The sequence below is a fragment of the Longimonas haloalkaliphila genome (genome assembly GCF_055379825.1).
This window is the reverse complement of sequence record NZ_AP043948.1, coordinates 230,687-288,357: the sequence shown is the minus strand read 5'-3', so window position 1 is coordinate 288,357 and position 57,671 is coordinate 230,687. Positions and strand designations below refer to the sequence as shown.

The 57,671-nt window shown below is 57.0% G+C and carries 46 protein-coding genes, 1 tRNA gene and 1 pseudogene (2 of these 48 running past the window's edge); 26 read left to right on the top strand and 22 right to left on the bottom strand.

What is annotated here, in order from left to right; all coding sequences use genetic code 11:
* The 3 genes in view from ACZ48V_RS01130 to ACZ48V_RS01120 are tightly spaced (at most 52 nt apart) and all read left to right on the top strand, a layout consistent with a single transcriptional unit that may run on beyond the window.
* Positions 1-12 carry the 3' portion of a CCA tRNA nucleotidyltransferase gene (locus ACZ48V_RS01130; protein WP_464540811.1) on the top strand. The gene continues 1,647 nt to the left of window position 1, outside the view, so only the last 12 of its 1,659 coding nucleotides appear in the window; its start codon lies off the left edge, out of view; the stop codon is at positions 10-12.
* Between the two features lie 10 nt (positions 13-22).
* Positions 23-592: a hypothetical protein gene (locus tag ACZ48V_RS01125; RefSeq protein WP_464540809.1), complete on the top strand. Its 570-nt coding sequence runs from the start codon at positions 23-25 to the stop codon at positions 590-592.
* Between the two features lie 52 nt (positions 593-644).
* Entirely contained in the window at positions 645-1,133 is a 489-nt protein-coding gene (locus ACZ48V_RS01120; protein WP_464540807.1) for a DUF4174 domain-containing protein, read from the top strand.
* A 23-nt stretch (positions 1,134-1,156) separates the two neighbouring features.
* Here ACZ48V_RS01120 and ACZ48V_RS01115 read toward each other — a convergent pair.
* The 9 genes and pseudogenes from ACZ48V_RS01115 to ACZ48V_RS01075 all read right to left on the bottom strand — a co-directional run.
* Positions 1,157-1,318, bottom strand: a pseudogene (locus ACZ48V_RS01115) (ATP-dependent helicase C-terminal domain-containing protein); the annotation flags it as partial.
* A gap of 24 nt (positions 1,319-1,342) precedes the next feature.
* Positions 1,343-1,939, bottom strand: a complete 597-nt coding sequence (locus ACZ48V_RS01110; RefSeq protein WP_464540805.1) for a hypothetical protein — start codon at positions 1,937-1,939, stop codon at positions 1,343-1,345.
* 563 nt (positions 1,940-2,502) lie between these two features.
* On the bottom strand, positions 2,503-3,153 hold the full coding sequence (locus ACZ48V_RS01105; RefSeq protein ID WP_464540803.1) for a hypothetical protein: 651 nt from the start codon (positions 3,151-3,153) through the stop codon (positions 2,503-2,505).
* A gap of 1 nt (position 3,154) precedes the next feature.
* The gene (locus ACZ48V_RS01100; RefSeq protein ID WP_464540802.1) at positions 3,155-3,367 is read right to left on the bottom strand and encodes a hypothetical protein; all 213 of its coding nucleotides are present in this window, start codon (positions 3,365-3,367) and stop codon (positions 3,155-3,157) included.
* A gap of 93 nt (positions 3,368-3,460) precedes the next feature.
* Positions 3,461-3,958 carry a hypothetical protein gene (locus tag ACZ48V_RS01095; RefSeq protein WP_464540800.1) on the bottom strand — a complete coding sequence of 166 codons (498 nt, stop codon included), beginning with the start codon at positions 3,956-3,958 and terminating at the stop codon, positions 3,461-3,463.
* Positions 3,959-4,787: 829 nt separating this feature from the next.
* Positions 4,788-5,948 (bottom strand): transposase, encoded by a 1,161-nt coding sequence (locus ACZ48V_RS01090; RefSeq protein ID WP_464540798.1) that lies wholly within the window; start codon positions 5,946-5,948, stop codon positions 4,788-4,790.
* A gap of 304 nt (positions 5,949-6,252) precedes the next feature.
* A complete protein-coding gene (locus tag ACZ48V_RS01085) occupies positions 6,253-6,819 on the bottom strand; it encodes a DUF6973 domain-containing protein (RefSeq protein WP_464540796.1) in 567 nt (188 codons plus the stop codon).
* Positions 6,820-6,842: 23 nt separating this feature from the next.
* The gene (locus ACZ48V_RS01080; protein WP_464540794.1) at positions 6,843-7,175 is read right to left on the bottom strand and encodes a hypothetical protein; all 333 of its coding nucleotides are present in this window, start codon (positions 7,173-7,175) and stop codon (positions 6,843-6,845) included.
* Positions 7,176-7,899: 724 nt separating this feature from the next.
* Positions 7,900-8,669, bottom strand: a protein-coding gene (locus ACZ48V_RS01075; RefSeq protein ID WP_464540792.1) for an IS5 family transposase whose coding sequence is annotated in 2 segments (ribosomal slippage) — positions 7,900-8,334 and positions 8,337-8,669 — 768 coding nt in all. Because the reading frame shifts where the segments join, the coding sequence is not laid out codon by codon here.
* 643 nt (positions 8,670-9,312) lie between these two features.
* On the opposite strand from ACZ48V_RS01075, the gene ACZ48V_RS01070 reads away from it, so the two are divergent.
* The gene (locus ACZ48V_RS01070) at positions 9,313-9,939 is read left to right on the top strand and encodes a helix-turn-helix domain-containing protein (RefSeq protein ID WP_464540790.1); all 627 of its coding nucleotides are present in this window, start codon (positions 9,313-9,315) and stop codon (positions 9,937-9,939) included.
* Positions 9,936-10,532, top strand: coding sequence for an IS630 family transposase (locus ACZ48V_RS01065; RefSeq protein WP_464538577.1), 597 nt, complete (start codon positions 9,936-9,938; stop codon positions 10,530-10,532). The genes ACZ48V_RS01070 and ACZ48V_RS01065 overlap by 4 nt, the downstream gene beginning before the upstream one ends.
* A 12-nt stretch (positions 10,533-10,544) precedes the next feature.
* Here the strand turns inward: ACZ48V_RS01065 and hrpB are convergent, their stop codons facing one another.
* Entirely contained in the window at positions 10,545-13,061 is a 2,517-nt protein-coding gene (gene hrpB, locus ACZ48V_RS01060; RefSeq protein ID WP_464540789.1) for an ATP-dependent helicase HrpB, read from the bottom strand.
* A gap of 375 nt (positions 13,062-13,436) precedes the next feature.
* Between hrpB and ACZ48V_RS01055 the strand changes: the two genes are divergently transcribed.
* The 9 genes from ACZ48V_RS01055 to ACZ48V_RS01015 all read left to right on the top strand — a co-directional run bounded on the left by ACZ48V_RS01055 (position 13,437) and on the right by ACZ48V_RS01015 (position 26,958).
* Entirely contained in the window at positions 13,437-15,491 is a 2,055-nt protein-coding gene (locus ACZ48V_RS01055) for a DUF3857 domain-containing protein (protein WP_464540787.1), read from the top strand.
* Between the two features lie 83 nt (positions 15,492-15,574).
* Positions 15,575-17,533 (top strand): DUF3857 domain-containing protein, encoded by a 1,959-nt coding sequence (locus ACZ48V_RS01050; protein ID WP_464540785.1) that lies wholly within the window; start codon positions 15,575-15,577, stop codon positions 17,531-17,533.
* A 294-nt stretch (positions 17,534-17,827) separates the two neighbouring features.
* A complete protein-coding gene (locus ACZ48V_RS01045) occupies positions 17,828-19,024 on the top strand; it encodes a tyrosine-type recombinase/integrase (RefSeq protein ID WP_464540444.1) in 1,197 nt (398 codons plus the stop codon).
* Between the two features lie 196 nt (positions 19,025-19,220).
* Entirely contained in the window at positions 19,221-20,234 is a 1,014-nt protein-coding gene (locus ACZ48V_RS01040) for a hypothetical protein (RefSeq protein ID WP_464540446.1), read from the top strand.
* A 129-nt stretch (positions 20,235-20,363) separates the two neighbouring features.
* The gene (locus tag ACZ48V_RS01035; RefSeq protein ID WP_464540448.1) at positions 20,364-20,666 is read left to right on the top strand and encodes a hypothetical protein; all 303 of its coding nucleotides are present in this window, start codon (positions 20,364-20,366) and stop codon (positions 20,664-20,666) included.
* Positions 20,667-21,040: 374 nt separating this feature from the next.
* Positions 21,041-23,662, top strand: a complete 2,622-nt coding sequence (locus tag ACZ48V_RS01030; protein ID WP_464540450.1) for a hypothetical protein — start codon at positions 21,041-21,043, stop codon at positions 23,660-23,662.
* A gap of 286 nt (positions 23,663-23,948) precedes the next feature.
* Positions 23,949-24,707: a ParA family protein gene (locus ACZ48V_RS01025; RefSeq protein ID WP_464540452.1), complete on the top strand. Its 759-nt coding sequence runs from the start codon at positions 23,949-23,951 to the stop codon at positions 24,705-24,707.
* Between the two features lie 206 nt (positions 24,708-24,913).
* Entirely contained in the window at positions 24,914-25,198 is a 285-nt protein-coding gene (locus ACZ48V_RS01020; protein WP_464540454.1) for a hypothetical protein, read from the top strand.
* 548 nt (positions 25,199-25,746) lie between these two features.
* The gene (locus ACZ48V_RS01015; protein WP_464540456.1) at positions 25,747-26,958 is read left to right on the top strand and encodes a DNA-methyltransferase; all 1,212 of its coding nucleotides are present in this window, start codon (positions 25,747-25,749) and stop codon (positions 26,956-26,958) included.
* Here the strand turns inward: ACZ48V_RS01015 and ACZ48V_RS01010 are convergent.
* From ACZ48V_RS01010 to ACZ48V_RS00990, 5 genes are all read right to left on the bottom strand, one after another.
* Positions 26,939-28,162: a 5-methylcytosine restriction system specificity protein McrC gene (locus ACZ48V_RS01010; protein WP_464540458.1), complete on the bottom strand. Its 1,224-nt coding sequence runs from the start codon at positions 28,160-28,162 to the stop codon at positions 26,939-26,941. The two genes, ACZ48V_RS01015 and ACZ48V_RS01010, sit on opposite strands and share 20 nt — an antisense overlap.
* Positions 28,162-29,670 (bottom strand): AAA family ATPase, encoded by a 1,509-nt coding sequence (locus ACZ48V_RS01005; RefSeq protein WP_464540460.1) that lies wholly within the window; start codon positions 29,668-29,670, stop codon positions 28,162-28,164. The genes ACZ48V_RS01010 and ACZ48V_RS01005 overlap by 1 nt, the downstream gene beginning before the upstream one ends.
* Before the next feature lie 406 nt (positions 29,671-30,076).
* Positions 30,077-30,150, bottom strand: a tRNA-Val gene (locus ACZ48V_RS01000).
* Between the two features lie 80 nt (positions 30,151-30,230).
* Entirely contained in the window at positions 30,231-30,881 is a 651-nt protein-coding gene (locus tag ACZ48V_RS00995; RefSeq protein WP_464540783.1) for an anti-sigma factor family protein, read from the bottom strand.
* 307 nt (positions 30,882-31,188) lie between these two features.
* Entirely contained in the window at positions 31,189-31,620 is a 432-nt protein-coding gene (locus ACZ48V_RS00990; protein ID WP_464540781.1) for a PAS domain-containing protein, read from the bottom strand.
* 424 nt (positions 31,621-32,044) lie between these two features.
* Between ACZ48V_RS00990 and ACZ48V_RS00985 the strand changes: the two genes are divergently transcribed.
* Positions 32,045-33,472, top strand: a complete 1,428-nt coding sequence (locus ACZ48V_RS00985; RefSeq protein WP_464540780.1) for a sigma 54-interacting transcriptional regulator — start codon at positions 32,045-32,047, stop codon at positions 33,470-33,472.
* Positions 33,473-33,492: 20 nt separating this feature from the next.
* A complete protein-coding gene (gene lptE / locus ACZ48V_RS00980; protein ID WP_464540778.1) occupies positions 33,493-34,023 on the top strand; it encodes an LPS assembly lipoprotein LptE in 531 nt (176 codons plus the stop codon).
* 173 nt (positions 34,024-34,196) lie between these two features.
* On the opposite strand, the gene rho is transcribed toward lptE, so the two are convergent.
* Positions 34,197-35,834 (bottom strand): transcription termination factor Rho, encoded by a 1,638-nt coding sequence (gene rho, locus ACZ48V_RS00975; RefSeq protein WP_464540776.1) that lies wholly within the window; start codon positions 35,832-35,834, stop codon positions 34,197-34,199.
* A gap of 853 nt (positions 35,835-36,687) precedes the next feature.
* Between rho and recJ the strand changes: the two genes are divergently transcribed.
* Positions 36,688-38,505: a single-stranded-DNA-specific exonuclease RecJ gene (gene recJ, locus ACZ48V_RS00970; RefSeq protein ID WP_464540774.1), complete on the top strand. Its 1,818-nt coding sequence runs from the start codon at positions 36,688-36,690 to the stop codon at positions 38,503-38,505.
* Positions 38,506-38,534: 29 nt separating this feature from the next.
* Here recJ and ACZ48V_RS00965 read toward each other — a convergent pair whose 3' ends face one another.
* Positions 38,535-39,572 carry a hypothetical protein gene (locus ACZ48V_RS00965; RefSeq protein ID WP_464540772.1) on the bottom strand — a complete coding sequence of 346 codons (1,038 nt, stop codon included), beginning with the start codon at positions 39,570-39,572 and terminating at the stop codon, positions 38,535-38,537.
* A gap of 140 nt (positions 39,573-39,712) precedes the next feature.
* Positions 39,713-41,206, bottom strand: coding sequence for an exodeoxyribonuclease VII large subunit (xseA, locus tag ACZ48V_RS00960; RefSeq protein WP_464540770.1), 1,494 nt, complete (start codon positions 41,204-41,206; stop codon positions 39,713-39,715).
* A gap of 133 nt (positions 41,207-41,339) precedes the next feature.
* Between xseA and ACZ48V_RS00955 the strand changes: the two genes are divergently transcribed.
* Positions 41,340-41,840, top strand: coding sequence for a low molecular weight protein-tyrosine-phosphatase (locus tag ACZ48V_RS00955; RefSeq protein ID WP_464540768.1), 501 nt, complete (start codon positions 41,340-41,342; stop codon positions 41,838-41,840).
* The gene (locus tag ACZ48V_RS00950) at positions 41,837-42,730 is read left to right on the top strand and encodes a fructosamine kinase family protein (protein ID WP_464540767.1); all 894 of its coding nucleotides are present in this window, start codon (positions 41,837-41,839) and stop codon (positions 42,728-42,730) included. The genes ACZ48V_RS00955 and ACZ48V_RS00950 overlap by 4 nt, the downstream gene beginning before the upstream one ends.
* 97 nt (positions 42,731-42,827) lie before the next feature.
* Here ACZ48V_RS00950 and ACZ48V_RS00945 read toward each other — a convergent pair whose 3' ends face one another.
* Positions 42,828-44,687, bottom strand: coding sequence for a sensor histidine kinase (locus ACZ48V_RS00945; protein WP_464540765.1), 1,860 nt, complete (start codon positions 44,685-44,687; stop codon positions 42,828-42,830).
* 440 nt (positions 44,688-45,127) lie between these two features.
* Positions 45,128-45,433: a DUF493 family protein gene (locus ACZ48V_RS00940; RefSeq protein WP_464540763.1), complete on the bottom strand. Its 306-nt coding sequence runs from the start codon at positions 45,431-45,433 to the stop codon at positions 45,128-45,130.
* Between the two features lie 589 nt (positions 45,434-46,022).
* Between ACZ48V_RS00940 and ACZ48V_RS00935 the strand changes: the two genes are divergently transcribed.
* From ACZ48V_RS00935 to ACZ48V_RS00925, 3 genes are all read left to right on the top strand, one after another.
* Positions 46,023-47,576 carry a M16 family metallopeptidase gene (locus ACZ48V_RS00935; protein WP_464540762.1) on the top strand — a complete coding sequence of 518 codons (1,554 nt, stop codon included), beginning with the start codon at positions 46,023-46,025 and terminating at the stop codon, positions 47,574-47,576.
* Positions 47,577-47,647: 71 nt separating this feature from the next.
* The gene (locus ACZ48V_RS00930) at positions 47,648-49,837 is read left to right on the top strand and encodes an insulinase family protein (protein ID WP_464540760.1); all 2,190 of its coding nucleotides are present in this window, start codon (positions 47,648-47,650) and stop codon (positions 49,835-49,837) included.
* Between the two features lie 283 nt (positions 49,838-50,120).
* Positions 50,121-51,053, top strand: a complete 933-nt coding sequence (locus tag ACZ48V_RS00925; protein ID WP_464540758.1) for a hydroxymethylglutaryl-CoA lyase — start codon at positions 50,121-50,123, stop codon at positions 51,051-51,053.
* A gap of 227 nt (positions 51,054-51,280) precedes the next feature.
* On the opposite strand, the gene ACZ48V_RS00920 is transcribed toward ACZ48V_RS00925, so the two are convergent.
* Complete coding sequence (locus ACZ48V_RS00920) at positions 51,281-52,183, bottom strand: MBL fold metallo-hydrolase (protein ID WP_464540756.1); 903 nt, start codon at positions 52,181-52,183, stop codon at positions 51,281-51,283.
* 156 nt (positions 52,184-52,339) lie between these two features.
* Between ACZ48V_RS00920 and ACZ48V_RS00915 the strand changes: the two genes are divergently transcribed.
* The 4 genes from ACZ48V_RS00915 (at position 52,340) to ACZ48V_RS00900 (ending at position 57,456) form a co-directional block, all read left to right on the top strand.
* Positions 52,340-53,014, top strand: coding sequence for a hypothetical protein (locus ACZ48V_RS00915; RefSeq protein WP_464540754.1), 675 nt, complete (start codon positions 52,340-52,342; stop codon positions 53,012-53,014).
* Between the two features lie 5 nt (positions 53,015-53,019).
* Complete coding sequence (locus ACZ48V_RS00910) at positions 53,020-53,385, top strand: hypothetical protein (RefSeq protein ID WP_464540752.1); 366 nt, start codon at positions 53,020-53,022, stop codon at positions 53,383-53,385.
* A 118-nt stretch (positions 53,386-53,503) separates the two neighbouring features.
* On the top strand, positions 53,504-56,317 hold the full coding sequence (locus ACZ48V_RS00905) for an alpha/beta hydrolase family protein (protein ID WP_464540750.1): 2,814 nt from the start codon (positions 53,504-53,506) through the stop codon (positions 56,315-56,317).
* Positions 56,318-56,805: 488 nt separating this feature from the next.
* On the top strand, positions 56,806-57,456 hold the full coding sequence (locus ACZ48V_RS00900; RefSeq protein WP_464540749.1) for a hypothetical protein: 651 nt from the start codon (positions 56,806-56,808) through the stop codon (positions 57,454-57,456).
* A 168-nt stretch (positions 57,457-57,624) separates the two neighbouring features.
* Here the strand turns inward: ACZ48V_RS00900 and ACZ48V_RS00895 are convergent, their stop codons facing one another.
* Positions 57,625-57,671, bottom strand: the end of a protein-coding gene (locus tag ACZ48V_RS00895) for a Smr/MutS family protein (protein ID WP_464540747.1). 256 nt of this gene lie beyond the right edge of the window; the window shows 47 of its 303 coding nt (coding positions 257-303); its start codon lies off the right edge, out of view; the stop codon is at positions 57,625-57,627.

The window sequence follows — 57,671 nt, the reverse complement described above, 5'->3', positions numbered from 1 at the left end:
TCGTCTGACTGACTTCGCCGCTATGCCCGATTCCAACACGTCACTCTCTGGTGCCGACGCCTCCACCAAAGTCGCCACGCTGGCGCGGCTGGCTGCGTGGCTGGTCCGTGGCGTGGGGTGGTTTGCAGTGGGCTCGCTGCTGGCTGGACTTGGCGCCTGGTGGGTGCTCTTCGGCGGATGGCCCGCGCACGGTTTCGCGCAGCTGCTCGCGGTGGGGCTGGGCGGACTCCTGCTCCTTCCGGCTGCTGTGCTTGCGCTCTTCTACCAGGGACTGCGCGACCTGATGGCGCTGCCCGAGCACATCCGCAACCAGATCGAAACCGACAAGCATGCAGCCGCCGATACCGCTCGCGCAATGATGCCAGAGAACAAGAGCAGAAAGAAAGGCAGCCGGCTGTGGCGGTTCGTGAAAGGTATCTGGGCGCTGCGCACGGCGATTATGGAGAGCAAGGGCCTGCTCATTCGGTACGGCGCGATGATCCGGTTCGTAAATCCGTGGTCGATGCTCGCTGTGCTGGCCGCCACCGCAGCGACCGTTGTGCTGGGGGCATTTGCGCTCGTAGGTGGTACGCTACGTCTGCTGATCGGGTAACCGTATCTTCTTCATGAACCTTAACAACTTCATGAGTCTCAACAACGGCCCGATGTCCCGTCTTTCCGCTGTGCTCGCCGGCGCTGCCCTGCTTTTGCTTGCCTCCGCGCCCTCTGTCGCATACGCCGCGTTGCCTGCTCTGCCTGATACCACCACCTTCGATCTCGACGAGCACCGGTGGACACACCGTCCACTGCTCATTTTTGCGCCGAGTGATACGAGCGTGGCGCTTACCAGCCAGCACGAACGCCTCGATCGCCAGCACGACGGACTCCGCGAGCGCGACATGGTCGTCGTAACGCTGCGTGCCAGCGGCACCAGCACCTATGAGGGTACGCCGCTCCATGCCGACACCGCTGCGCGCCTGCGTACCCGGTTCGAGGTTGCACGTGATGCCTTTCGGGTGCTGCTTATCGGCAAAGACGGCACCGAAAAACGTCGCTACGACGAGGTGACCGCCCCAGAAACTATCTTTCAGGTCATCGACGCCATGCCCATGCGCCAGCGCGAAATGCGCCGCGACAGCACCGATGCGAAATAGGGCAGTTCCCTATCGTTCTGGGCTCACCCCGGCCGCACGCGGTGCGTGGCTGTTGCGCGATAGGGATCATCAGGCCAGTAGTGCTTGGGATAGCGGCCCTTTATCTCCTTCTTAACCTCAAAGTACGTCTCGTCCCAGAAGTGCGCCAGATCCTGGGTGATCTGCACCGGACGCTGCGCTATGCTCTTCATGATATCAACGGTTGTTTTTCATGCTGGTGGCGGATCGAAGTCAATTTCTTCCTCAGTGATCATCACGCGGCGCTTCAGGTGCACGCTGATATCGCGGATGTCGCTCCAGAGCTGGCAGAACTCGACGCGGCCGAGCGGCCCCTCCTCTGGACTGAGACGAAATGCGCTGTGGTCTTCACGCCGAAAAACGATTGCACCATCGTAGCGGACGTGCTCACTGTCGTAGGAGGGCCCGCTACTTCCTTCTGAGGCGATCACTCGCTCAAAGATGTCGATTTTATGCACAGGGGGCACGCCCTGAAAAGGTTTCATCGTGAGCGTATTCGCCACATTCCCCGCCTGTGCTCGTTTGATGTCAGCAGGATGCGATGCACGGCAAACCTGCAGATGACCGTAATGCCACCCACCCGGTGTGTCGCCCCGCTCGTTCTCTACTACTATGTAGTCTCCGCTCTCGGTGCGAAGCGAAAAGCTCGGCGAAAGAACGTGATGCGAGCCTTGCAGCTTCACGTTTGCCTGATGAAGCACCAAAGAGGGCAGAGAACTACCGAGGAGTCGGTGCAACTGGCGCACCCCTTTCTCGTCGATTAAGGCTTTGTCGGTAAATTCCTTCATCTGTGAGATGCCTTTTACCAGTTTCCGAATCTTATTTCCCGCCACGAGTCGCTGGGACCGAAAGGACCGCCGACTCGAATAGTGGGAAGACCTTCTGACGAAGACTCGTAGAGAGTCATCGTAGTCGGATTGTTGGAATTTCCAAATTCGATGACGTCTGGAATATTTCCAGAGGGTGGCCGATTGGCATACTTCCGAGAGAAGTTGCCAAAGACACCCCGCGCATTGCCTTCCATCAGGCGATATACCCGGTTGCTATCGCCTGCGCGTTGTCCTAGTCTACTGGCATCGTAGAGCACGTCAAGATCGCCAATGGTGTTCGCAAAGTCCCCCATGTTTTGGGCCAATCGGGGGAAGTACTGCGAACTGTGCAGTGCGCCAATTACGTCGGTGTGTCAGTTTTGGCTGGAGTGCTTTTCAGCCTTGAACGTGCTAAATATCTCCAAGAAGTCCTTGTCGATGAGTTGACCCGCCGCGCAGTCGTGCCCTTCCAGAAGCACAGTCTGGCGTCAGATTCAGAACGGTTCACGTGCTATCGTCCGCTACAGAACAAGGCAACGCGACTACTGCTTTGTTGCCCTGTCCTCGTTAATGATCTGACTTACCTTGCACCCCTCAATCACTTCGTGGATTTCGGCGGGGTCGCTGCTGATGCCCAGCAGCCCGGCAATGCTTGAGTCATCTACAAAGAGCAGAAGTTGCTGATCGCCAGCTTGCTCGAAAAGCACGGCCTTATCGAAACTGACACGCTCGGTGAAGCCGCGTTCATGGTTTTCCTCCTCGCACTCGTAGCGGTACACCGCGATGCGCTCGATTGGTGCCGAAGGTGGGGACGTGTAGAACTCCGGCTCCCTGAAACTAATGCCCGTCCACGGGAAAATCGGCCCATTCTTTTTCTCACTGTATTGTTCACTCGTCCATTTAGGAGCTTTTTCCAAGTAGCGCGCTTCGATCCGGAAAGCATTCATGGCGAAGTGCTCTGTGTCGGCCCAATCCGGGAACGCGACGGTAACGAGACCGCCTGGCACAGGCAACGCGATCTTTTCGGTGCGTAGGCGCGGTGATTTTCCCGCAACCAGGTGTGCTCGTAGGCTCGAACAAAGACCGGCCCGTAACGACTGGCCCACGAGTCGTGAGAGAGATTCGAGCGTGCTTTCGTCAGCACTCCATTCAATTTCGGTCGGTGCAGTGTGTGTGTTGTTAGAGGACTCCATATCAAAACTGTCCAAATCGGATTTCTCGATAGCTGTCGGTCGGACCGAATGGTCCTTGAATCTCGATGGTCGGCAAGTTATTGTCTGTAGACGACCGCCGCAGAATCATGGTCGTATTGCCATTGTCGATAATGTCGGGAATGCTGCCAGTCGGAGCGCGTCCCTCCCATTTCCGAGAGAAGTTGCTGAAGACATCACGGGCGTTGCCGTCCATGAGGCGGTAGACGCGGTAGCTATCACCGCTGCGCTGCCCGATCCGACTCGCGGTGTCAGTCCTTGCATACTGACTTAAGCCTTCGCTCCGATTTCAACGCATGAGGTAGTTGCGCTCAAAACGACTCTGGTAGAGCGTAGGGACATGCTCAAGGTATTCTCGGATTTGCTCTTCGTCTGTACCTGGGCATTCAGCAATGAAGGACTCCAGAACTGTCCATTCTGCATTTAACACACCAATGTTATACGGTTCGGAGCTGACGAACCCCCAGTCAGGTCGCCTTCCAAACATATAAAAATCAATCGGTTGCCCTTCGATATGATACTGACCCGCATCGTCAAATTCACCAGTGTGCTGCCGCAGTTGGAAGACAATTCCTACGTGTTCACTCTCCTCGTTCAAAGCCCCTCTGTCCAGGACGACAAACTCATTCTCTCCAAGGCGACGCAATACTCGTTCTATGCCGCGGTAGTCTCTTCGCAAAAAATAAGGTTGCGGATGGTATACGGTGATTTCTGCCGTGTGTGAGAATACTTGGTTGGGAAGCCATGGCGCCCCGTCCTCTTCGCCACTGTGCTGAAACAACGTCATGAAGGACGCACGCCACTCCTCCTCAAAAGTGCGTCTCGATAGCTTAGAGCGCTGATACATGCGCATGGTGCAATCTCCCAATTTGAGCGAGTGAGAGGGTACCTTTGGACTTCTGTGTTATTCACCAAATCGTATCTTCACGATTGACCCATCCGGCCTGCGAAATTGAAGTGTCCATCGTCCGGGGTCTCCTGTTGTGGAAGGATACCGCGTGAGTACGGTCCCGTCAGGTGCCGTCGCTGTCCATGACCCAGGCGGCTTGTCGGGAAAGTATCCCTCTTACGAGGGAAAGTCAACATACCAGGTTTTATCATGGTGAGCACGCAAAGAACTGCGAGCCCGGAGCACGCCGAACCATTTCCACGGCGTTCAGCAGATGGCTTTTGAGCAGACGGTTCCCTTACAGGTCTGACTGTTGCTGTCGTGATAGAGCAAACCACTTGTTAGCATTCACAACAAGAAAGTAGATCGTCAGTGACCAGAGAACACTGTTCAGTAAAACTAAGCCCCACCCAAACACAATGCTCCACCCCTCCCCGACCGAGTAAAACGAGGCTGGGATAAGAGATACGGGAAAGCTTAATGCCGAGAAGATATATCTACTCACCTGGTGTCCCAGCAAAGGATCAACAGGCATATCTCCACGAGGCAACGCGCCACCCAGTGCAATTAGCCCCGTGACGACGTACAAGCCCAGGTGCAGGACAACACCTGTAAATATAAGAGTTGATGCTTTAGTCTCGCTTAGCATACCCACAGTTTATTCACTTAAATATAATCAGTTTATGACATCAATAGTCCGTGCAGGTTGAGACGGCGGTGATCGCGGTCAGAGGGCCATGCGCCCGGTGCGGATCACCGATTGAATCCGGGGATCTGTTCGGTCATACTCGGCGCTGAGGCCCAATTGGGATAAAAGATGACTCACGAGCAGCCGATTGTAGGCTTCGCGGCGGTAGGTCCGCTTTGAACACGCGCTCTTCTGCGCCGGGAGCCAAAGCAGGTTCGCCGTAGCGACGGACATGTTCAGATGGAAGTCGAACTTCTCCTGGCTGCGGGCCTGACAGTGCGTGAGTCCCGTGTGCTGCTTGGCATCGCGAATGACCTGTTCCGCTCCATCTGAGCCCTCTTCATTTGGGCCCTCTCCTGAGCCCGCTCCACCGGGGCCGAGCAGAAGGACGACCCGGAGATCGCGCCCAAAGTGTGGGCTGTTGGCTACCGTGGTGAGGATCCGAACCTCCGGCTGACCTGGGAGACGGCCCACCTCGTCGAACCGGCGCCTGAGTTCGTCGGGGTCGTCCCAGTCAATTTTGCCGTCGTACTGCTTGGGCCGGCCCGGGCCGTTGCGTCGAGGGCCAGTGTACAGGTAGCGCAGATTCGCATCCGAGCGGAGCCGCGTGATCAGATCGCCGCCCAGATCGGTCACGGTATCGAAGACCTTCTGCTTCGCGTAGAAGCCATCCCCCACCCAGTAGGAGACGCCCAGTTCGGTAAGCGTCTCGTACAGATCGGTGATCTGCTCCAGATAAAAGTCTACGCGGGAGTATTCGCCGGTCTTGTATTCGCCGGTCTCGTTTGCCGAGAGATCAGAAGGCGTCTGGGTGGCATCGACCCCGAAGGCGCGGCGGCTCTGTGTTGCAACGACGCCGAGAATCGATACTTCCAGTCCCTTCTTCGAGCGCCCCGCCAACGATGAAAAGAATCGACCGAGGCCCCACGTCTTGCTTCCGCTTTTGGGCAGAAAGCTACAATCGAACACCCCGATGATCGGCTCGTCTGGATGCCGACGCGAGCGCACCATCGTCAGGTTGAACCAACCCCACTGAAACGCCTTCTGGAAATGGCGACGGAAGGTTTGCTCGTGCAGCGGGCTGAAGCGGGCCAAGTTCGTGAAGTTGACGCGTCCCCGAAGAGCACAGACCGCTTCAAACAGCGTCTGTAGGAACCGGCGTTGCCAGGATCCGATGTTGCAGTTGTAAATGTCCGTCATTTTTCGGAAGATAGTAGATACCACAGGCGCAAACAGCGGTTGTGGGAGCATAGGCCGTAGGGGCTCGGGATTCGTTTGGTCGCGAACCGTACCTTACGGCCTATCGCTTTTTCATGCAAATCTGCCCCGTACCTGCACGGAGTGTTGGACATGGGGTGTATATGTAAATCATGAGATTGGTCGCAGTATCCTGCTCCTCTCTTTATGAGATTTCCTATAGCCGAAGATCGCCTGCGTCCTCGTCGACACTGGACAACATCCGGTGATTAAACACAAAGAGTCACATACAATTAGGGGCCTTTTGTTAGTCGAGAGATGTATTACCGCACCCCCATCGACTCTGTGTTTCTGGACATCGCCATAATTGGAGCGTTCCATCGTCGCGTGCCTCTAAAATTCGTGATTCTATCTCATTTGGGTATAAGTTACCTATCATTCTTCCCACGGCGTTATTATGTAAGTCCATATTTGTGGCATGCTCGTCTAAAACCATTTCATCGGTTTCTCCTTTATCTGGTGTCTCATGTGCATCTGCCCATTTTTTTGCAACCGTTGACCCAATTCGTTTGGCCATTTCGGCATTCCACATAGCATGTCTTAAAGCATCTTGTGGGTCATTCCAGCCCCCCATTTCATCTCCGCCCATTGGCTCAACATCTGATGACCATTCAAACGCTATCTCTGCAGATGTTGCAACATCTGACCATGTTGTTGGATGTTGGACTGCAACCCATTTCTCAGCATTGTTTAGTCTGTTGTAGTCATCTGGGGGGATGCCTTCGGGTGCGTTGGCTGGAGGAAGAGGCTCATTTGGGCTGTCCCCATCTCCCGGACACTGAATACAACAGCTCTGGGTGGCTGCTCCGAACACGGAAAACGAGGGCGCTACCGCGATTACTCTGTCATCGTCATTAAAACAATCATCACCAGGTTCAAACGCAGTAGAACAATCGTCATTGTCTCCGCCACTGCTTCCGTCGTCGCCACCTCCAGGAGGATCAGGGGCTGGGGGTGGATCTTCACTGGGCGGATTAGGATCCTGTGGTGGGTCAGGCCAGGGATCATGATCCCCATCATCAGGCCAATCACTTCCCCCTTCATCACCATCGTCGGGCGGCCAGTTCCCACCTCCAGCATCACCACCCCCTCCGCCGCCGCTACCTCCATCGCCTCCGCCCCCGCCAGGTCCATCACATGACTGCGGCACGTACAAGGCTGATCCCACATCGGTCGTGTGAGCGGTTTCGGTGATGCATACATCGGCATCAGCACATGCGGTTTTCTCCTGCTCGATCGTCGCATACGACGGGTTCACATGCGCCTGGGTAGACCAGCCCAGTTGGGCAACGATCTGGCGCTTTACGTCGGCCTGGCCTGGCACCCGGCAGTACGCCTCCCGAAGTACCGTGCCATCGGGACTGCGCAGCTGATAACGCAGTTGCACTGCATCCAGAGACTCCTCCGACGCGCGAACCGGTTGGGACCAAGTTTCAGAGAGGCGTAGGATGATCGTGTCATACTGAAACGAGGCGTCGCTGAGGCGCTGCATATCGGTCGTGCTTTGCTCAACAGCGCTTGGCCCCGCCTTCCATGCGCTGAGTTGCCCCAAATCCCAATTCGCTGTAGACCGCATGCGAATGTGGCATCGGAACGGGGCGCGAGCGGCCTCTTCTTCTGTAGATGCTCGCTGGATGTGAAGCGCAAACTTCTCGACAGAGGATTGCGATGCCGGATTTGATGGTGGGGCAGTAACACGGCTATCGACCGGCTCCGACAGATCACTGTCTACCGCTGTGTCACACCCAACGAGCATGAGCACACTTACAAGTACAAGTGCAGGGCCTGCACCTATAAGTCGCACTGTTCTGACGAAAGAAGATTGATTTTGTCTTGTAAATTGGGTTGCGATCTGTGCAAATAAACGCATTGACAGCTTAGGTCGTGTGGACAATCAGAGCAGTAGGGTAATAATCGCCGCCACATGCAGGAAAGCCAGGTAGTTACGAGCGGTTTTCTCGTAGCGGGTGGCAATGCGCCGATAGTGTTTGATGCGACTGAAAAAGCGCTCGATCTTATTTCGGTCCGCATATAAGTTGGTGTCAATCACACGCTGGATCGTCCGGTTCTTTTTTGAAGGAATGACCGCCTCGGCCTCAAGGGCTCCGATGTATGCAATGAACCGATCACTGTCAAAGCCTTTGTCGCCGATCACCGCCTCGGGCTTGAAGCCCATGACCAATGGTTCGGCCTGGGTGATATCTGCTCGTTGGCCCGGCGTCAAAATGAAGCGCAAAGGATTGCCTAAAGCATCTACAGCCGCGTGCACTTTCGTCGTGAAGCCACCGCGCGAACGGCCGAGTGCTTCGGCGGTGGCATTAGTTTTTTTTGGCCGGCAGCACACTGAGCAGCACACTGATGCGCACGCACAGTTGTCGAATCGACCATCATCCACTCCAAGTCCGGCTCCTGCAGGGTCTTGAAGACGCGCTCCCAGACGCCAGCTTTAGACCATCGGCTGAATCGCCGATAGACGGAGTTCCACTTGCCAAAATGAGGCGGAAGATCTCTCCAGGGCGAGCCCGTGCGACTGATCCAGAGCACTGCATTGATGAACAAGCGGTTGTCCCGGGCTGTGCGACCCGGATCCGTCTTTTTACCGGGCAGAAGTCTGGCGATTCGCTCCCAATCCTGGTCGGTGATCGCGTGTCGAGGTCGTTCCATTACGGGTTGCATTAGGGCGCCAGTGGAATCAGAGTTCGGAAAAATCAACCGCATCGACTTTTAGGCCAGCTATTGGTTCCGTATGTCCACACGCTCTAGGAGTCTGATTCTTCAACGTGCGAAATGGCGTGTAAGAGAGAGCGGCAAGAATATATGCGCTCTCCAGAAGAGCCTCACAATGTCGAACGGACCACTGTACAGAAAGGCGTTGCTAAAATGCATTTGTAAAGTAGCCCCCCCCCTCAGACCTGCAAGTAAATTGCGTGCAGTTATCGTGAAGATAAGTACTTCAAAATACACGCCCCTTCCAAGCGATGGCTAAGGAATCGATAGGCGACGCGAAATCGGGAAGAGACCACGTCCGGTCATACCGGCAAGAAGCAGGCTCTAAGTAGGCCCGCAAAAGTATCTTTGATTATGTCATTGCGAGCATAGCGACGCAATCTTGTGCTATCGAACCAGGCGGCACCGCCCAGGTCGAGGGCATGAGATCGCCACGTCAGTCGCAGGGCTCCTTCCTCGCGATGACAAGGTGTAAACATAGTTTTATTGAGCTACTTAGTGGTCTTCTCGCCAAGTCGGACCTTTTTTCGGCGGAGGCGTAGGACGAGCATTTCCGTTCCGCCTTCCATGAGAATCAACGATGCCGAACCGACTCTCCCTCCGCCCGGTCTCCACTTCGGAAGCCACAGAGATTCGACACATGGCCGCCTCCCGGGTCCAGCCGGCCCGCTTAGTGCAACGGGCCCGGGTCCAGCCGGCCCGCTTAGTGCAACGGGCCCGGGTCCAGCCGGCCCGCTTAGTGCAACGGGCCCAGGTTCTGGCGGCGATGCTGGAGGACCCAACCCTGAGCGCGAAAGAGGCAGGCCTCCGCGCTGGATATCGCAGCGCGCCAAGCGGGCCAAAGTGGGTCCGCCGGTTTAACGACGGCGGCCTGGAGGCCCTGGACGACCGGCCTCGATCGGGGCGCCCGCCGATCCACGGCGAAGCGGTGCGCTCGAAGCTCTTAGATCTGGCGCTCCAGAAGCCTCGCTCGCTCGGTCTTCCCTTTGCGATGTGGACCCTGGAGCGTCTGCAGACGGCCTTCTTCGAGCGAGAGGGAATACCGTTGGCGACCTCTACAATATGGGAATACGTGGAGGCGGAGGGCCTGCGCTGGAAACGCCAACAAAGCTGGTTCTATGAAGCGGAAAAGCACGATGAGCGCTTTGCAGAAAAAAGGGGGCCATCATCGCAGCCTACGTCCGTCCGCCCCCGAGAACGCGCGTGATCTGCATCGACGAACTCGGCCCCCTCTCGGCCAAGACCTATCCTGGTGCCGAATGGAAACGAGGACCACAGCGAGCCACCTTTGAGCCGGATTACGGGCGGCGAGGCACACTCTGGGTGCACGGCGCCTTTGAGCCGACTACCGGAGAAGCAGCCATGGTCGTCAGCGGAAAGCGCGACTCGAAGAGTCATAGCGCACTCTTGGAACGAATGATTGAGGTCTTTCCCTCGGATCGATGGCTCGTCGTCGAAGACAACCTGAGTACGCACCATAGCAGAGAGACAAAGGTGGCCTTGCTGGCCTGGCCAGAGGTCCAGGTGCAATTTATTCCGAAGTATGCCTCGTGGCTAAACCTCATCGAACCATGGTGGAAGCAGTTGAGAAGCCTGGCGCTGAAGGGACGCCGATTTGAAACCGTCGAGGAACTCAGAGAAGCGCTCTGGGAGGCGTTGGCCTACTGGAATGCCCACTGTCATCCCTACCGATGGAAGAAGCGTCCGCAGAAGCAGGAAGAGATCTCCGCGCTGTGGAGTGCAGCCCGGACTCTCGGGGGATACGGGTCGGTCCTCTTTCCTGACAACACACCCACTTAGCGAGAGCACCACTTAGTCCGGCCGCACGCGGTGCGTGGCTGTTGCACGATAGGGATCATCGGGCCAGTAGTGCTTGGGGTAGCGACCCTTCATCTCCTTCTTGACCTCGAAGTACGTCTCGTCCCAGAAGTGCGCCAGGTCCTGCGTGATCTGTACCGGACGCTGCGCCGGGGAGAGCAGATGCAGCGTAAGCGGTACGCGTCCGCCAGCGAGACGCGGGGTGTCGGTCGCGCCGAACATCTCCTGCAGACGCACCTTGAGCGCGGGGGCCTCCGGATCGCTGTAGTCGATGGGGCGGTTTTGTCCGCTGGGCACGGTGAGATGCGTGGGGGCCAGGTCGTCGAGCTTCTCGCGCTGCTCCCACGACAGGCGCTGCTTGAGCAGCTCGTGCAGGTTGAGACGGTTCAGGTCGCCGGTGCGCCGCATGCCGTACAGGTGCGGCATCAGCCAGTCGTCGAGCGTGTTGAGCAGGTGCTCGTCGGAGGCGTCGGGCCAGTCGTCGAGGTGGTGATGCACAAACACGAGCCGCTGCTGCAGGCGGCGGGCGCCTTTGCTCCACGGCAAGAGGTCGAGCTCGGTATCGGTAACGCCGGTGCACAGTGCAGCGGCGAGCGGCTCAGCGGGCGGGTCGGAGAGGGGACCATCCTTCAAGGTGAGTGCCCCCAGCGTACGCTGCGAGCGCGCCTGTACGCGACCCGACTGCGCATCCCACTGAACCACGGTATCGTGACGGATGAGGGCGTCGAAGAAGGTGGTGAGGTCATCGGCTGAGATGGGCGCGGCCAGCCGAATCTGTGCGGTGCGGTCGCGCCCGGCTACGTGAGCGCAGGCCAGGTAGTCGGATTCGGAGAGCAACTGGGCATGCGGCAGTGCGGCGGCCTGTCCGTTGGCAAGACGAAAGCGATCGGATGGCCCGTCGTGCCGCTCGGCGATGCGGTCGGGGTAGGCGAACGCGGTGAGCAGGCCGCAGGCCGTGGCGTCGCTGCGCGCGTTGCGGGGCACCCCCAGGCGACGGCGCCAGTGCCCGGCCATCTTCTGCACGCGCCGGAGCGTGCCACGCGCCAGTCGGCTCTGGCGAAGCGCATTCGGCAGGTGGGTTTGCCCCTCGCGAGCGCGCTGCAGAATGTCGAGACGCAGGCGCAGGTCAGCATCAGGCGCCTCGCCGCGTCCGCGTACGATGTCTCGCTCGCTCAAGAGCGCAGCCACATCGCAGGCCGCGGCCTCGTAGCCGAGGTCCTGCGCCCGGCAGAGCATGTGCGCCAGCCTGGGGTGAATACCCATCGCCGCCATCTCGCGTCCGTGGGACGTGATGGTGCCATCCTCGTTGAGCGCGCCAAGGCGCTGTAGCAGATCAACGGCTTGCTGCATGGTGCCTGCAGGAGGCGGCGAAAGCCAGCGCAGCTCGCCTGGATCGGTGGTCCCCCACGCGGCCAACTCCAGCGCAAGCGGCGCGAGATCAGCGTGTGCAATCTCAGGCGGCGTGTGTTCGGTGCGATGCATGTGCGTGTGGCGCGTCCACAGCCGATAGCACACACCCGGCGCCGTCCGTCCAGCCCGCCCCGCGCGCTGATCGGCGGAGGCTTTCGAGATAGGCACCGTCTTGAGCTGTGTCATGCCGCTGTTCGGATCGAACTGGGGCGTACGACGCTTGCCGCTGTCGATGACCACGCGCACCCCGTCGATCGTGAGGCTGGTTTCAGCGATGGGCGTACTCAGCACGATCTTGCGCTCGCCCGCCTCGCTCGGCGCAATGGCGCGGTCTTGCTCGTCGTGCGGCAGATTGCCGAAGAGCGGGTAGACGTTGACATGGGGGGGCAGTCCGCGCTGCTTGATCTGCCGCTCTACGCGCTTAATCGAGGCGGCGCCGGGCAGAAAAACCAGCATGTCGCCCTCAGTATCGGGCAGCGTCTCCATGATTTTGTCGGATACGTAGGGTTCGATGTATCCATCAGGGCGCCGGTCGGCGTAGTGGATATCGACCGGATACGTGCGTCCTTCACTAGTGATGCGCGGCGCATCCCCCAGAAGCTCAGCTACGGGTCCTACATCGAGGGTGGCCGACATAACGAGAAGCCGCAGGTCGGCGCGCAGCGATTCGTGGACGTCGAGTGCGAGGGCGAGTCCGAGATCGGCCTGCAGACTGCGCTCGTGAAACTCGTCGAAGATGACCGCGCCGATGTCGTCAAGAAAGGGATCGTCCTGGATCATGCGCGTGAGCACGCCTTCGGTGACGACCTCGATGCGGGTCTGGCGACTGACCTGCGTATCCATGCGCACGCGGTAGCCGATAGTCTGCCCGACAGATTCGCCGCGTTCCTGCGCCATGCGACGGGCGGCGGCACGGGCGGCCAGGCGACGCGGCTCCAGCATGAGGATGCGCTGGTTGCCCAGCCAGTCGGCCTCAAGCAGTGCGGGTGGCACGCGGGTGGTTTTGCCTGCGCCGGTGGGCGCTTCGAGTACGGCCCGAGGCGTATCGCGCAGCGAAGCGCGCAGTTCGGGCAGCACGTCATCGATGGGGAGGGGCGTCATGCGTGGCGGTAACCGTTCGTTTGAAGTCCAGACGGTTTACCTGAACGGAAGAGAAACGCGATTTGTTGGGGCGTTTGCGCGGCGTGGCGAGATCGCCAAGAGAACACCCATGCTGGCTTTGATCTGCTGACCTGCTAATGGAGCTACCGTCCGATGAGTCGTTCGGAAGCACGTGCGCAGTAAAAATGTGCTACTACGAAGGTTCAAAAAACTACAAGCCGTGCATCAACAGTATTACATATCTACGTCTCGGCACCAAGCTTTGACTCTTTTGTCACAACTTAATACTTTAGATCGAAAGGTTGCTCCTTAGTACTGGAACGCCTATCACATCATACATTATCTCGTTTCGTTCAAAAATATGGGCACGTCGATATGCCGCGCACGCTACGCTACTTTCGCACCCTTTTTCTCGTCTCTCTTATTTGCAGCGCAGTAGGGCTTCCTGCGAGCAACGCACAGAACATAGAAGTCCCCGATGAGCCCGCCGAGTGGGGCGAGGTATCTGTCGATGTTCTTGAGATGGACCACTATCCCGCCGACTCTAACGCAACGGCTGTAATCCTGTCCGACTACGGTGAGACTTCGTTTCGACCAAACGGGCGCCTGGCGTTTGAACGGCATCGCCGCGTCAAGATCTTGAGCGAGGACGCCTATGACAGTTGGGGGACGGTCGAGATTCCGTATTATGCTGCAGACGGCACCGAACGGGTCGACCGCATTGACGGACAGACGATGGTGCTCGGAGCGGACGGCAGCGTAGAGACGTATGAGCTTGACAGCGACGACGTTTTCGAGGAAAACATCGACGGCGATTATGAGCGGATCACGTTCACGCTCCCTAATCTGCAGCCAGGTGCTGTGATTGAGTACTCGTATCGCATCCGCTCATATCAGCCTCAGTTCTTGCGCTCATGGGCCTTTCAGACGACCGAGCCCACGCTCTATAGCGAGTACGAAACCAGCATCCCAGAGGTGTTTGAATACGTTTTTCTCTCGCAGGGTGAGCACCCGTACGCTGTGGAGGAGAACGACCGGATCAACTTTGGCCATAACCTGCGAGCTACGAAGCACCGGTGGGTCATGACGGAGGTGCCCGCCCTGCGCGAAGAGCCCTTCATGACCACGCTGGAGAATTATCGCTCTAAGATCCGCTTTCAGCTGCAGGCTGTAAACCTTCCGAACCGGCCGCGGAAGCCTGTTATGAGTTCGTGGCCCGAGCTGGCTGAAGACTTGTTAGACCATGACAACCTGGGTGACCAGATGGGCGACCACCGTTCGGTGCGCGACGAGGCGCGTTCCATTATCGACGGCATCGAGGACCCGATGCAGCAGATGAATGCGATCTATGATGCAGTGGCCACGTGGATGAGCTGGAACGGGATGCGCAGAGTCTACGCAAGCAGCGATCTTGACGATGTGCTGGAGCGGCGCAGCGGAACCAGTGCAGAAATCAATCTGCTGCTGGTGTCTATGCTCCAGGAGGCCGACCTTGCTCTGGCTGCGCCGGTGCTCATCAGCACGCGCGACCATGGCCATACCGTGCCGTTGTACCCGTTCCTCTCGCAGTTCAACGACTTGATCGTTGTAGCGTCTACGGATGAACAAGTTATGTTTTTGGATGCGACCAATCCACATCGTCCGGCAGGAGTGCTACCCCTTCGGGCACTGAACGACAACGGGTTTATGCTGAACGAGGAGAACGCGCAGTGGATTGACATTCCGCGCAATGTGCCGGATCAGCGCTCCTTCTTCACGCAGGGAGAGCTGCACGCGGACGGCACCATAGAAGCGAATGTGCAGGCCACGTACAGCGGGCCGAGCATTGCTCTGCGCCGTAGCGACTACGAATCGGCTGACGACGATGCGTCGTTTGTCGTGTCGACCCTGTTCGACCGCTACGACGACGCCGAGGTTGACGCTCCCCGTGTCGAGATTCCTGATGCACGCCGCGAGTCTGTTGTCGTTCGGTCTGATGTGACCATTCCACGATATGCCAACACGGCCGCCGACTTTATCTACCTCAACCCCATGCTGCTTTCGCGATGGGAAGAGAATCCGTTTCAGGTGGAGGAGCGCACGTACCCAGTTGACTTTGGATATCCCGGGCAGGTAGAGCAGGTCATTTCGCTGCAGTTGCCTGAGGGATACGTGATCGAGGAGATGCCCGGCAACATGCAGGTACAACTGCCTAACGAAGGGGGCGCCTACACACGACTCGCTCAGGAGCAGTTTGGACGCCTGACCGTCCGATCGGTGTACACCCTGAACCAGCCGGTTATCGGTTCGCAAGACTACGAAGGGCTGCGCGACTTCTTTGCGCGCATCGTCGACATGGAATCTGAGCCGATCGTGTTACGCAAGGAAGCTGAGGAAGCTGAGGAAGCTGAGGAAGCTACGGAGTCTCCCTCTGAGGCTGCGTCGCAGTGACGAGCCGTAATAAACAGTGATGAGCGCGCTGCTCACGGCCCAACATCATCTCCTATTGCCTCCAACCGCTTCACGATAATCGTATGCACATTCGATCTGCAGGATGGGCCGGTATCCTCGTATGGATCCTGCTGGCCTGTCCGGTAACAGCACAAGACATAGGCCCCTTATCCAGCGACCTGGAAAACAAGTCGCTTGCGCTTCGTACCGTGCCGCTTCCCATGATGGAGGCAGGCCCCGACGCCATCGTACGTCGCCACATTGAGCACATAGAAGCGCACGAAGTGGGGTCGGTATCCCATCATGTCCGCAAAGCCGTCACGATCTTCTCGCGGCAAGGACGCGACGCGTTCGGGCGGGTTCATCTCTTTCACGACTCGTTCCGCTCGATCGCCCACCTGGACGGGTGGGTACTGGATGCCGAGGGCACGGTTGTGGCAGAGCTGGACGACGACGATCTGCGCGACTATCCGGCCAACGACGGCTTTTCGCTCTATCGCGATCTGCGCGTCACCATTGCCGAGCTGAACCATAGCACATACCCGCATACCATCGTATTTGAGTATACGATTGACCGGGAAGGCCACCTGGACTGGCCGGTGTGGCAGCCGCATCATCAGAGCGCGTCGGTGGAGCACGCGCAGTACATGGTCGACACGCCCGCAGCGATGCAGGTGCATTACGACCTGCGGCGCGGCGCCCCCGAGCCGGAAAGTCGCCTCCACGACGACCGCCGCGTACACACGTGGACGGTGCGTGGCGCTGAGGCGTTGAAGGCCGAGCCCCACGGGCCGCCGTGGCACCAGCAGGCACCAGCGGTACACGTGGTTCCCGACCGGTTTGCCATCAGCGACACGGAAGGGACGTTTGCCAGCTGGAGTGCATTTGGCGACTGGTACTACGGGCTCACTGAGGGCCGCCAGGGGCTTTCGCCGGTCTCCACAGTTCGTGTCCACGAGGTGGTAGAGGGGGCTGCAACGCGTCGTGACTCGGTACAAGCCCTCTACGAGTATATGCAAGATCACACGCGCTACGTAAGCGTGCAGCTGGGGCTTGGGGGGTGGCAGCCCTTTGATGCGGGCTACGTAGAGCGTACCGGTTATGGCGACTGCAAGGCGCTCTCAAACTACATGCAGGCGCTGCTGGAAGAAGTGGGGATTGAGGCCTTCCCTGTGCTTATCTATGGTGGGTCCAATCCCCCCGAGCTGCGTGACGACTTTCCCGAAAACCGGTTCAATCACATGATTCTGGCGGTGCCTGCCGAGCAAGACACGCTCTGGTTGGAGACGACCAGTCAGGTGCTTCCGTTTGGGCATGTGCCGCGTAGCATCAAAAACCGGCGCGCGCTGCTGGTGCGTGAAGAGGGAAGCCACCTGGTTGAATTGCCGTCGTCGCAGCCCGAAGCAAACCAGCGCACGCGGGTTGCTGAAGTTCAGCTCACATCTTCAGGAGATGCCACTGCCTCCATAACGAACAGGTACACAGGCATTTTTCAGGACGCGCCGCGCCATCGGTTAACGAATGCTTCGGCGCGAGCACGTACCGAGTGGCTGCGCGACCAGATCCGTTTCTCCACATTTCAGATTGTAGATGCAGACTTCGCATCAGTCGATGCGCGCGAGCGAGAGATTCGACTTCCTGTTACGCTGGATCTGCCTCGGTATGCAGCCTCTACGTCTTCCCGTCTGTTCGTTGAACTGGGACTGCAAGGTCGGACCCGCTCAGTTCCCGACGAACCTGACGACAGGCGGAGGCATCCGGTGCATGGCTTCACCGCGCCAGCAGTTTACACCGACTCGGTAACCTACGTCTTACCGGATGGGTACGGCGTGGAGGCGCTTCCCGGCGGAACGGTGTTCGATGCACCGTTTGCGACGTACACGGTGACAGTAACCCACGAGGCTCCAGATCAGATCGTGTATGTGCGTCACTTCAAGGTGAGGGAGGCGGTGCTCCGCCCCGACCACTACGAGCGCTACCGCGAGCTTCTCCGCCAGATGCGTGAAACCGACGCCATGCAGGCCGTGCTGGTAAAGCAGTAAGGTGCCCCTGTTGGACAAACGCAGAGGACAAACGCAGAAATGCCCCCTAAAACAGTAGAAGCTCCTGCAAACGCAGGAGCTTCCATGTAGGTACGTGCAAGGTAGTGGGCCTTCCTGGCCCAAATATAGTGGCATGCCCGGTTACTTCATTTCTCAACTACCACACCAAATCACCCTTCAGAGCGTATCAGCGTATTTTCTTGTTAATATTCATTGCAGTGGACTTCGTGGTTTGTTGTACCTATGTTGTACCACCGTTGGATATTGGTACAACAAATCAGCTACATCGTACACATGGCGATCACCGTAACTCCTGTCCTGCGCAAGAGCAAGAAACGCGACAGCGGACGTGCTCCTGTTTGGATTCGTATCACCGCTAACCGGAAGAGCCGGTTTGTATCCACTGGTGTCCAAATCGCACCAGAATACTGGAATGACACAAAGAAGACCGTTCGGAAGACACACGAACTCGCGTCGGCATACAACGCGAAGATACGCCGTGTCAGACTGCAAGCCGAAGAGGCCGCTCTCGAATCTGATAGCGCAGAGGCCGTAAAAACCCAAATAACGAGTAGTGGAGGCAGCTTTACTGCTTACTTTGAGTCGTTTATCGGGCGGCTCAGGGATCGTGACCAGTACTGGGAGCGCAAGAAGTACAATACTACGCTGAACAAGCTACAGGCCACACTGGGCAATCAGATCTCATGGAATGACCTTACGCCTGCTGCCCTCCGCAAACTGGAACGTCACTGCCGTGAGGAGCGCGGTAACAACCCGAATACCACCCGCAAAGAACTGTCTCGTGTACGCCGTGTCATCAATCAGGCGGTTAAGGAACAGCTGCTGGATGCCGGTAGCGACCCATTTCAGGTATACGAGTTGCCAAAGGGCGTAGCGACCGACCGGAGACGGCTCTCCATGGAGAATATGCAGGCGCTCCAAGAACTGGATCCTCCCCCCAGCTCTGATCTGCTACGTGATCGGGATGCGTTCCTTCTTGCGTTTTATGGTGGTGGCGTCCGCTTTGGCGACGTGTGCCGCCTACGCCCTGGTATGGTTGCAGGGGGAAGGTTACGCTACCGGATGATGAAGACCGATAAACCGGTGAGTGTACAACTTCCAGATCCCGCACACGATATCGTAGCGCGTTGGTCCAATGATGACGAGACGCCCTATCTTTTCCCATACTTAGACAAGGGAGACGAACGCGACCCGGTTCACCTGCGCAAGCGCATCTCTGTGTGGAATCAGATGGCGAACCGCAGTCTCAAGAAGTTAGCCGCTCAAGCCGGGATTGAGAACCCCGACGACGTGACTTTTCACGTCGCACGGCACAGCTTTGCGGACCTGGCACGCAAGAGTTCAGGAGATCTGTACGCCGTCAGCAAGGCGTTAGGGCACTCCAATCTCAAGATCACCGAACGCTACCTCTCCTCCTTCGACCAGGACGCCGTTGACAGTCTCACCGATAGCATGTGGAATGATGAGTAATGAATACAGCGAAGACACGCGCGAGTGGCTCCGTGACTTGACTGGAACGTCGTGGTCTTACTCCTTGCCCACACACTGCCTGAGCAGTCGCTACCAGCTTCTACATCCGCAAACATGGCCTTTTCCGGGCGTTCCTGCGTTCACGCAGCGTCCCCCTGAGCGCCTTTTGAGTCCTTTCCTGAGTAATGGAAATCAGATGGTATCCGATTCAGATTGGGGCCTGGCTCAAAACATGGGTATTTCCCTGATTCGCGAGACACGCGAAGAGTTTTGCACATACTTGGACGATGGAGCGCAAGGTGCTCACCGTCTGCGTCAAACAGTTAAGCGGCTCAGCGAGCACACGAAAGAGCTGGCTACTTTGATAAATGAGACATTTCGAGCAACACGTACGATATCTGACAGAGAACAAAAGGCATGGCGTGACAAGATGGATCAGTACCCTGTTGTTGCTCATCACGCAGGGGAGTTGACTCCAGAGACAACGACGCCGGACGAAGCCATGCGCCTGCACAATATTCTGGAGCGAGCTAAGTCTGAGGATGCAAACAGAAACTTAAGAGATATCATACCCAAAGACGCATCCGTAGAAGAACGTGTCTGGCATATTCGATCGGAGCGCTCAGAGACGGCTTCTCTGATCGCTTCAAGGCCGAAAAGGGAGGGAAACGACCTTCTATCTCCGTTCCAAGCTCCTGAGCAACGGATGTGTGTTTCGCTTCCATCGTGGGGATTCGACTGCGGTTTGAATCACATGCCCGTTAACATGACACTCGATCAAGCACTCTTCTACTTTCGGTGCTACGCCGATGACCTTGAAGAGGCTGCTTACTCCTACGGTAATACGCACGCGCTGCTTTATTTCCGGGCATTGATGGCAAAGATGGTACTCCGAGAGTTTGATATGTACGGCAAGGCCGAAGAGTGGCCACCAGGGCACTTCCAGGACTTTGATAACCGGCAGTATGATTTCCATCGGACACGCGAGAAGACCCTCGAACTCCTGAAGGGGTCGAAAGAATTCTGGCGCAAGGAGAGTAACCAGATGGTCCCAAACAAAAAGGCTCTATATGATCACCTACATCTGCTTGAAGAGAGCCCACTGCAAAAAAGTAATGGCGACAACATAGGGTTAGGGCGATACCGGCAGGAATTCGATAATATGGTGTCACCCGAAAAAGAGGAAGAGGCGCGAAACAAGGCTTTTTAGATCCAAAACATTGACCCCATTGAGTTTAAAAGCAAAAATTTTCGTTTAGGCACCGAAATTTTCGCTGTTTGGATGCCCTTCGACATACCATGGACTGCAATAGACAACGAATTATACCATAGCCACGACATGGCAACTGACTCAGACCGCATCATCGTCGCTGATGGCGACACACTCCGCAGCGCACTCGCTGATATCGTACGCGACTCGATGATTCGACACGTCCCCGATGCACTTCGCGAGGCCGATAAGGCTGAATGGCTCCACCCGGATACGGTCAAAGAGCGCTATGGACTCACGAATCGCCAGCTGCAGTACCTCCGCGACAACGAGCGCGTGACGTACAGCCAGCATGGACGACGCATCTGGTACCACCGCGAATCCATCGAGGAGTACTTCGATGAGGGCCGTGTGGATGCACGTGACGTGTAGCGACACGCTTCGTTCTTTTCACAGACAACAATAGAGCCTCATGGTACACCACCGAGCTCCACCAGACAAGGAAAAGCCTCAAGCAGCGCGGCAACGCTGCCTGAGGCCAAATATGGATTCATTCCCAGAGAAGGAAATTCACCAATAGTACTGCTATGAACAAAGATTCCTCTACGGGGATCCGAAGGGATACCCCACTCCAAACTGTATTATCATGCTTAAACAGCGTATCAGAGACCGGCTCGGGCTATCAAGCGCAGTGCCCAGCACATGACGATAGCTCTCCCTCGCTCTCTATTACAGAGGCCGAACCGGGCGGCAAGGTGTTGCTGAAATGTCATGCAAACTGCGATGCGTCCGACGTAGTCCACGCTATGGGCCTGGAATGGCGTGACCTCTTCCCCGATGACGCCGACGCATCTTGGAAGCCGTGGGAAGGCGATCTGGTGGACCGATACACCTACCACGATGCCAACGGCAACCCGCTCTTCCAGGTCGTCCGTTACGAAATGCGGGATCCAGAGCACCCGGCCTACGGGCAGAAGACCTTCCTCCAACATGCATACCTGCCGGACCATCCGGATGCAGGCAAATACGACCGGAAGCCCGGATACGTTAGCGGTCGCCATGACGTGGATCCCGTGCTCTATCGACTGCCGCGTGTACGGAAGGCAATCGACTATAGTGACACGGTATACCTCGTCGAAGGTGAGAAGGACGTCCAGACACTCGAACGACTCGGTCTCACGGCGACATGCAACCCCGGTGGCGCCAGCAAAGGCCCTGATCCGGGTAAGAAGTGGGCTCAATCAATGACTGACACACTTGAAGGCGCTGATGTCGTGTGTCTGCCGGATAATGACACCGCTGGGCGTGACTTCATGAGAGCCATCGCCGACAAGATCGTGCGCTGCGCAACGTCAGTCTGTATTCTCCCGCTTCCACGGCTGCGTGCAAAGGAGGATATGACCGACTGGATAAAGAAACGTGAGGGAAGCCTCCAAGAGCTACGCACACTCGTTAAGGCCACAGATCGGCACCAATGGACGCCGCAGACCGCCACAGATCTCGTCGAATATTGTGAAGCGGAAGGCACTGCTGACGATGTCTTCGAGCACATCGACTTGCTCGCAGCAGTCTCTCCAGATCGGTATCCAAAGCTTAAAAAGCGAATCAAGGCGGCAACCAAGATCAACCTGAATGACCTTCGGAGTGCTGTGGAAGCAACCCGTAAGCGACTGCAGGACGAGGAAGAACGCCAGGAGCAGAAAGCACGGCGGGAGAGACTGGCACAGAAGGCCCCTGTCATCGAAATCTCCGACCGCCCCTCATCGGAAATTGTCGATGAGATCTGCGAGGCTATAAAGATGGCTAACGACCCACCGGAGTTGTACCGACGGTCGGGCATTGCCCGTGTAGAGAAGGACCCTCAAGGAAAGCCTGAGATTGCGCCTGTTGCAGAGCCTGAGCTCGACGACTTCATCAGTCGCTGCACCAACTGCGTCGGAGAAAAGATGAAGCCCCAAGACCCGCCTCTACGCATGGTACGGCGAATCAGACATCTCCTCGACCTTCCTGTGCTGGATGGTATCACGCATGTTCCCATACTGAGACCGGATGGTACAGTCTGTGACACGCCGGGCTACGACGAAGAGACCAATCTTCTGTACTACCTACCGGATGGACACTCGCTCGTCTCGGTCCCTGAAAAGCCTACGGAGCAGGACGTACGGGATGCCCTTAACTTTGTGAACGAGGCATGGTGCGACCACCCCTTTGCCGATCAAGCGAGCCTTGCGGGCGCACTGGCTTTAGCCCTTACCCTGATTGTGCTTCCACTCTTGAAGGGGGCAAACACCCCACTGGCCATCATTGATGCAACCCGCGCTGGATCTGGGAAGAGCCTCCTCGCCATGATCATCGGTATCATAGGCACAGGCATAGTGCCTGCCACAATGAGTGCACCCATAGGCGATGCGGAGTGGCGCAAGCAAATCACCGCCCAGCTGCGCGCCGGAGAGCGGTTTATCATTGTAGATGATGTGAGCGGCACGCTCGACAGTCCATCCCTCCGACGGGCCATTACGTCAGACACTTGGTCCGACCGCATTCTCGGGGTCTCTACGCAGATGCGTGTGCCGTCCACGGCTGTATGGTGTGCCACTGGCAACAATCTACGTCCGAGTGGCGATATGGTGCGGCGCTGCTTTCTCATCCGCCTCGACACGCGTATGGCCAAGCCGTGGACACGTGACGGATTCACCCACCAACAGCCACAGTGGACGAAGGAAAACCGCGCAGAGCTCTCTGCAGCGCTGCTCACCATGGCTCGAAAGTGGGTCGTTGCCGGACGTCCAGAACCGAAAAATGTCCCGGTCTTGGGCTCCTTTGAGCGCTGGCGCACGGTCGTCGGTGGGATCCTGGAGCATGTCGGGGTCAGCGGATTTCTGGGTAATATTGATGAGCTGACCGACAGTGTCTTTGTGGAAGACGACGACTGGGCCCACCTACTCGAAGCCATCCATACGTGGGAAGAATCGCGCTCTGAGATCGGCTTTACCGTACGCGAACTGGCCGGTGCCATGGAAGAGGATATACAGGAAGAAGACTTTATGCGGGATGCCAATCTCAAACGCATCGTCGAGTGGCTCCCCGATGAAATAAGATCTCGTCTGCGCTACCGGGAGCCTATCACGCGCTCACTCGGAAACGCATTTGGCTATCGGAAGGACCGCCGGTTCGCCGGTGGATGGTATCTCACCATCATATCGGATGGCCGAGAGGGGAAGCAGTGGTCGGTGCGACGCGACGAAGAAGAGATCGACGCCACGAATCAAAGTTTGCAACCTACGCGGGGGGGCTCCCCACCTCGTCCAGATGACAAGGTGGGGGGAGGGGGGAACCCAGATCCATCTGAAGATCTGGAGTCGTGGCACCACACATGGGGAGATGAAGATGGATCGGATAACCCACCTGAGGGAGAAATCCCCTTCTAAGGGTGCTCATTCGCCACACAGGGGTAAAAAGTACCGGCTCGTTGTGCCACGACTCCAGAATCCTGGATTGATCGCTTCTAACCCCACCCCCACCTTGAAACCTAAGGTAGAGGGTTGCGAGCACCCGCGCGAAGTGGGAAACTGGAGTCGTAGCACCACAACACAACCCTCTCCGATGTCGCGCACTGTGCGTGGTCATCCGGCACAACCCACTATCATGAGCTGAGGAGAGCAGCCTATCGAATGATAGCTTACACACTAACTTTTACTCAAGCATCTACAAACCATGAATGATCTCGAACTCATACTCGTCCACAATCACAAAGGCGGCACGGGGAAGACCATGCTGGCTGTCCATCTCGCTCTTTATATGGCCGCGCAGGGTCAATCCTGGACGTTCTGGGACGTGGATGCGCAGTGCAACGCCATATCCTGGGCCACCCAGCATGAGTGGGAGGGCGAAGATGGAATCACGATACCAGGTAGTAGGAGCGCAGCCGACCTCATCGCAACGGTCGATCCTCGCCACATAGTAGGGGCATCGCACCTGCTCGTGGACACGCCTCCTGCTGAGTCTATTCTGGACTTTGTCGATCAGCACGTCAAGATCAACACGAAGGATATGGTCATCTGCCCGGTGAATGGGCGACTGTCCATTGACGGTGCAATCAAAGTGGCTGAAGAGATGGCCCACACGGGATGCCGTGTGGTGCTCGTCCCCAATTTCACGGATCCACGCGACACGCACGCTCAGGAAGAGATTGCAGCCATCGAGCAGCTTGTTGACATGACGGATGCCAATGTGGAGGTCTTCCAGATGGCCATCCCGCGAAACGAAAAGTACATGCGGGAAGCGGAGTTGCGTGGCGTTCCTGTATGGGACCTTCCCTACGCCTCTCGAACCTACATGGTCAAAGCCCTCATGGCTTTCTGTGACTGGGTCGCGCGTGGTGCGCCGCCCCATGAGAATCAGCCGGATGCCCATAGCAACGAGCGCTCCTCGTACAACGTATCCTCTTCGCTGAAGAGGCGGTTATGGCGATAAAGCCATGCTACACCCATTAAATCTGCCCGTTTAGGCATCCATGGGCATCTGCTGGCTGCCCATGGATGCCACTGGCTTCAGTTGGTGCCCATTGGATGCCATTGGATTCCATCTGTATCTATCTGCATCCACCGGTATCCATCTGAGTCGATTGGCATCCACTGGTATCACCTGCTCGTTTTCCACAGACATACCCCCTACTCACCATGAACAAGCCATATAAACCCATTACGGGCAACCCACGCCGCAAGACCAAGGGATCCCCAGACGGTGCGGAGCAATCCTCGGAGACGTCTTCCAGGGAGGACTCTTCCACGGAAGAGAAGAGCGCATCCAAGGCAAACAACTCCACTGAACGCAAGCGCCGAGTAGCTGTCACGCCACAAGACCCCGAAGCTCTGAAGGCTATTTCGGAAGATCTCGGCCTCCCACACTCCAAGGTCTATAATCTCGCGTTCAAGGCGCTAATGGAGAAGCTGGGGCGCAGGTAAACAACAATTGAGCCTGCTCATAATGTTGACCATCATCCCTTGACTAAGACTATAAATCCCCATAGCACCCATATGGAGAGGGCCTCAACAAATAAATTGAGCAAGGTATGGATTTAGTGCAGTTGCTACCGATGCTTTCAGTCATTAGATTTTGGGTATCAGATTGTAGGGGCTAGACCCTACACTTTCAATAGTCTCTATAGGGTGACTTACAGTTATGAGCAACAGAAGTGACACTGGGGAATCGATCGATATTGATCAAAACCAGCCTAAGCACCAATTCAATACCTCTATTCGACAGAGCGTTTTAGAACTCCTAAGAGCGGCATCATTCCATGAAGACGAACCCATCTCTGAGATCGTCGAACGGGCAGTCATTAAAGAACTAAACCGGATGCAGAAAGAACGAGAGAGTGAATATGAAGTCTATCCTCCACACCGGATCAAGTGAACATAACAATAGTTTGTAGGTCCTACAAATTTTATATTATGTTGTAGGTTTTTGTTTGAGATAATATCGTCAACCATCGCACTGCAAGGATACAGACATGGAAACTCCGCTCAGGGATATCAAGCCACATTCGTCTATACAATCTTTAGAGATCTCGTTTAGCGATGAGGAACTTGAACGAGAATTTGACCAGCAGTTGGTTGCAAGCCTTGTCGGAATGGATCCCAAGTTTGTTCGCAAAGTAATCGGTACTCGAAGTAAGCGACCTGTAACACTCCGAGAGATTATTGTTTTACTTAGGCAAGATGCTTTCAGAGAGACGTTTGTCCCGCGCAGCAGAATTCCATCCTATCTACTTGACAGGTCATCGGAGTCAGGGGATCTAGATCGTCTTGAAATCGATGACCGTCATTCATTTTTCAAAGGGGACGCAAAGAACTTAATCAGACGTCTCCCTCCTGAGTCTATCCAATCAGTTATAACGTCAACTCCATACTGGGGCCTTCGTCTCTATGACACACATTTCAGTGTCTTGTGGGCAGATGGGGAAACATGCCCATTTGGGCATGAACAAACACCAGAGGGTTTTATCAGACACACCACAGAGATTCTTTTCTATTTGAAAGAGGCTCTAAAAGAAGAGGGATCAATCTGGTGGAATTTGATGGACACCTACAATACACGTACTCAAATTCGCTCGAATGCGAGTGAGACTCTGAACGCAATGAAAGGCAATGACTCCCGAAGCTGGAGCGACTACGATTGTCGACGCTACAGCGCGGGGCACTCTCATCTCAAGGATGGAGAACTGTGCCTAATACCAAATAAAATAGCTGATCGAGCCTCCCGAATCGGATATTGGGTCAAAAGCTTCATTACTTGGAAAAAAGACGGTTCTCTTCCTGAACCTGTTCGAACTAGAGCTACAAGGGAAGGAGAATACATAATACACCTTTCCCTTAAACGAGGCCCGTACTTTGACAAAGATGCTTACCAGCGCCTTTCCCCCCGACTTGGAGGTCAGTACCAAGACTACGAAGCAGATAAAATGACTGACATTTGGTGTTTTCCAACGGCAAGCGGAAAAGATAACCATGGAGCAGCTTTCCCTGTAGCTCTTCCAGGCCGTTGCATAGGTCTCACTTCCCGGAAAGACGACACTATTTTGGACCCGTTTGTCGGATCTGGAACAACCTCTCTAGCAGCACTGCAACTCGGAAGAAAATCTATAGGCTTTGATATTGATGATGATTATCTCGAAACAGCGAAATCCCGGTTGAATGGGGCTCCTATGAATTTAGAGGTGTGAGAACCTTTTCTGAAAGACTTCTTTCCGTCTCACTGTAATCTTGCATCGGGACTCGAAGCTCGTAGACTACCTTTCCTTCCAAAGTGCGGCGCCGGTTTAGACTCTCTTCGTGACGAGAAGGGAGAATTAACATACCTGTATCGCAGTCAAAGGCGTCTAGATAGGTAGCAAGTTGATAGTAATCCGATGACTCTATCCGATGAGCATCCGGCTTGTATTTAACATCTATGACGAGCTGATCGCCCTTCGCATCAGACACCAAAATATCTGGCTCCATAGTACAAGTCCCATCAAGAAAAAGGCTGGGAGCTTGACTGCTTCCTGCGACCTTTTTCACTGTGAGACCTTGAGGAGACAGTGCTCTGGAAATCGTTCTCCGCGTGTAGCGCTCGAAGAGAAGATCCATGTTCGTAACTAAAGCCTCCGCCTCAACAAGCTCTGTATGGTCAAACTGAATATTGCCTTGTGCTAAGATGAGACGGGCCATAACCAAGGCAGGAATGTAATACGCTCTCGGTCCAGTATAGCGCCCCGAAATAAGACCGTTGACCACTTGCTGAAAATCAGCGAAGCTCAATCTCCTGTCTGAACAATTTGCCCAACGCGCAAGAGCGGGTGCTTCCGTCGATGATGCAACCCCCAAATTGAGTAGTTGAGCTGCCGCAGCAGAGAGCATCCGATTTTCTGCTGTCTCGAACGTCTTCTCAGAATACCTACAGTGAACGGGACGGGGCTCCCTGCGGGCTACCGATTTGAGAGTAGGGAGAACCTCAAGATGTCCACGCACAAAACCCAGTTGGTCTCTTCGCCGTCTCCGCTCCGGCATTAAGCTCTCTTTTTCAATCTGTCGCAGCTTAGCAGCGTAGGGGCGTTTGAGAAGTTGCATCCAAGACCCGTCTCCCTGGTCATAGGCGATTTGGGCCAGCTCATCAAACTCAGCACCAACAGAATTCGCTAACCCTTCCGAGACAACAAGCATCCGAGAGAACATCCTTCTCCCGACACGAGGAGTGAGGTAAAGTACACGGTCTCCTTTAAGCGGAATAGCGCCTACATAGGGTCCAACTTTTACATGAACCGTCTTTCCCTGGCCCGCTTTCACCACTCTTGGTGTTACATATTCATATGCTGCAGCGGGTAGCCAATCTAACTCAAAATTAACGATTTCAGTTGTCGAATTATCAGGGGCCTCGAAAACGTCCATTACTGCCCGAACAGTTGATCTACCTTTTCATCGATCGCATCTAGCTCATCTTCTCTGTAACCCTCCAAATGCTTTTGCAAAATCGGCCTAATTCGAGTCATATAGAAATCGAGTGGAGGCGTATCAGGAGTTAACGAAGCAAAATAACCATGCCCTACAGGGTGGTAATCTTGGATAAACGCGAATAGCTCAAGCCAGTCATCTGCCTCACCTACTCCGTTTTGGTTGAGGATATCAGTGAGTTGCTCAACTCTTGGAGGGAACTCTACAGCGTCCATACGACCAAACAGAGCATCGTCAATATTCTCTGTCGAGCGGTCAAGTGTATTCATCGTACAGATGATGACTGTGTCTTCTGGGATAAAAAAGGAATCGCCATCTTTGAGAGCTATCGCATGGTCTGGACCTCTGTAGGCCTCTTCGATTAATGAAAAAACTTCCCCGATTGCCTGGCTGAAATCAGTTCGGTTAATCTCTTCCAACACTATATAGTCCTTCTCATCCTCGATAGCCTTTCGAAGCGGACCAGATTTGTATTTCCACTCCCCTCCAGGATGAGGTCTAAGCCCAACGATTAAGTCGTCATACCCCCAACCCTCGTGAATTTGTATTCGCTCAGATTCCGAATCTGATAATACTTGCAAGCATGCTCTGGTCTTTCCCGTTCGAGGAGGACCATACAGCAAAACGGCTTTTGAACCTCTTTCGAGAACACTTTTCAGTCGTTCTTGAGGATCGGAAACTAACCAATTTGGCTTATCAACTGCTGTAGTCACGCGCGTTTTAACTTTTGTGATATGTTCTTCCATTGTTTGCTCTATGACTTTCGCCTTTTGCGAACCTTCTTCAATTGCTTCCAAGACAATGGTTTGCAAATCATTGTCAGACAATGGACTATGATTGGTTTCTACATCCCAATCAGGTTCGCCCGAGACGAATATATTTTGCACTTCCCCAGTCGTTAAGCTCAAATCTCGCTTCAAAGCCTCCCGAAAACTTCGCGCATCAGGATTCTCAGGGACCGATTCTTGCCGATAGTACCATACCCCAAATGGGACAATCGGTATTGTGACACGTGTATCCTCGCTCAAAGCGAAACCATCTTCCCCCTGACCTAAACCCTGCGGATAGTTTCGACCAGGCTTTACCTTCACTACATTATCATGCCCCTTCTCAATTTTGAGGTAGCTTGTGGGATCCACCGTGACCACTGATCCGCTTTCCGCCCACCTGACTAAGTTTGTCTGTATGATAGAGCGGCTGGCATCTTCCTTCATTGTTATAAATCTCTTCGTGTGAGAGAACGGGACGAAGAAACTCCCTTCAGGATCACCGTATCCGAAAAGCCTTTCCAATGCCGATGTCGAGTTGCTTGTGTTTATTGAGACTGGATTATCTGCGGTCATCCCCATCTGCTTGAGCACAAGCCAAATTTTCAGCATATGGCCGGCTGTACCCTTTAGATTCTCAATGGCGTTTTTTAGAGAGTTGCTAGATACATATGGCATAAGTGGCTTAGGTTTTGAGATTTTCTCTACCTTAAAATAGGCTTGTACTCCAAAATCCAATCTGTCTGCCTTCCAGGACCACTTGTGCAAGAATCGCCAAATTCTATAATGGGCCCTGGTGTCAGTGGATACTCCTCACGGATACGTTTTGGAGGCCAAATGGCATCCCGAATAGCAAAGGTAATGTGTCGATTACGTGTCTCTTGTTCGGTAAGACTAATATCCGACATAAAATGGGTAGACGGGGCCTGAGAGACAACTGGTACACAACATGATGTAGATACAAATTACCATAAACCTCACAAAAAGGATGATACCCGGATGTCAAAAGACAAGATTGTTGTACCTACGTTGTACCACTGATCTAATAAACCCCTGCAAAACAGGGGTTTACGCAAAACTATAGTGGGCCTTCCTGGATTTGAACCAGGGACCTCTCGCGTGTGAGGCGAGCGCTCTAAACCCCTGAGCTAAAGGCCCATTAAAGGACAGTTTTAGACCTGTACATCAGTCGATTGTGCCGTGCTGAACGTCAAGAAGAGACGAAAGGTGTACACGGGTCATCGTTGCGTGCGTATGAGGGTGAGGGGCGACCGGTTTTGCAGCGTATCGAGAGCCAGGGCAGGAAGTTGCCAGCTGTCGGCCCCTATAGCTGAGGCAGCAGCAGAGCGTGATGAGCGTTCGCTCTGTGCCCCGGGGGTCAGTAGCGGGAGCGCCGGACGGTCAGCAGCCAGAGTTGGAGATGCAGGCAGTGCTGTTTCTTCTATTGTGGTTGACTCGTAAGATGTCGGGGTTGGAGTGCTCACTACAGTGGCCCCCACAACAAGACCAACCACGAGGGCCGTGAGCATAGAAAAAATCAACCCGGTTGCGAACTGCGGGCGTCCGCCGAGGGCTTCCTGCATCGAAAGGCGTGACCGCAACAAGTCAGACTCGACATGGTCGCGCACGTCGGTGCATGCCTGGTCAGTGGATGGTGGGTCAGAGAAGCGGCACTGCCCGAGCAACTCGCGCGTCTGCTGCAGTTCTTCGACGTGAGACTTCAGGTCGGGGTTGGCCTCAACATAAGACGTGAACACGGCTTCGAGGGCCGGATCCATCGTACCATCGACGTACTCACAGAGCCACTCGTCAATCCAGGCATAGGGCACGTCGTCTCCTTGCGGAGAATCGCCCGGAGTTTCGTCCGAGAAAGGGGCGTCGTTACTCATAGCAATTGGACATGATGAGCCTCACTAAAACCAGTGGATATGGGCTGCGCGGACACACACCGGCTGAAGCAGGCCGGGTGCAAGCAGGCCGCATGCGTGGATGCATGCGTGTGCAACAGACGAAAAGCATCTTGCTGCACAATCTGTGAACGAGTATGGTATTTCAGAGCGTCTGGTTCCGGTGAAGAGGCGCGCTGCGTACGGATTCACAGACTGCGTCCTGCAATATACGCCTCGGATCTCAACGTAGATAAATCAAACCAGGCGCCAAAACATCAGAGAAAACAACAGTTGATGCGTCATTTAGCTATACCGATCGCAGGCGCAACACGATGCACTGCTCAGGAGACTTGAGCCGGTTTACAGCGTCAACACGAAACCACTGGCAGCGACGCTGCTTTGTCTGCAGACGGAGTAGCCACGACGTGTGGCGCGTGTGCGCGTTCACCATGTGCGCAAGGTCACGCATCACGCGAGGCAGGTTGTAGCCGTGCACATGGGTGAAGAAGTAGCGGTCGATGGTATCCTCCGTCCGGTAGCCGAGCACGCGCCGGGCCGTGTGTGAGATCTCCTGAATATAGCCATCGCGGCTCAGGCAGATTACCGGAAGAGGGAACGATTCCACCCCTTGCTGGAAGCGCTTCCAGAACGAATCTGAGAAAATAGGAGGCGCGGAAACGCGGGAGACGCCTGCCGAGGGCTCTGTAGAGGGCCTCGCAGACTTTTCCGAAGGGACCATGTACGTTTGAGATGACATAGCTGCACCCGAAAAATGAAAAGAAAGATTGTGACGAGTATGATACAAGACGCAGAAAGGCGCGTCTGGTTGCATGGATCTACTGGCTGCATAGATCTACCAGATTCTCCAGAACGTCTGTGTATGTAGCCCGATCAGGTCGTCTTACGCAGGTCGTCTTACGTCGAACAACCCCCATGGGAACAGAGGGCAACATAATACTCCACTTGCGTAGCATCATAGAGCAACGGCATAGCTCACCTGTCAAGAAGACGCCCGTCTGTCTGTAAGGCGATTCCCCACGCTGGCGCAGACAGCTACGCATTCTGTATTCGGCTTAAATCCTGACAAAACGTCTGGATCCTGCCGCGATAATACGGGTGTTACAACATGACGCATCTACCCTTTTCTTAGATATCATGTTGATATGGACCGTACCTCTATTCAGGAACGCTTTGGCATCGTCGGGTCGTCGGACGTTATCAAGCATGTGATCGACCGGGCGCGTCAGGTTGCGCCCACGGCGATCACGGTGCTCCTGCAGGGAGAAAGCGGTGTGGGGAAGGAGCTCATCGCGCAGGTGATACACGAGCTTAGCAAGCGCCGCCACGAAGACATGGTCATCGTAAACTGTGGAGCCATCCCGGAAGGACTTATCGAAAGTGAGCTCTTTGGCGCTGAAAAAGGAGCATATACCGGAGCAGTGCAGCAGCGTAACGGGTACTTTGAAGAGGCCGATGGTGGCACTATCTTTCTGGATGAGATCGGCGAGATGCCCAAAGAAGCACAGGTGCGTTTGCTGCGCGTGCTTGAATCAGGACAGTTCAGCCGTGTTGGATCCTCCGACCAGCTTCGCGTTGACGTGCGCGTCGTTGCGGCCACGAACAAGAACCTGGCGACGGAAGTGCAAGAAGGGCGCTTCCGTAAAGATCTGTACTATCGGCTCAGTACGGTACGCATCGACCTCCCCCCGCTGCGCGACCGTCCCGAAGATATCCTGCCTATCTTCGATACATACCTGCACCGTTTCACGCAAGAGTACGAGTCGCGTCCCAAATCGCTGACCGACGACGCCAAAGAGGCGCTCCGATCGTACCGCTGGCCCGGCAACGTGCGTGAACTGCGCAACGTAGCCGAGCAGTGCGTGGTGCTGCTGCGCGGAGACACCATTGAGATGTCTGACGTGGAGCCGCTGCTGCGCGACATTGACCGGGCTGCGGCCGGAGAATCAACCGGACTCATGCGCGTGTCCGATTCCGACACGAAAGGCGGTCCTGAAACACATGAGCGCGAGCTGCTCTATCGCGCTATTCTGGAAATGCGAATGGAGATGCGAGAGATGAAAGACCAGCTGCGGGCGCTTGCCTCGAACATCGGCGTAGTTGTGCCGCGACGCATTGCCGAGCGCACAGACTTCCCGCAAGATTACAGTGACTTCGTCGTGATGCATGGGCAGAAGCACAACTCCGGAGCATCGCCCGGCATGGAGCCTGAGCGTTCCTCCGCAGGCACATATGCAGAGGAGTACGACGACGAGTACGAGAGCAACTACGATTCGTTTATTGAGGACGTGGTGTACGAGGTCGAAAACGACCCCGAGAGTGAGTCGCAGAACGAACCAGACGAACAAGCCGTCCAGCGTAAAGGCGAGCAAGCATCTTCGCAGAGCGCATTCGCCGCCCTGGTGCACCCCGACTCCGACGCTCCCCTTCCAACGGTGAAAGAGGCCGAGCGCGAGCTCATCCGCTGTGCATTGGACCGCTTCGACGGCAACCGTCGCAAGACAGCAGAAGCGCTCGACATCAGCGAGCGGACGCTGTATCGCAAGCTTAAAGAGATGGAAGACGTAGCGTGATGAGTAGAATACAAGACCACATGACATGCGCACGGCGCGCGCTCCACGGCACTGTCGTAGCGCTTGCGCTTATGCTGGCCAGCGTTACAGGGGGATGCGGGGCGTATAGCTTCAGCGGGGCAACCATTCCCTCACACATTGAAACCATCGCTATCCCGATCGTTGACGACCGTAGCACGAGTCCGTTTACCACGCTCGACCGCGATCTAACCGATCTGCTGGTCGATCGCTTCGTGAACCAGACCCGCCTGTCGCTAACCACAAACGAGGCCGACGCCGACGCGCTCCTGGACGTACGCATCCAGCGATATACCAACGAGCCTACCACCGTGCGCGGCGACGAGCGCGCTTCGGTGAACCGCATATCGCTTAACGTACAGGTGGAATATGTCGACCAGGTAAACGATGAGGCGTTTGTCAGCCGCTCGTTCACGACTAACAGCGACTATGATCCTGTTGAAGAGGGCATCGAAGGGGAAGAAGACGCTGTTCAGCGTGCCATCAGCAACCTGGCCGATGATATCTTTACCGAAGCGACCTCAAACTGGTAGCTTCTGGAGGATGGCGTCACCCGTCGTCTCGGAGCAGACAACGTGCAGACACTTCGATACCGGTAAAAACAAAAGCGAGAAGCCGACACGGAGCCGGCTTCTCGCTAATGAATGCAAGGCAGGGGAGCTCGCGTTCAAGCGTAGCACCAACATGCTGTTTCAGGTTGTGGCATCTACGAGTTCATCTTTTCAAGGAACTCCTCGTTGTTTTCGGTGCCGCGCATCTTGTCGAGCAGGAACTCCATGGCCTCGTCGGGCGACATGTCAGCAATCAGCTTCCGGATAATCCAGATGCGCTTCAGGGTGGGCTTGTCAAGAAGAAGTTCTTCGCGGCGCGTGCCAGACTTTAGCAGATCGATAGCCGGGTAGATGCGGCGGTCGGCCATCTCACGGTCGAGCACAAGCTCCATGTTGCCTGTGCCCTTGAACTCCTCAAAGATCACCTCATCCATCCGGCTTCCGGTATCGATAAGCGCGGTGCCGATGATGGTGAGTGAGCCCCCGTCTTCAACCTTACGGGCTGCACCGAAGAACCGCTTCGGTCCGCGCAGGGCCCCTGCTTCCACGCCGCCCGATAGGGTGCGCCCCTGGCTGGGGGCCACAGCGTTGTGAGCGCGTGCGAGGCGGGTAATAGAGTCAAGCAAAATAACTACATCTTGTCCAGATTCAACCAGGCGCTTGGCTTTGAGGAGGGTCGTTTCTGCGACTTCAACGTGACGCTGTGGCTCCCGGTCGAATGTAGAAGCGATCACTTCACCGTCTACGTTGCGATCCATATCTGTAACCTCCTCAGGACGTTCGTCGATGAGCAGGACTAAGAGATGTGCATCGGGGTGATTCTTGGTGACGCCTGCAGCGATTTTTTGCAAGAGTACCGTTTTACCGGCTTTGGGCGGAGCAACGATAAGGCCGCGTTGGCCCATCCCGATAGGAGCAAACATGTCAAGCACCCGGGTGCCATACTCTTCTGCTTCGGTTTCGAGCGTAAGCCGTGTGTTGGGGAAGACCGGGGTCAGGTGTTCGTAGTCGATCCGCTCTTCGGCATCGGTAGGAGGCTGGCCATTAACCAGGTCTACCTGGATGAGTGCGAAAAATTTCTCGCCCTCTTTCGGCGGGCGCACCTTACCTGTCACGGTATCTCCCTCCTGAAGTCCAAAGCGCTTAATCTGAGAGGGCGACACGTAAATATCGTCGGGGCTCGACTCATAGTTGTACTCGTCGGAGCGCAGAAAGCCGTACCCATCGGGGAGTACTTCCAGCATGCCGCGTTTCTCGATCATGCCGCGAAGCTCTGTCTTGTCGGCGTCGTAGGTCGCCATATAGTCGGGACGATCGCCATAGAGGCGTTCCTCGCGGCGTGAGCGGCGAGCACGACGCCCGCGGGAGCGCGAAGAAGAGGAAGACGACGATGAACGCGAACGGTCTGAGGAAGAGCGGCTGCTTCCGCCAGATCGACTCCCGCCAGAGCGGCTGCTTCCAGATCGGCTCCTGCCAGAGCGGCTTCCTGAACGTCGGGACGTGCGGCCTTTGGCGGATGAATCGGCGCTTGAGGAGTCGTCTTGCGAAGCCTTCTCTTGTTCGGTCGATTCCTGCTCGGTCGAGGCTTCCGGCGCATCATCGTCAGATGTGCTCGAGGCCCCGTTCTTGGACTCTTTGTCGAGGTCTGGCGTTGCCACGCCCTCGGCCTGAGCCTCCAGGATGCGGTAGATGAGATCTTGCTTCCGAAGCTTCGAGTAACCACTGAGGTTCATCTCGCGCGCCATCGCACGCAACTCGTCAAGCTTCTTCTCTTGTAAGGTGGAAATCTTCATGGGTTTGATCGTAAATGATCGTCAATCTTGGAAGCGAAATGGGTTGTCCACTGTGGCGGAATAGAGCCGCTTTCGTGTAATCTATTGCGTGATCCGCTGTGCAACGGGGCGCGAACGCAGTCCGTTACGGGTGGGGGATCAGTGTGGAGCCAGGCGTTCAGGTAAGATGTCAGCAAGACCGGATCAATGAGTAACGCTGCTTGAAACGGTCTGCACAGGTAAGGCGAACGGTTCGAACAGATGCAAAGATGTACTTGAACTGATACACGGGTTGGCTGTCACACACAAACATGCGCATGCATTGTGTTAAGACCGAGCGCTAAGGCCGAGCGCACGCCAGCTGGCGTGCGCCACGCGGCGTTGACACTTCGGTACCACAGGGGCCTTGGAGAGCGAACTGCAAACCACAAGCGTCTACAGTGAGGTTACAGGAAGTAAGATCACAGGGACATTGTGAGACACGGTGGGGAGGAAAGAGTAGCTGCCTAACACCTAACATACAACGTATAACTGTTAGCAGCAAGTCTGTCTCACTTTATCCTCCTACGTTGCCGCATAATGAGATGTCCTGCAAAAATCGATACAGACTCGTTGTCTCTGTAAATTATGAGTGAAGCAGTGTAGGTTCGTCTTTCAGAAAAAGCATATATTGGCGGGCCTTCTAATTATGTTCATGCATTAGTATGTTAAAGATCCCATTTTGTTGAACTGCGCGTACCGACGGTGTCGTGCGTCACGCTTCTGTGATGCATGCGCTACGCAACTCAGTGCATGCAACTCGGTGCATGAAGTGCATTGAAAGATGCGCTACATCTTCTGTCTCTGTCGTTGTTTTTGACTTGCTCTTTTTTCTATGACGTATCGATGGATCCTGCGCACGCTTGAGGACCCCGGTGTGGTTCCTCGCCTGCAGCCTCGCCTGAATGACCTCCCGGCAGCGCTCACACGCGCCCTTGCGCTTCGCAATGTAAATTCGTTTGAGTCGGCCCGCGATTTTTTCCGGGCCTCGCGTACCGACCTGCACGACCCGCTTGAGATGGCCGATATGCAGCGTGCCGCAGAGCGGATCGCTCAGGCGATCGCCGACGAGGAAACCGTGCTGGTCTACGGAGACTACGACGTCGACGGGGCGACCGCAACAACAATCTGCACCGATTTCCTGCGCAAAGAAGGCGTATCCGCATCCTTCTTCATCCCCGATCGCTATCGCGACGGGTATGGACTCTGCAAGCGCGGAATCGATACTGCGGTTGAGCGGGGAGCGTCACTGATCATCGCGCTGGATTGCGGGATCACGGCGCACGAAGAGGCTGAGTACGCACGACAGCAGGGGCTTGACCTTATCATCTGCGACCATCATACGCCCAAGGCCACCCTGCCCGACGCGTATGCTGTGCTCGATCCAAAGCGCGACGACTGTTCGTATCCCTTTAAAGAACTGCCTGGAGCTGGCGTAGGATTTAAGCTGCTCCAGGCTACGCAGCGCATCCGAAAGGCCTCTGAAGATGCGGTGTTTGCATACCTCGACCTGCTGGGCATCGCCATTGCGAGCGATATCGTGCCCATGTATGGCGAAAATCGGGTGTTCATGCAGGAGGGACTTAGCGCGCTGCGCACAACGGAGCGTACCGGGTTGCAGGCCCTGGCGGATGCGGCGGAGCTTGACCTCTCAACGGTGAAGACGACTGGCACCATCGTGTTTACTATTGGCCCACGTATCAACGCGGCCGGACGCATGGCCCATGCGCACAAAGCGGTAGACCTCCTTCTGGAGGCTGACTCGGCCGCCGCGCGCGATCGGGCTGCGGAGCTCGAAACGCTTAACAAGGAGCGCCGCAACCTCGACAAGCGGATCCTCAGTGAGGCGACAAAGCAGGCCGAGCGTCACATCACGGCCCGCACCTCGCACGCGCTCGTGCTTTACGACCCGGATTGGCATCTCGGGGTCATTGGTATTGTGGCAAGCCGGATCGTTGAGCAGTTCTACAAGCCAACCATCATGCTTACGCGCAACGGGGATTTCGTAAAAGGGTCGGCTCGCTCTATTAGCGGCGTGAACATCTACAACGCGCTTACAGATTGCGAGGACGTGCTTACGCAGTTCGGGGGGCACGACTACGCAGCAGGGATGTCGCTACCTGAAAAAAATGTGTCGACGCTGCGTACCCGCTTCAACGAAGCCATTGCCGAGCGCATTACGCCAGAGCTTCTCACCCCGACAATTAAGGTGGATGCGCATGTAGATCTGGCAACCATCGGGGGAGCGCAGGATCGATTCTGGGCGGTGCTCCAGCAGTTTGGGCCATTCGGTCCGTCGAACCCGCGCCCGGTCTTTCACATTGGTCCCTGCCGCGTAGACGGATCGCCACGCACGGTGGGAAGCGACGGGGCTCACCTCAAGTTCGCCGTCGCCCCTGCCGACGAGTCCAACGGCCCGTCGCTCGACGTGATTGGCTTTGGGGATGGCGATAAGCTCTCGTTGCTTCGCGAAAGTCAGCGTACCGATACCCCGATTGAGCTGGTGGCTACGGTAGACGAGAACACCTGGCGTGGGAACACTACGCTACAGCTCAAGCTGCGAGATGTGCGACTGTTCAACCCGGAGCGTACGCTTCGCGAGCAGGCACCGCACGCATCTGCCAAACCGGCCACAGACGCGTCTGATGCGTAGGCAATGCGTGGTGTCCGTTGCTCTTCGGCTCAAACGCACCGGTAGATGCCCGCCTGCACTCGTACCGTAGTCGGGGCCGACGCACTTCGGAGCAAGATCGGGCTCTGGTAACGTCCCTGAACGATGTGACCCTGCTGGTTCTGTGCGTCTGGAACGATCATGAGATCAACATAGTCGCGCAGGTCCAGAAGGGTATGATCGGAATCGACCCCCGAAGCGGTTGCAGGACTGGGGGGGCGGGCAGAGGCAAAAGGCTCCTCAACGGGAGAGCCCGTGTGCCTGTTGCCTCCTGAAACGCCCTGGTGTTCATGGGAATTACGGTACACGGTTGTACTCTCGCGCTGAAAGCAGCGCGGCGAATGCAGCACGCGGGCCAGATCCTGATTCATGAGAAGTGGTTCGTACTCGTTTACAGTGAGCGCGGCACCCGTCGTAGAACTGACCTGCAGCCGAATGCGCCCGTACTGTACCCCGTGTCTGGCCAGGTGCGTGTAGAGCGTGTCGAAAAGACCGAGGCGTGCGTCGCGAAGGCTCACAGACGTAGCATCCTGCGAAGGTACAGATATGCTGAAGCTGGATACCTGCTGCTCGGTGGTAAACCCCAGCGCCGTAACGCGCCGCAGGCGCTGGCGGCCGGTATCCTGGTTCACCCCGTCGAGATCGAGCAGGTACACCGGACGGTCGGGGGCAGAGGGGGACGACATGCACGGCGTGAGCCCCGCTCCGATATAGACGAGATGGGCATCGGCATTGCGCGGCTCGCATTCGCGCTGCTTGGGACTCAACTCACGGCGCCGATCCATCTCATCGTGTTTGTAGTCGGCTCCAAAAGGAAACAGCGTCCGAAACGGTTCTACGTGATCTCGAACAGCGCGTTGGTCTGGAAACGGATGTTCAGGAAGCGGCCCCACGAATCCAGCCGTGGTATGATGTGCAAAGTAGAGCACCTTCGCATGCGTCTGCAGCAGGTCGGCTCCGGCTTGCTGGAGCGAAGCATTCACATCCATAGCCTGCACACGCTGTTGAGGATGCAGCGATACGGGCACAACGCGGGGCGGAGCAGGCATGGCAACAGAACAGACGGAAAACAGACGGAAAAAATAGGAAGCAAACTATAAGACATCTGCATTTATGCGTGTCGCGCGCTTCCGTTCGTGCCTGCATGAAGGAAGCGGGAGGTCGAACGCAGGTATCGTTAACAGAGATATTAGTCCGGTGTAGACGTGTCGGCGTCTGGGGCGCTACGGTGCGGCGGCTCCTGTGATGGCGCTTCCGGGAGCGGTGTGTCGGATACGAGCCGCGCCTGGCGGGTGCCATCCTGAAACCGAAGCACAACAGGCTGGTCGTCGTTCAGGTCAGACGCTGACGTTACCGGCGCGCCGTTTTGTGTGACAAGGGCAAAGCCCTGCTGCATGGGGCGGCGTGGGTTCGCGCTTTGCAGACGCTGCTGGGCCGTTTCTGCCCGTGTACGTAGCCGGTCGACGCGCGCTGTCATGCTGCGCGTAAGGCGTTCAATCACATGGTCAAGGTGCTGGCGGTGCTGGTCGAGTTGGTAGCGGGGCGTATGCAGGGCACGGGCATTACGCAGCCGTTCGACCGCACGCCGGTGGCGCCTGAGGCGCTCTGCAAGTGGACTGCGCAGCCGGTCGTGCAGCGTGCGGATTCGACTGCGCAGCGCCTGCTGGTCAGGTACCGCAATCTCGGCAGCCATCGACGGCGTAGCGGCCTGGCGGTCAGCAACGAAGTCCGTAATAGACGTATCTGTTTCGTGGCCTACAGCGCTAATGGTGGGAATCGTACAGGCAGCGAGCTGACGCGCTACCTGTTCATCGTTAAACGCCCAGAGGTCCTCGGTAGACCCGCCGCCACGCCCCATGATGAGTACATCGGGGCGCTGCGGGTGGTCGGCAGGCAGCGCGCTAAACGCGCCGATCGCATCCGCAATAGCCTGGGGGGCGTCGATCCCTTGCACGGGTACCGGACGCAATACGACATCGGCCAGGGGGTAGCGCCGGGCAAGCACGGTCCGGATGTCCTCAATAGCAGCGCCTTCGCCCGAAGTAATAACGCCTACCCGCGAAGGAAAAGCCGGTAACGGACGCTTGCGGTTTGCGTCAAACAGTCCTTCAGCTTTCAGCGTGCGTTTGAGCCGCTCATAGGCTGCTTGCTGCGCCCCGTGCCCGGCCTGACGCATCGACGTGGCCATGAGCTGCAGCTGTCCACGAGCTGGATAGATCGTCGCCTCCCCCGTACATCGTACCTGCTGGCCATCCTTTGGAGTAAAGTAAATATGCCGGGTGTGGTAGCGCCACATCACGCAGCGCAGCTGGGCGTCGTCGTCTTTGATTGTGAAGTAGCAATGCCCAGAGGCGGCCCGCTTAAAATTCGACAACTCCCCCTCCACCGTCACGTCACCAAACGTTGACTCAACCGTATCTTTAAGAGCGTGGGTGAGCTCGGTGACGGTGTGAACGGTATCACGCTGCGGTAATGCGTTCGAGGAAGAATTGCGCGCAGACGTCGCTGGCGCGGTGGTGCTGCCTGCCGAGCCTTCGCGATCCGTCCCTTCCGACGACGCGTTCGCCGAAGAAGCTTCCTTGTCTTGGCTTGATGTGTCTTGGCTTGATGTGTCTTGATTCGATGGGCGCTCGCTACCCTCATCCTCAGACGAGAGTACGCTGAAAAGGTCGGGCTCAGACATGGGAGGGAAGAAGAACCAGAAGGACGGGCACATTGCCTTGCGGGTATCCGTAAAGCCTTGCACGCGCTACGGTGTTTCCGCACCGCGTACGCGCTTCGTAGCAACCTCTTGTAGACGATGCAACGACCAGCTTATGAGCGATACCATCCGGATCCACTTCGTATGCCTTGGCAACATCTGCCGGAGTCCGCTGGCAGAAGGCGTTTTCCGTGAGAAAGTCCGCGAGAAGGGGCTTGAAGACGCGTTCGAGATTGAGTCGTCGGGCACGGGCGACTGGCATGTGGGGAGCAAGGCCGATCAGCGAATGCGACAGACAGCCAAGCGGCATGGCCTCTCCATAGAAGACCACCGCGCTTCGCAGTTCAAAGCAAGCGATCTCGAAGCGTACGACCATATCTTTGTGATGGACAAGAGCAACCTGAACGACGTCTTGTATCTTGACGACGACACACACAGCGGCAAGGTGCGTCTATTCCGGGAGCTTGACCCTGAGCCGGGAAATTACCAGGTGCCAGACCCGTACCATGATGGGAGAGAGGGCTTCGAGCGGGTGTACAACATCGTTGATCGTAGCACGGAGCAGCTGTTAGATCGCCTTATCGATGAATATGATTTATCGCCGCAGACCGCATGAGTACGCACATGCTTGCCAGTGAGCCCGCGCTTGTGCAGGCTCTATCGGATGCGATCGGGGGAGCCATTACGGCTGCTACTCCCGTGTCGGGAGGGTGCATAGCACAAGCAACCCGGTTGCAAACCGAACGCGGGGTGTTCTTCCTGAAATGGGGACGCGGGGCAGTTGCCGAAGCCTTTGCAGGAGAGGCGGCCGGGTTAGAGGCGCTTGCCAAGCCCGATACGCCGCTCCGTATCCCCAAGGTGTATAGTACACAGGAAGAAATAGACACGCGCCCCGGATATCTGCTGATGGAGTGGATCGAGCCTGGTGCTCCCGACCCAACCTTCGACGCGGACCTTGGCGAGGCGCTGGCGTACCTGCATCGGCATACCGCCGACACGTACGGGTTCGAGGTCGATAACCATATCGGGAAGTTACCGCAGCAAAATCCACGAACGGGCGATTGGCCTACGTTCTTTCGTGATCACCGCCTGCGTCCACAAGCTAAACGCGCACGAACCCAGGGCCGCTGGAAGAGCCACTGGGAGGCCCCGTTCGTCACGGTTCTGGAGGGACTCGACCGCTGGCTTCCGCAGTCGCCCCGGCCGGCTCTCGTGCACGGTGATCTGTGGCGTGGCAACGTAATGGCAACCCAGGCGGGTGGGCCTTCGCTCGTTGATCCGGCTACGTACTACGGGCACCGCGAGGTCGACCTGGCGATGGCAGATCTCTTCGGCGGGTTCGATGAGGCGTTCTACGCTGCGTATCGGTCTGTTGACCCGCTTCATGCCGGATACAGCCGCCGTGCTTCGATTTACAACCTCTATCATCTCATCAACCATCTTAACCACTTTGGAGGAGCGTATGCGCAGCAGGTGGAGCATACGATGCGGGAGATCGTTTCGTAGCTGTAGACGCTGAGGCTTAACGGAGGGGCTGAATCAACCCACTTAAAAAGCCGGTCCAGGTGGCCCGGACGCCCGTCTTCGGTGCTTCAATTCGCTGCTATAATGCAAGAGGCTCCGAAGACAGAGGAAGCTTCGCCCGGAACTTCGTGAGAGAGGGAGCGGACTGAACGTCGGGTTCACGGGGCAATGTGAAGTAGAACGTACTGCCTTCTTGCAGCGTGCTCTCTACCCACAACCTGCCTTCGTGGCGCTGGATCATCTCCTTGCATAGCTGCAACCCAAGTCCTGTCCCCATTTCACCGGCTGTTCCCGACGTGGCATGCATATCCGAACCCGAAAGGAGGTTCTCTTTTGCACTGGCGCTGAGCCCGATGCCGGTGTCGGTTACCATCACAACAATCCACTCCTTGTTGAGGGGCTCAGACGACACGACCGTGCGTCCGCCAGCATCGGTAAACTTAACTGCATTTGACACCAGGTTGCGAAGCACGATGGTGATCATGCGCGGATCGATGTACGCATGAGTAGCCGGGGAGACCTGGTTAATGAGTTCAATATCTTTGTGCTGTGCGGTGCCGCCCAGCAGGGCAAAGCACTCGTCGACCAGCAGATGGATAGACGAACGGCTGGGCTCAATGGCCATCTTGTTCGTATCGAGGCGGCTCCACAGGAGCAGGTTCTCAACCATATCGAGGGCTTGCTGCGACGACTGCTGAATAAGCCGCAGCATGCGCGATTCGCGGCTTCGTTCGGCTCCTGTAATGCGTTCGCCGAGCACCTCGGCCAGGCCGCGAATGCCAACAAGTGGATTCTTGAGATCGTGCGAGAGAATAGACATCATCCGGTTGGAGGCTGCCAACGCGTCGCGCAGCCGCTGCTCAGATGCCTTGAGCTTACTATTGAGCGCAGCGATCTGGTCTGCCGTTGTTGTAAGCAAGGCCGTGCTCTGCTCAAGCACATGTGCTGATGAGGCCGATGGGCGGTGGGCAGATGGGGCAGGAGGAACTGCATCCGGGGGGAGATAGCCGCGTAGCCGTTTGCCGGCGGAGGCAAGCACCAACTGCGCACGATTGCGCTCAGAAATGAGCATGCCAACTAACAGTCCGGCTGAGGCTAACACAATCAGAAACAGGTGTAGCTCTACAAGGCCCGCTGCAGAGTTGATGTAGAGAGGCATGGCCAGTGATATGCCCAGCGCTGATGCCAAGGCGGCAACGGAAGCAGCCGGAAGCCCATGCCGCAGCGCCATCCAGAGCACGGGAATAAAGCATACGTAGTACTGAGGGGGAGACAGAGCTGGAAAGAAGAACGCGAGGTAGATGGCAAGCGGCACGAGTAGCCACTCAAGCAGAAACGTGGATTGATCAGTACGCGAGGCTGGAATCCACTCGATCCACGCTGACCCGTTCTCGGCATACACAGGATGAAACGTCCACCCCAAAAGCGCGAGTGCGGGGGTTACGGTAAGCATACCGGCGCTTTCTGTGAGTGCAGACTGGGTCACGCTTTGCAGCCAGGCCCCCCACATGAGAGGCGACGCCGACGCGACCTCTATCACAGATGCTGTAATTGTAGCGACGATCCATGGCGTAGCCAGGGCTCCAAAGAGAAACGTACGGGCCGTCTGCAGCGAAGCCAGCGGAGGGAAAAAGTAACGCTGCATGACTCGAGCAGCGGCCACGTAAATTCCCGCGTAGGTAACGCTTACGACAATCATCGCCCACACCGGGAGCACCGTAAACACAAACGCAAGGCGTGCGGCTACGGCAAGTGCAATAGCCCCAAGAGCTGGCCCGGTTGGTACCAGGAGGGCTAGCGCCAGGTGCAGGCCCGCAGAAGGACGCCATATGTACTCAGAGTATGAGGGGGCTATGGTGTAGCTCCATCCCTCAAACAGAGCAAAAAGGCTTGCATAGGCAAGTAAATACCATGCAGTACGCGTTGAGGAAAGGGGCATTCGTAACGGTTGGCGGCATGAGGCGTGTGGTGGTAACTCGCGTTAGGTACAATGTTAACCTATATTCCGTATGACATGTACCGGCCATCGGTGGGCTGTAAACGCAGGAGCAAAAACCAAACCATCTTCGGTACCCGCCAGCACAGCGCAACCTGCAGAGAGAGTAACCCTTGTAGTGTGCCTGCAACATGCCATCTGGGTAGCTACGGTACGTACATGGTTTTGTAGTGGTACAGCAAGTGCGCGCCGGGCTTAGAGCCTGTTTGGGTTTTGGTTTGCAGGCGAGAGCGAGCGCCGCTGAGGCGAAAATTGGACCCCGATGGCGGTTCGTAGCCGGGGCTACGGGCCGACATTGGGGGCAATTTGCACCAGGGGCATGACCTTCGGCCCCAGTCCAGCGCCGCCGCTCGGAGCCCAAATTAAGAAATCAAAACAGGTTCTTAGAGCGCGATGACGCCCTCAATAGACGACGCTTCTTTGTAGACTGAAACCACCTCTGCACTTGAGGCCACCTGTACCTGCGCCGTTACGCTCTTGTAGGTGCCCTTGCTTGAAGACCGAACCCGTACAGGATGGCCCCCAAATACAGCCTTTACGTCGTCAACGTTGGAAGCCGGTACAATGAATTTGAACGTGTAGTGGGCGGGCCACTCGTTTTGGTCGTCAAGCAAATTCTTAAACCGGTCCCATTCTCCCTCGCCTTCAGGGATGTCAGGGCGCAGTCCGTTGTTAGGCAGTAGACTCATATATACGTGTATGTATTTAGTATTAGTATACGTGTGTGGTGGGTAAGCAGTGTACAAAGCTGCGACGCGCGGCAGACAGACTGCAGACAGGTCAGACAGCCGGGATGCCGGGGCTCGTCGGGGCGATCCAACCAGAATGTGCAACCAAGTGAAGGCGCAACACGCGCTAACTACCTCAACCAGGGGAATGAATTAATTAGGCCCACAAAAGACCCTTCGAGTTTGTCACTGCGAGGAGCGTCAGCGACGCGCTGCTATGAGCGTAGCGAGGAAGTGCCTTTAGGGGGCAGTCTTGCACCCTATAAGCAGGATAAGCCACGTCCAATCGGCACATGAGATTGCTACGTCGGTCGCAGGCTCCTCCTCGCGATGACAAGGTATTTTCGTCGACTTACTTAACCAGGGCCCTGGGAACGTAGGACAACTTTAGGCGGCACAGTGCCGTCATCATATACTCGGTTACGGAGTGCTGTAACAATCGTTTTAAGCCAGCCGTATCTAAGTTGACATGTTGCGCGATACGCACGCGCATGATGCACAAAATCAAGATGTTCGCATCCCGTTCTTCCAACGAACACCACTGCTTTCTATGGCTTTCCTCACTTCGCTGCGTGTCCTTCGCGGCCTATCTACCATTATACTGGCTGCTCTTCTCTGGGTGGGATTAGCATCCCATACCGCCTCCTCGCAAGATTTGCTCCAGCAATTCGAGGACCGGGTCACGACCTTCACGCTCGATAACGGGCTGACCTTCGTTGTCGTTGAGCGTCCTGAGGCGCCGGTTGTATCCTTCCACACCTATGCCGATGTAGGATCGGTTGATGAGCCCGCCGGCCAGACAGGCATCGCACACATGTTTGAGCACATGGCGTTCAAAGGAACGACGCAACTGGGCACAACCAATATCGACGAAGAGATCGCTGCCATGAACGAGAAGGAAGCGATCTACCAGCAGATCCGGCAAGAACGGGCTCGTCCAAATCCGGACGAGGAGCGCCTCGCGTCTCTCCAAAACGCGTTTGACGAGGCCCAAGAGCAGGCCCATGAACATATGGATCCGGGTGCCTACGACGGCTTGCTCGAACGCGAGGGAGCAACTGGCTTGAATGCATTTACCAGCGCCGACGCAACCGGCTACCTCTACAGCCTGCCTGCCAACAAGATCGAGCTCTTCTTCGCGACCGAGTCAGAGCGTTTCCTGTATCCCGTATTGCGGGAATTCTATACCGAACGCGACGTTGTAATGGAAGAGCGCCGCCAGCGTACCGAGTCTAACCCGACCGGGCGTCTGCTTGAGGAGTTCGTTGCAACGGCGTTCAAGGCGCATCCCTACGGCAATCCCGTTATCGGGCACATGTCGGATCTGCAGGATCTTACCATTACAGAGGCCGAGGCCTTTTTTGAGAAATACTATCAGGCCAATAACCTGACGATTGCGATTGCCGGCGATGTCGACGTAGACGAGGTACGTACCCTTGCAGAGCAGTACTTCAGCCGCCTTCCGGAAGGAGATTCGCCCATGCCCGTAACGACCGTTGAGCCCGAGCAGCTGGGCGAACGTCGCGTTACGCTCATCGAACAGTCGCAGCCCATCATGCTGATCGGATACCACCGAGGCAGCATGTTTAGCGACGACGCGGCCGTCTACCGGGTACTGCAAGACGTCCTCACACGTGGACGCACCAGCCGCCTCTACCAGTCGCTTGTGGATACAGGCGAGGCCCTGCAGGTGCAGGCCATTCCCAGCTTTCCGGGCAGCAAGTACCCCAGCCTCTTTGCGCTGGTAGGCGTGCCCAGCCAGGATACCAATCCCGAAGACCTGGAGCAGGCCATCTACGACGAACTGGAGCAGCTAATCAGCGAAGGCATCTCCGACGACGAGCTACAGCGTGCCAAGACGCGTGCCCGCGCCGACCTGGTACGACAGCTCGAATCCAATATGGGGCTGGCGCGCCAGTTTGCACAGATGCAGGCCCTCACCGGCGACTGGCGTGCGGTCTTCCAGGATATTGAAGCGGTTGAATCCGTCACCGCCGCCGATGTGCAGCGTGTGGCAGAGCGTACCTTTACGCGCAGTAACCGCACGGTAGCCATGCTCAAGCCCGCCGAGGAAGCGTCTTCCGCAGACGAAGGCACTGAATAGGTACATCGCGCCGCATGTTGGCCGGCCCGAATTCTGTGATCTCTCCATCTATCCATTTTGCGCATCCCTTTATGATTCGACGGACCTCTATTACGGCATTGCTTGCACTACTGCTCATCTGGGCAGGAGCGCTGGCTACCCCTTCACTGTCGCAGTACGAACCCGGAGACGTACCAACTTCGGAGTACGACGCTACGGCGCTCACCTATCCCGACCTGCGCGACTTTGACGTGCCCAACCCAGAGCGGGTTACGCTCGACAATGGCATGACCATCTTCTTGCTTGAGGATGCGGAGCTTCCTCTCGTACGGGCCACGGCCCGCATCAACACCGGAGGCGTCTACGACCCCGACGACAAGGTCGGACTCGCTTCCATCGCTGGCCAGGTGATGCGTTCAGGGGGAACCGAGACGCTGACGCCCGATGAGCTGAACGACCAGCTCGAAAACATCGGAGCCAGCGTCGAGACAGGCATCGGCTCTACATCGGGGTCGGCGTTTATGTCGACACTCAGTGAGAACGTGGGCACCGTACTCCCCCTCTTCGCTGATGTACTGCGCCAGCCCCGCTTCGATCAGGAGCAGGTTGATCTGGCAAAGACCCAGCAGCGCTCGGCTATCTCGCGCCGCAACGACAACCCCCAGCAGATTGCACAGCGCGAGTTCGACAAGGTGCTCTATGGTGCCGACAGCCCATACGCACGTACAACCGAGTACTACACGGTCGATGCGATTGAGCGCGATGATCTCGTCGCGTTCCATCAGCAGCATATCCATCCCGAAAACATCATCCTGAGCGTGTGGGGCGACTTCGATGCCGATGACATGCGCGCCCAGCTGGAAGCTGCATTTGCAGACTGGACGCCCGGCGAGGACGCCGTTGTGCCTACTCCGCCCGAGCGCTCCGTGAACGAAGGCGCCAGCGTAAACTTCGTACCCAAAGACGATGTGAACCAGAGCACCATCTTCATCGGGCACGGCGGCGACATCACGCGCGACCATCCCGACTATCCGGCTGTGCTGGCCATGAACGAAGTGCTCAGCGGCGGCTTCTCCGGACGCCTGTTCCAGAACGTGCGTCGCGAGCAGGGGCTCGCCTACTCGGTCTTCGGGTCGTATGGGGCCGGATATGACGCTCCCGGACGCTTTTACTCCGGGGTCTTTACCCGTAGCGAGCGCACGGTCGACGCTGCGGAAGCAGTGCTCGATCAAATCAGAGGGATGCGTACGGCGCCGCCCTCGCAGGAGGAACTCGACCAGGCCCGCGATGGCTACCTGAACTCCTTCGTGTTTAACTTCGACTCGAAGCGCCAGATTCTGTCGCGCCTCATGACCTATAATCACTACGGATACGACGCCGACTACCTGCAGGGGCTTGTCGAGGCGATGGCCGACGTAACGCCTGGCGACGTGCAGCGCGTCGCTGAAGCATACCTGCGCCCAGACGACGCACACATTCTCGTGCTGGGGCGTGAGGCAGACTTCAGCCGTGCGCTTGCCGAGCTTTCTCCGGGTGGCACCGTGAATGAGATCGACATCAGCATCCCAACCAGCCCACCAGCCGAGGAGGTTGCGGTTACAGAGGAAGAACGAGCCGAAGGCCGGGCGCTTCTCGGCGACGTGCAAGAGGCGCTTGGAGGCGAAACGCTCGCATCTGCCGATATGATGCGGCTGGTCGTTGAAACCCGAGCCCAGCAGCAAGGCCAAGAAGTCGTGACCGAGCGCCGTAGCACACTGGCCGTAGACGGGCGGCTGCACCTGGAGCAAGAACTGCCCAACGGAATGACGCTTACCGTTATCGATGACGGCGACACGATGTGGCTCAGCATCCCGATGCAGGGCACACAAGAGGCGCCCGCACAGGTCCGCGAACAGTTTGGCCACGAACGCTGGCGCGAACTCCCGTACCTGCTGGCCCGCCTCGACCATGACGACCTTGAGGTGCAGGCCACTGGCTCCGAGACGGTCGACGGACGCGAGCTACGTACGGTCCGCATCACGCCGCCTGCAGGCGAACCGTTTACGCTTTACGTGGATGCAGAATCCGGGCTTCCCCAACGTATGGATTACACCACCATCGGGCAGAGCGGTCCAGTTGCGCTCACCGATATCTACGAAGATTACCAGGAGGTAGACGGTGTGATGATCGCCTTCACAGTCGTGTCGCTTCGTGATGGCGAAGAGGCCCAGCGCTCGCTCGTGCAAGAAGTGGACGTGAACCCGGAGGTGGCTGACGATCTCTTCTCGGTCGACGTTGAGTAAGCATCGTTCTACATCACGCCGCATGCCTGATAGGACTACGCCAGCGTGCGTGCTCAGACGGCATGGCAATCTGTGCGCCGCCTTCTCAGATCGTTCTGGGGAGGCGGCGTTCTGTGTGGTGCCCGAGAGGCGAGTGCCGTCGGCCGTGCGGTTTTCAACAGCCATATTGTAACGGATGCGCCGACAAACGTAACACAATAACACATGCACTCGGATCTCAACCACCGCTTTTTCGTGTACGTCTCTGTCATTGTTATCCGTTCGTTACAACCCAATGAACGCCATGGCACGCCACGCCCTTTCGCCGTCTGCGCTGCCCTCGCAGGTTACGCTCTGTGAGGTAGGTCCCCGCGACGGATTCCAATTTGAGGATGAGTTTATCCCGACTGAGGAAAAAATAGCCTGTATCGAAGCTCTCGCCGATGCCGGGCTGTCGCGTATACAGGTAACCTCGTTCGTGCATCCGGATTGGGTGCCGCAGATGCGTGATGCCGAGGCCGTGTGCGCTGCTCTGCCCGAGCGAGACGACGTCGTCTACAGCGGACTGGTGCTGAACATGGCCGGCTTAGAACGGGCGCTGGATACCCGGCTAACGCACATTGACCTGTCGATCGCTACGCACGACCGCCACAGTCTCGACAATGCTAACATGACCGTCGAGGAAGCGGTCGAACAAGCCGAACAGATGATCGGGGTGGCACAGCATGCTGGCGCGAGCGTGCAGCTGAATTTCCAGACGGTATTCGGCTACCAGTCACCGGGCGATACGCCGCTGGAACAGGTGGTTGAGATGACGCGCCACTTTGCGGGTCGGGGGCTCGATTCGCTCTCGCTGGCCGATTCCACCGGCATGGCCAACCCGCGCATGATCCAGGAACGTGTAACCACTGTGCAAGAGGTCATTGGGAGTACACCGTTGGTTCTGCATTTGCATGACACGCGCGGCCTTGGTTTGGCGAATGTGATGGAAGCGCTTTCATGCGGTGTTCACTGGTTCGACACGTCACTGGCAGGCATGGGCGGCTGTCCGTTCATCCCGGGTGCCACGGGTAACATATCAACAGAAGACACGGTCTACCTGCTCGACCAGCTGGGTATTGAAACAGGCGTAGACGGGCGCGCCGTGGCCGAGGTCTCGCACCATCTTGAAGACCTGCTCGACAAGCAGTTCGCCGGCACCATGCATCGCCTATGGGGCCGTGAGGTCATGGCATAGTCAGGACGTGCCGCACAGAGGAAGACCTCTCTTTCTAAATCGCGGTAGCTGCTAATCTCGAAGTGATTGATGTTGGCAGCGAACAAGTAGATCCCGGACCAGGGACGCTAAAGGCACCTTGGCCGGGATGACTGTTTTGTAGGTATCACGTGCGATCCAACGTAATCTAAGAGGCATCTAAATCTCCCCGTTCAGCCCCCCCTTTACGCTCTTTTGAGGGAGTGTTTTCAGGCCTCGGCACGATGTTTCTTCCAGAAGCGCTTTAGCCCGGCTGCACCCATCCAACTCGGATTCGCCGTCTCGTAGCGCGTCCAGAGCGGACCCGATACGCCGTCTTGCTCTGCTTCTGTGCGCATCCACTCGGTAACCGCCTCTTGAATTTCGTCGTCGGTCGGATCTGAAGCCATCAGTTCTTCGGCAAAGCGTTCGACCGAGTCGAGGCGTGCAGCCAGCCGGTCAAGATGATCGTGCGCATCGGAGAACAGTCCGAAGTGGGTCGGGGCGATATACGAAAGATCGCGATCGCGCAGCCGCTCGATGCTGGAGCGCCACGCCTCCAGGTCGATCTCGGGCGGGGCCAGTGGCGGAGCAATGTGTAGCGCCCCCGGTAGCCGTACGCCAGCTACATCGCCGGTGAACGCGATGTCTTCGAGCAGATAGGTATGGTGATGATACGCATGGCCGGGCGTGTCCAGCGCCTCAATAGTCAGATCGCCAACTGTAATGGTATCGCCGTCATCCAGTGCGTTGAGCTGCGCTTCAGGCACCGGACGCATCTCTCCCCAGAGCGCTTCCATGTCATTGCCATAGATGCGAGACGCGCTCTTCCAAAGCGTGCTGGGGTCAGCCAGATGCGGAGCTCCTGCGGTGTGCACATGCACGGTAGCACCCTGCCCGGCCCACCACCCGGCGGCGCCGGCATGGTCAAGGTGGATGTGCGTAACCAGCACATCAGTCACGTCTGCAGGGGCCAGTCCGATCGTGTCGAGGCGGTCTGTTACGGCATCGGTAACCGTTTCCGGACCCGTCTCTACGAGTAGCGCCCCGCTCTCATGAGGGATGCAGAACGAAGCGATGGCTTCAGGAACGCCCTGAAAATGCGTGTCAATCAACTGGATACGGTCAATCATAGTCAGAGCAGATTGGAAGCGGGAGCATGTGCGCACAAGTCATTATCGATACGTCGTGCGCGTCGGATGGGTTGCGCGACTCCACTGGACTTGCACACAACCGTAAAAAGTTGTAAAGTGTATATACAACCACTATTAGTTGTTACGTAAAAACACATGCCTCGTCTGTGCGCAGTACTTACCGGAGATGTGATTCAGTCGGGGGCGGGCGCAACAACCGGTCCGATTGCGGAGCACCTGCACGCTGCTCACGACCGGGTGCAGCCGGCATATGTCGAAGCTGCCCCTCACCCTATTTCAGTATTCCGAGGCGACAGTTGGCAACTCGTTGTCACCGAGCCTGTGTATGCGCTGCATATTGCTGTTGCCTTCCGTACAGCCGTGCGCAGGCACGCTCAGCGAGATACGCGCGTTGCTATTGCGGTCGATACGATCGATGCGCTGGACACCACCCAGGTCACGCAGAGCACAGGGCCCGCCTTTAAGCGTTCCGGGGAGATGCTTGATACACTCGAAAGACCCTATCGGATGCGATGTGTTATGCCCGAGTCGGCACCGCACGCCGTGGGTCTCGCAGCTTCTGCACTGACCGACATGGCCGACCATCTGGCTACACACTGGACCGACGCACAAGCACAGGCCATTCACCTCAACCTGACTGCTCGGGCGATGAATCGCACAGTTTCGCAGCGCGAGTTGGCTGCGCAATGGCACCCACAAGCCGTCTCGCAACAGGCGTTTAGCAAGCATCTGCAACACGCGCACTGGCAGCGCCTGCAGGATGCACTGGAACGCTATCAAACACTTTTATCGAACATCATATCTACATAGAGATCATGGATATCGCAATCGACCTCGGAATCCTTGTCCTTGGTGCACTCCTCGTCATCTACGGCGGCGGGTGGTGGGTTGGGCGTATGCTGGACCGCTACGATGACACAATCAGTGAAGAAGGACTTCCCGGCGCGGGACGCCTCATCGGCTACACAGAACGAACGCTTATCCTCGTCTTTGTGCTGGCCAGCGCTCCTGCAGCCATCGGCTTTTTGGTCACTGCTAAGTCCATCTTCCGATTCGACAGTGTGCAGCGCGAGCGCGCCCACGCCGAGTACGTCATCATCGGCACACTGCTCAGCTTTGCGTACGCGGTGACGCTATCGTACGGCCTACGCCTGGCCCTGCACGCATCAGGCATGTTCTGAGCCGCCTGCACTTCATCACGTCAGCACGGTGTTCAAAACAGGGCAGTTGAGGTCGAGGCAGCCACTTCGTATCCTAATAATCTGGCTCATTACCCTCCAACTCAAGTCTCCTCTGTTGATGCGCACCGCTATACTTCGCCGGACGTTAGCCCTTGCACTCGGATTGGTTTTAGGGATAAGCAGCGTGGGCGTCCACGCGCAGCAGATCCTTGACCACGATGACTACGCCATCTGGAATCAGATCCATACACAGGCCCTCTCGCCCGATGGCGAGGCGCTGCTCTATGTGCTGGGCCCCGAGCAGGGCGACGATACCCTGCGCGTGGCTACGCACGAGGGCACGCACCAGTTGGATGTGCCGCGCAGCACTACCGAAGCACGGTTCACCGCCGACAGCCGTCACGTAGTGACACGCCTCGTACCGCCGCATAGCCACGACGAAGACGATGCGCCCGACTCGCTTGCGGTCGCGCATCTTGAGTCTGGCGACGTGCAGCGCATCCCGCACCTTGAATCGTTCGCGCTCCCCAATGACAACGGCCGCTGGCTCGCCTATCGCCATACCGACGACATAGAGAATGGCGATGAAAACGGCCATGAGAATAGTGATGAGACCAGCGACGAGAGCGGTGAAAATAACGACGAGCGCGACGATGCAGGCACACGCCTCGTGCTGCAGGACCTCGACAACGGAACCACCACCGAAATCGAGCACGTGAGCGCGTATCACTTCACCGATGCGGGCGACTGGCTGGTCTACGCGACGGCCACGCCCGACAGCACCGGCGACGGCGTGTTTGCCCTTGCCACAGAGACCGGTGAAACCACGCCGCTCCTCGAAGGCCCCGGTACGTACAGCCCCCTCGCGCTCGACGACGACGGCACCCAGGTCGCCTTCCTCACCAATCGTGATGACTTCGACGCCGAAGCGATCGACGCTGATGAGGAAGCGTACACGCTCTACCACGCATCGCTTGGCGACGCAGCCACGCAGGTTGCTTCGCTTGGTACCGACGGAATCCCTGCCGACTGGTGGGTGAGCAAGCATGGATCGCTCTCGTTTTCCGACAACGGGAACCGCCTCTTCTTTGGCACGGCCCCGCAGCCGGGTCCCGACACCACCGCCACGCTCTTAGACGAACCCGTCGAGGTAGACGTATGGCACTGGCAGGATGAGCGTCCACAGAGCGTGCAGTTGGAAAATCGTGACGACGAACTGCAGCGCAGCTATCAGGCGGTGGCGCATCTTAACGACGGGAATCGCGTCGTACAGCTCGCGACTGAAGAGCGCCCGGATATAACAGTCGGCGACAACGGAAATGCCGATCTTGCCATTTCCAACACCAATCGTCCGTATCAACAAGAAATGTCGTGGGACTTCCCGACCTACTACGATGTCTACCTGATTGATGTAGACACGGGCGAAGATCGCCTCGCCGCGGAGCGCGTGCAGTATCCGGCCTCACTCTCGCCCGAAGCGCAGTACCTTACGTGGTGGGACGGTCCCGCGCAGACCTGGCGTGCACAGTCTGTTGCCGAAGGAAGCGAGCCTGTTGACCTCGGCGCGGCCATCGACGCCCCGCTCTACAACGAGCAGCACGACCGGCCCTTCCCAGCCTTTCCGTATGGATCCGCAGGCTGGATTGCAGATGATGACGCCTTCGTCCTCTATGACGAGTTCGACGCGTGGGCGGTAGACCCCACGAATCCAGCGGCCCCGACCAACCTCACCGGTGGCATGGGCCGCTCCCAGGCGCTGCAGTTTCGCATCCGCCAGCTCGACCCGGATGCTGATGCGCTCGACCCCGACGAGCCGCTGATGCTCCACGCCTTTAACATCGACACCAAAGCCTCGGGCTACTACCGGGGCACGGTCGATAGCAGCGCGCCCACTGAACTCATTATGGATGACCGGCGCTTCTCGTCGCTCAGCCAGGCCGACGAGGCCGAGCGCCTGCTCTACCAGCGCGAAGACGTGCGCGAGTTTCCGAACCTGTGGACGACCGGCCTCGACTTCAGCGATCCGGTGCAGGTCAGCGATGCCAATCCGCAGCAGGCCAACTACCGCTGGAGCACCGCCGAGCCGATGTCGTGGACTTCGCTTGTAGGGGAGGAGCTCGACGGCATCCTCTACACGCCCGACGACTTCGATGCGAGCGAAACGTATCCGCTCATGGTCTACTTCTATGAGCGCAGCAGCGATAACCTACACAACCACTGGGCGCCCGCGCCGCACCGCTCCATCATCAACCCCACCTTCTACGCCAGCCGCGGCTACGTCGTGTTTGTGCCCGACGTTGTGTACGAAGAGGGCTATCCGGGCGAGAGCGCCTACAACAGCATTATGCCGGGCGTGATGATGCTTGCCGAAGAGCCCTACATCGACAAAGACCGGATGGGCCTGCAAGGACATAGCTGGGCGGGATACCAGATTGCCTACATGCTGACGCGCACCGATATCTTTGCTGCTGCGGAGGGTGGCGCTCCCGTAGCCAACATGACCAGTGCCTACGGCGGCATTCGATGGGGCAGCGGGCGCAGCCGCATGTTTCAGTACGAGCGCACGCAGAGCCGCATTGGCGGCACGCTCTGGGAGTACCCGAAGCGCTACTGGGAAAACTCGCCGCTCTTCTACGCCGATCGCATCAGCACCCCGCTTATGATGATGCACAACGACGAAGACGGCGCGGTGCCGTTCGAGCAGGGCGTAGAGCTGTTCATGGCGCTGCGTCGCCTCGGGCAGCCGGCCTGGCTCATCAACTACAACGGCGAGCCCCACTGGCCCACGCAGTACCACCTGAAAGTGGACTGGCAGATGCGCATGCAGCAGTTCTTCGACCACTACCTGATGGACGCCGACGCTCCGGCCTGGCTCGAAGAAGGCATTCCCGCCACGGAGAAAGGCCGCACGCTGGGCTACGAGGTAGAGTAGTCTACGTCTGTATTTCGATCCCGAACGGGAGTCACTCATCGTGAGCGGCTCCCGTTTTTTGTTTAGGGGGATACGAAGCGTGTCCGCCTGCACATCTGTTTTTGCGCTATATACAGTAGCCTACAGTACACGACAAAAGTCAGACGACTCTTCATAGGGGCATGTCACCCCCGAAAGGGTGGGTTCAGATGAATGGTTTCCCCTCCATCCTACCCTTCCTCCCCAGGGAGGAAGGAACCAGAGGGCGCTTTCATGAAGTTCCCCTCGGAGGAGGGGGATGTAGGGGGAGGGATTTTGCGCTCAAACGCGAAACAATCAAGCGTGACAGTGCAGTCGTCCCGTTGAAACGGTTTTGATCGACGCCTCTGATTCTGGAAGGCGCTGATGCCCGAGACGAATATGAAGGCTCGCAATTTTTTTGTCATGTACCATGACAGTAGCCACTACACGGTGAATATACCCCCTCAAAAACGCAAAAGTAACTGGATATGTCTATGCAATCGCGTGTAACGAAAGCTCTCGCATCCCCGAGCCGCCTCATGGGGGCGCTCCTGCTCCTGCTAATGATTGGCACGCCGCTGGCGCAGGCACAGTCGGCCTTCGACCTGCAGTTTAGCGATCGCGCCCTGGCCACGCTGGAGCGCTCTGCCGAGGACGGCATCACCCCCGAACGCTTTGCCGAATGGATGGCCGAGCACGGCGAGGTGGGTCTCAAAATCGATGGTGAGATCGGCGAATCATCACTCCAGCTTATGATCGCCGTGTTTGACGGAGAAGGCGCTATCGTCGGCCAGAATGGCATTCCACTGCGCGCCGAACGGGAGCGCCACACGCTGGGCGACATGGTCAGTGCCCGCGAGGTCGGGCGGCTCGTCGGGCGAATTATACCGGGCAGTACCTGGAGCATACCAGGCGATGCGTTCATCCCCGGCGATGCATTCTTTCCAGGCGATCACTTTGTATCCACTTCAGAGGAAGCCCTGCGTGCTGTGGCCGAGCAGAGCCGCGAAGCCGGTGCCCGTTTCGCCGACCGTGAGCGCGGCGCCCCGCACGGCATTGCGATCATGATCCTGCCCGAAGGCGAGCGGTTCGAGCAGCCCGTGCGTCCCGGAGGCGGCCTGTTCATCGCATGGATTTAACTGCCTGCGTTTAATCCTGTGCTTCAGGGCACCTGCGTTAGGCTGCTGCCAGACACAAAGCTTGCCGAAACATCCCCCGGCGTTCAGCAGATACGGCGGAGGAGCCCTGTCAATCCCGTTGCTTGTCTTCGGCGGCGTTGAGTATAAGACGCAGCTTGGACAAGGAGGCTACCCCGACTCCGGTCGCTCCGGTTCGGCCCCTGGATCCAAGAATG

Coding starts and splice junctions, on each gene's coding strand:
- ACZ48V_RS01045 (WP_464540444.1), top strand. CDS start 17,828: ATGGCGATCACCGTAACTCCTGTCCTGCGCAAGAGCAAGAAACGCGAC.
- ACZ48V_RS00965 (WP_464540772.1), bottom strand. CDS start 39,572: ATGCCTGCTCCGCCCCGCGTTGTGCCCGTATCGCTGCATCCTCAACAG.
- ACZ48V_RS01090 (WP_464540798.1), bottom strand. CDS start 5,948: ATGACGGACATTTACAACTGCAACATCGGATCCTGGCAACGCCGGTTC.
- ACZ48V_RS00925 (WP_464540758.1), top strand. CDS start 50,121: ATGGCACGCCACGCCCTTTCGCCGTCTGCGCTGCCCTCGCAGGTTACG.
- xseA (WP_464540770.1), bottom strand. CDS start 41,206: ATGTCTGAGCCCGACCTTTTCAGCGTACTCTCGTCTGAGGATGAGGGT.
- recJ (WP_464540774.1), top strand. CDS start 36,688: ATGACGTATCGATGGATCCTGCGCACGCTTGAGGACCCCGGTGTGGTT.
- ACZ48V_RS00935 (WP_464540762.1), top strand. CDS start 46,023: ATGGCTTTCCTCACTTCGCTGCGTGTCCTTCGCGGCCTATCTACCATT.
- ACZ48V_RS01010 (WP_464540458.1), bottom strand. CDS start 28,162: ATGGACGTTTTCGAGGCCCCTGATAATTCGACAACTGAAATCGTTAAT.
- ACZ48V_RS01110 (WP_464540805.1), bottom strand. CDS start 1,939: ATGAAGGAATTTACCGACAAAGCCTTAATCGACGAGAAAGGGGTGCGC.
- ACZ48V_RS01025 (WP_464540452.1), top strand. CDS start 23,949: ATGAATGATCTCGAACTCATACTCGTCCACAATCACAAAGGCGGCACG.
- ACZ48V_RS01050 (WP_464540785.1), top strand. CDS start 15,575: ATGCACATTCGATCTGCAGGATGGGCCGGTATCCTCGTATGGATCCTG.
- ACZ48V_RS01125 (WP_464540809.1), top strand. CDS start 23: ATGCCCGATTCCAACACGTCACTCTCTGGTGCCGACGCCTCCACCAAA.
- ACZ48V_RS01055 (WP_464540787.1), top strand. CDS start 13,437: ATGCCGCGCACGCTACGCTACTTTCGCACCCTTTTTCTCGTCTCTCTT.
- ACZ48V_RS00985 (WP_464540780.1), top strand. CDS start 32,045: ATGGACCGTACCTCTATTCAGGAACGCTTTGGCATCGTCGGGTCGTCG.
- ACZ48V_RS00920 (WP_464540756.1), bottom strand. CDS start 52,183: ATGATTGACCGTATCCAGTTGATTGACACGCATTTTCAGGGCGTTCCT.
- rho (WP_464540776.1), bottom strand. CDS start 35,834: ATGAAGATTTCCACCTTACAAGAGAAGAAGCTTGACGAGTTGCGTGCG.
- ACZ48V_RS01080 (WP_464540794.1), bottom strand. CDS start 7,175: ATGTGGGATCAGCCTTGTACGTGCCGCAGTCATGTGATGGACCTGGCG.
- ACZ48V_RS00915 (WP_464540754.1), top strand. CDS start 52,340: ATGCCTCGTCTGTGCGCAGTACTTACCGGAGATGTGATTCAGTCGGGG.
- ACZ48V_RS00945 (WP_464540765.1), bottom strand. CDS start 44,687: ATGCCCCTTTCCTCAACGCGTACTGCATGGTATTTACTTGCCTATGCA.
- hrpB (WP_464540789.1), bottom strand. CDS start 13,061: ATGACGCCCCTCCCCATCGATGACGTGCTGCCCGAACTGCGCGCTTCG.
- ACZ48V_RS00950 (WP_464540767.1), top strand. CDS start 41,837: ATGAGTACGCACATGCTTGCCAGTGAGCCCGCGCTTGTGCAGGCTCTA.
- ACZ48V_RS01100 (WP_464540802.1), bottom strand. CDS start 3,367: ATGGACGGCAACGCCCGTGATGTCTTCAGCAACTTCTCTCGGAAATGG.
- ACZ48V_RS01015 (WP_464540456.1), top strand. CDS start 25,747: ATGGAAACTCCGCTCAGGGATATCAAGCCACATTCGTCTATACAATCT.
- ACZ48V_RS01030 (WP_464540450.1), top strand. CDS start 21,041: ATGGGCCTGGAATGGCGTGACCTCTTCCCCGATGACGCCGACGCATCT.
- ACZ48V_RS01120 (WP_464540807.1), top strand. CDS start 645: ATGTCCCGTCTTTCCGCTGTGCTCGCCGGCGCTGCCCTGCTTTTGCTT.
- ACZ48V_RS00990 (WP_464540781.1), bottom strand. CDS start 31,620: ATGGTCCCTTCGGAAAAGTCTGCGAGGCCCTCTACAGAGCCCTCGGCA.
- ACZ48V_RS00905 (WP_464540750.1), top strand. CDS start 53,504: ATGCGCACCGCTATACTTCGCCGGACGTTAGCCCTTGCACTCGGATTG.
- ACZ48V_RS00940 (WP_464540763.1), bottom strand. CDS start 45,433: ATGAGTCTACTGCCTAACAACGGACTGCGCCCTGACATCCCTGAAGGC.
- ACZ48V_RS00900 (WP_464540749.1), top strand. CDS start 56,806: ATGTCTATGCAATCGCGTGTAACGAAAGCTCTCGCATCCCCGAGCCGC.
- ACZ48V_RS00930 (WP_464540760.1), top strand. CDS start 47,648: ATGATTCGACGGACCTCTATTACGGCATTGCTTGCACTACTGCTCATC.
- ACZ48V_RS00995 (WP_464540783.1), bottom strand. CDS start 30,881: ATGAGTAACGACGCCCCTTTCTCGGACGAAACTCCGGGCGATTCTCCG.
- ACZ48V_RS01040 (WP_464540446.1), top strand. CDS start 19,221: ATGGTATCCGATTCAGATTGGGGCCTGGCTCAAAACATGGGTATTTCC.
- ACZ48V_RS01095 (WP_464540800.1), bottom strand. CDS start 3,958: ATGACGTTGTTTCAGCACAGTGGCGAAGAGGACGGGGCGCCATGGCTT.
- ACZ48V_RS01070 (WP_464540790.1), top strand. CDS start 9,313: ATGCCGAACCGACTCTCCCTCCGCCCGGTCTCCACTTCGGAAGCCACA.
- ACZ48V_RS01035 (WP_464540448.1), top strand. CDS start 20,364: ATGGCAACTGACTCAGACCGCATCATCGTCGCTGATGGCGACACACTC.
- ACZ48V_RS00955 (WP_464540768.1), top strand. CDS start 41,340: ATGAGCGATACCATCCGGATCCACTTCGTATGCCTTGGCAACATCTGC.
- ACZ48V_RS01020 (WP_464540454.1), top strand. CDS start 24,914: ATGAACAAGCCATATAAACCCATTACGGGCAACCCACGCCGCAAGACC.
- ACZ48V_RS01105 (WP_464540803.1), bottom strand. CDS start 3,153: ATGGAGTCCTCTAACAACACACACACTGCACCGACCGAAATTGAATGG.
- lptE (WP_464540778.1), top strand. CDS start 33,493: ATGACATGCGCACGGCGCGCGCTCCACGGCACTGTCGTAGCGCTTGCG.
- ACZ48V_RS01005 (WP_464540460.1), bottom strand. CDS start 29,670: ATGCCATATGTATCTAGCAACTCTCTAAAAAACGCCATTGAGAATCTA.
- ACZ48V_RS00910 (WP_464540752.1), top strand. CDS start 53,020: ATGGATATCGCAATCGACCTCGGAATCCTTGTCCTTGGTGCACTCCTC.